The sequence below is a fragment of the Streptomyces sp. NPDC006314 genome (genome assembly GCF_040613075.1).
Taxonomy (GTDB): Bacteria; Actinomycetota; Actinomycetes; order Streptomycetales; family Streptomycetaceae; genus Streptomyces.
On sequence record NZ_JBEXRL010000002.1, the window covers coordinates 398,044 to 455,073 of the forward strand.

Annotated in this window: 46 protein-coding genes and 2 pseudogenes (1 of these 48 only partly in view); 21 read left to right on the forward strand and 27 right to left on the reverse strand. The window is 70.8% G+C overall.

From position 1 onward, the window contains the following. Positions 1 to 87: 87 nt before the first annotated feature. The 4 genes from ABZ079_RS04935 to panB form a co-directional block, all read right to left on the reverse strand. Positions 88 to 798 (reverse strand): zinc ribbon domain-containing protein, encoded by a 711-nt coding sequence (locus ABZ079_RS04935; protein WP_356937980.1) that lies wholly within the window; start codon positions 796 to 798, stop codon positions 88 to 90. Between the two features lie 14 nt (positions 799 to 812). Next, on the reverse strand, positions 813 to 1,196 hold the full coding sequence (locus tag ABZ079_RS04940; RefSeq protein WP_356937981.1) for a hypothetical protein: 384 nt from the start codon (positions 1,194 to 1,196) through the stop codon (positions 813 to 815). A 27-nt stretch (positions 1,197 to 1,223) separates the two neighbouring features. Continuing rightward, the gene (locus ABZ079_RS04945) at positions 1,224 to 2,759 is read right to left on the reverse strand and encodes a zinc ribbon domain-containing protein (RefSeq protein ID WP_356937982.1); all 1,536 of its coding nucleotides are present in this window, start codon (positions 2,757 to 2,759) and stop codon (positions 1,224 to 1,226) included. A gap of 238 nt (positions 2,760 to 2,997) precedes the next feature. After that, positions 2,998 to 3,864 carry a 3-methyl-2-oxobutanoate hydroxymethyltransferase gene (panB, locus tag ABZ079_RS04950; protein ID WP_356937983.1) on the reverse strand — a complete coding sequence of 289 codons (867 nt, stop codon included), beginning with the start codon at positions 3,862 to 3,864 and terminating at the stop codon, positions 2,998 to 3,000. A 192-nt stretch (positions 3,865 to 4,056) separates the two neighbouring features. On the opposite strand from panB, the gene ABZ079_RS04955 reads away from it, so the two are divergent. From ABZ079_RS04955 to ABZ079_RS04970, 4 genes are all read left to right on the forward strand, one after another. Continuing rightward, complete coding sequence (locus ABZ079_RS04955) at positions 4,057 to 5,643, forward strand: MFS transporter (protein ID WP_356937984.1); 1,587 nt, start codon at positions 4,057 to 4,059, stop codon at positions 5,641 to 5,643. Positions 5,644 to 5,719: 76 nt separating this feature from the next. Next, entirely contained in the window at positions 5,720 to 6,349 is a 630-nt protein-coding gene (locus ABZ079_RS04960; RefSeq protein ID WP_356937985.1) for a TetR/AcrR family transcriptional regulator, read from the forward strand. 187 nt (positions 6,350 to 6,536) lie between these two features. Next, positions 6,537 to 7,580 carry an endonuclease/exonuclease/phosphatase family protein gene (locus tag ABZ079_RS04965; RefSeq protein ID WP_356937986.1) on the forward strand — a complete coding sequence of 348 codons (1,044 nt, stop codon included), beginning with the start codon at positions 6,537 to 6,539 and terminating at the stop codon, positions 7,578 to 7,580. A 94-nt stretch (positions 7,581 to 7,674) separates the two neighbouring features. Next, positions 7,675 to 8,886, forward strand: coding sequence for an MFS transporter (locus ABZ079_RS04970; protein ID WP_356937987.1), 1,212 nt, complete (start codon positions 7,675 to 7,677; stop codon positions 8,884 to 8,886). A gap of 379 nt (positions 8,887 to 9,265) precedes the next feature. Here the strand turns inward: ABZ079_RS04970 and ABZ079_RS04975 are convergent, their stop codons facing one another. The 3 genes from ABZ079_RS04975 to ABZ079_RS04985 are packed head-to-tail and all read right to left on the reverse strand — an operon-like array spanning position 9,266 to position 10,271. Further along, the gene (locus ABZ079_RS04975; protein WP_356937988.1) at positions 9,266 to 9,685 is read right to left on the reverse strand and encodes a hypothetical protein; all 420 of its coding nucleotides are present in this window, start codon (positions 9,683 to 9,685) and stop codon (positions 9,266 to 9,268) included. Beyond that, entirely contained in the window at positions 9,682 to 10,050 is a 369-nt protein-coding gene (locus ABZ079_RS04980; protein ID WP_356937989.1) for an ATP-binding protein, read from the reverse strand. Before ABZ079_RS04980 ends, ABZ079_RS04975 begins: the two co-directional genes overlap by 4 nt. Beyond that, complete coding sequence (locus tag ABZ079_RS04985) at positions 10,047 to 10,271, reverse strand: hypothetical protein (protein ID WP_356937990.1); 225 nt, start codon at positions 10,269 to 10,271, stop codon at positions 10,047 to 10,049. The genes ABZ079_RS04980 and ABZ079_RS04985 overlap by 4 nt, the downstream gene beginning before the upstream one ends. A 116-nt stretch (positions 10,272 to 10,387) precedes the next feature. Here ABZ079_RS04985 and ABZ079_RS04990 point away from each other — a divergent pair, with 116 nt between their 5' ends. Both ABZ079_RS04990 and ABZ079_RS04995 read left to right on the forward strand, forming a co-directional pair. Continuing rightward, positions 10,388 to 11,251, forward strand: a complete 864-nt coding sequence (locus tag ABZ079_RS04990; protein WP_356937991.1) for a helix-turn-helix transcriptional regulator — start codon at positions 10,388 to 10,390, stop codon at positions 11,249 to 11,251. Beyond that, positions 11,223 to 11,426 (forward strand): DUF397 domain-containing protein, encoded by a 204-nt coding sequence (locus tag ABZ079_RS04995; RefSeq protein WP_356937992.1) that lies wholly within the window; start codon positions 11,223 to 11,225, stop codon positions 11,424 to 11,426. The genes ABZ079_RS04990 and ABZ079_RS04995 overlap by 29 nt, the downstream gene beginning before the upstream one ends. Before the next feature lie 58 nt (positions 11,427 to 11,484). Here the strand turns inward: ABZ079_RS04995 and ABZ079_RS05000 are convergent, their stop codons facing one another. From ABZ079_RS05000 to ABZ079_RS05010, 3 genes are all read right to left on the reverse strand, one after another. Continuing rightward, entirely contained in the window at positions 11,485 to 13,428 is a 1,944-nt protein-coding gene (locus ABZ079_RS05000; protein ID WP_356937993.1) for a S53 family peptidase, read from the reverse strand. A gap of 209 nt (positions 13,429 to 13,637) precedes the next feature. Further along, entirely contained in the window at positions 13,638 to 14,270 is a 633-nt protein-coding gene (locus tag ABZ079_RS05005; protein WP_356937994.1) for a DUF305 domain-containing protein, read from the reverse strand. Beyond that, the gene (locus tag ABZ079_RS05010; protein WP_356937995.1) at positions 14,267 to 14,944 is read right to left on the reverse strand and encodes a DUF3105 domain-containing protein; all 678 of its coding nucleotides are present in this window, start codon (positions 14,942 to 14,944) and stop codon (positions 14,267 to 14,269) included. Before ABZ079_RS05010 ends, ABZ079_RS05005 begins: the two co-directional genes overlap by 4 nt. Before the next feature lie 179 nt (positions 14,945 to 15,123). On the opposite strand from ABZ079_RS05010, the gene ABZ079_RS05015 reads away from it, so the two are divergent. Together ABZ079_RS05015 and ABZ079_RS05020 are read left to right on the forward strand one after the other, a co-directional pair. Continuing rightward, a complete protein-coding gene (locus ABZ079_RS05015; protein WP_356938126.1) occupies positions 15,124 to 15,570 on the forward strand; it encodes an Rrf2 family transcriptional regulator in 447 nt (148 codons plus the stop codon). Positions 15,571 to 15,656: 86 nt separating this feature from the next. Further along, entirely contained in the window at positions 15,657 to 16,700 is a 1,044-nt protein-coding gene (locus ABZ079_RS05020) for an FAD-dependent monooxygenase (protein WP_356937996.1), read from the forward strand. A gap of 51 nt (positions 16,701 to 16,751) precedes the next feature. Here the strand turns inward: ABZ079_RS05020 and ABZ079_RS05025 are convergent, their stop codons facing one another. Beyond that, positions 16,752 to 17,936 (reverse strand): globin domain-containing protein, encoded by a 1,185-nt coding sequence (locus ABZ079_RS05025; protein WP_356937997.1) that lies wholly within the window; start codon positions 17,934 to 17,936, stop codon positions 16,752 to 16,754. Positions 17,937 to 18,239: 303 nt separating this feature from the next. Here ABZ079_RS05025 and glnA point away from each other — a divergent pair, with 303 nt between their 5' ends. After that, positions 18,240 to 19,601 carry a type I glutamate--ammonia ligase gene (gene glnA / locus ABZ079_RS05030; protein ID WP_356937998.1) on the forward strand — a complete coding sequence of 454 codons (1,362 nt, stop codon included), beginning with the start codon at positions 18,240 to 18,242 and terminating at the stop codon, positions 19,599 to 19,601. A 159-nt stretch (positions 19,602 to 19,760) separates the two neighbouring features. On the opposite strand, the gene ABZ079_RS05035 is transcribed toward glnA, so the two are convergent. Continuing rightward, complete coding sequence (locus tag ABZ079_RS05035; RefSeq protein WP_356937999.1) at positions 19,761 to 22,148, reverse strand: Orn/Lys/Arg decarboxylase N-terminal domain-containing protein; 2,388 nt, start codon at positions 22,146 to 22,148, stop codon at positions 19,761 to 19,763. A 148-nt stretch (positions 22,149 to 22,296) separates the two neighbouring features. Then, positions 22,297 to 22,991: pseudogene (locus ABZ079_RS05040) on the reverse strand (TolB-like translocation protein); the annotation flags it as partial. Positions 22,992 to 23,076: 85 nt separating this feature from the next. Between ABZ079_RS05040 and ABZ079_RS05045 the strand changes: the two are divergent. Continuing rightward, positions 23,077 to 23,979: a DUF72 domain-containing protein gene (locus ABZ079_RS05045; RefSeq protein ID WP_356938000.1), complete on the forward strand. Its 903-nt coding sequence runs from the start codon at positions 23,077 to 23,079 to the stop codon at positions 23,977 to 23,979. Positions 23,980 to 24,395: 416 nt separating this feature from the next. Beyond that, positions 24,396 to 27,398 (forward strand): bifunctional [glutamine synthetase] adenylyltransferase/[glutamine synthetase]-adenylyl-L-tyrosine phosphorylase, encoded by a 3,003-nt coding sequence (locus ABZ079_RS05050; RefSeq protein WP_356938001.1) that lies wholly within the window; start codon positions 24,396 to 24,398, stop codon positions 27,396 to 27,398. A 158-nt stretch (positions 27,399 to 27,556) separates the two neighbouring features. Here ABZ079_RS05050 and ABZ079_RS05055 read toward each other — a convergent pair whose 3' ends face one another. Continuing rightward, a complete protein-coding gene (locus ABZ079_RS05055) occupies positions 27,557 to 28,687 on the reverse strand; it encodes a glutathione-independent formaldehyde dehydrogenase (protein ID WP_356938002.1) in 1,131 nt (376 codons plus the stop codon). A gap of 188 nt (positions 28,688 to 28,875) precedes the next feature. Between ABZ079_RS05055 and ABZ079_RS05060 the strand changes: the two genes are divergently transcribed. Next, positions 28,876 to 29,067: a hypothetical protein gene (locus ABZ079_RS05060; protein ID WP_356938003.1), complete on the forward strand. Its 192-nt coding sequence runs from the start codon at positions 28,876 to 28,878 to the stop codon at positions 29,065 to 29,067. 77 nt (positions 29,068 to 29,144) lie between these two features. On the opposite strand, the gene ABZ079_RS05065 is transcribed toward ABZ079_RS05060, so the two are convergent. Both ABZ079_RS05065 and ABZ079_RS05070 read right to left on the reverse strand, forming a co-directional pair. Beyond that, positions 29,145 to 30,008, reverse strand: coding sequence for a phosphatase PAP2 family protein (locus ABZ079_RS05065; protein WP_356938004.1), 864 nt, complete (start codon positions 30,006 to 30,008; stop codon positions 29,145 to 29,147). A 68-nt stretch (positions 30,009 to 30,076) separates the two neighbouring features. Next, entirely contained in the window at positions 30,077 to 31,111 is a 1,035-nt protein-coding gene (locus ABZ079_RS05070; protein ID WP_356938005.1) for a LacI family DNA-binding transcriptional regulator, read from the reverse strand. A gap of 380 nt (positions 31,112 to 31,491) precedes the next feature. On the opposite strand from ABZ079_RS05070, the gene ABZ079_RS05075 reads away from it, so the two are divergent. The 7 genes from ABZ079_RS05075 to ABZ079_RS05105 all read left to right on the forward strand — a co-directional run bounded on the left by ABZ079_RS05075 (position 31,492) and on the right by ABZ079_RS05105 (position 44,118). Further along, entirely contained in the window at positions 31,492 to 32,766 is a 1,275-nt protein-coding gene (locus ABZ079_RS05075; protein ID WP_356938006.1) for an extracellular solute-binding protein, read from the forward strand. A gap of 102 nt (positions 32,767 to 32,868) precedes the next feature. Continuing rightward, positions 32,869 to 33,873 (forward strand): sugar ABC transporter permease, encoded by a 1,005-nt coding sequence (locus ABZ079_RS05080; protein ID WP_356938007.1) that lies wholly within the window; start codon positions 32,869 to 32,871, stop codon positions 33,871 to 33,873. 19 nt (positions 33,874 to 33,892) lie between these two features. Continuing rightward, on the forward strand, positions 33,893 to 34,798 hold the full coding sequence (locus ABZ079_RS05085; RefSeq protein WP_356938008.1) for an ABC transporter permease subunit: 906 nt from the start codon (positions 33,893 to 33,895) through the stop codon (positions 34,796 to 34,798). A gap of 167 nt (positions 34,799 to 34,965) precedes the next feature. Next, on the forward strand, positions 34,966 to 36,651 hold the full coding sequence (locus ABZ079_RS05090; RefSeq protein ID WP_356938009.1) for a glycoside hydrolase family 13 protein: 1,686 nt from the start codon (positions 34,966 to 34,968) through the stop codon (positions 36,649 to 36,651). Between the two features lie 134 nt (positions 36,652 to 36,785). Beyond that, positions 36,786 to 38,162 carry an alpha-amylase family protein gene (locus ABZ079_RS05095; RefSeq protein ID WP_356938010.1) on the forward strand — a complete coding sequence of 459 codons (1,377 nt, stop codon included), beginning with the start codon at positions 36,786 to 36,788 and terminating at the stop codon, positions 38,160 to 38,162. Positions 38,163 to 38,323: 161 nt separating this feature from the next. After that, positions 38,324 to 43,723: a pullulanase-type alpha-1,6-glucosidase gene (gene pulA / locus ABZ079_RS05100; RefSeq protein ID WP_356938011.1), complete on the forward strand. Its 5,400-nt coding sequence runs from the start codon at positions 38,324 to 38,326 to the stop codon at positions 43,721 to 43,723. A 32-nt stretch (positions 43,724 to 43,755) separates the two neighbouring features. Further along, complete coding sequence (locus ABZ079_RS05105; RefSeq protein WP_356938012.1) at positions 43,756 to 44,118, forward strand: isomerase; 363 nt, start codon at positions 43,756 to 43,758, stop codon at positions 44,116 to 44,118. 7 nt (positions 44,119 to 44,125) lie between these two features. Here the strand turns inward: ABZ079_RS05105 and ABZ079_RS05110 are convergent, their stop codons facing one another. From ABZ079_RS05110 to ABZ079_RS05130, 5 genes are all read right to left on the reverse strand, one after another. After that, complete coding sequence (locus ABZ079_RS05110) at positions 44,126 to 44,818, reverse strand: TetR/AcrR family transcriptional regulator (RefSeq protein ID WP_356938127.1); 693 nt, start codon at positions 44,816 to 44,818, stop codon at positions 44,126 to 44,128. A 60-nt stretch (positions 44,819 to 44,878) separates the two neighbouring features. After that, positions 44,879 to 45,964: a PDR/VanB family oxidoreductase gene (locus ABZ079_RS05115; RefSeq protein ID WP_356938013.1), complete on the reverse strand. Its 1,086-nt coding sequence runs from the start codon at positions 45,962 to 45,964 to the stop codon at positions 44,879 to 44,881. Continuing rightward, complete coding sequence (locus tag ABZ079_RS05120) at positions 45,964 to 46,860, reverse strand: metal-dependent hydrolase (RefSeq protein ID WP_356938014.1); 897 nt, start codon at positions 46,858 to 46,860, stop codon at positions 45,964 to 45,966. Before ABZ079_RS05120 ends, ABZ079_RS05115 begins: the two co-directional genes overlap by 1 nt. Positions 46,861 to 46,959: 99 nt before the next feature. Further along, the gene (locus ABZ079_RS05125) at positions 46,960 to 48,870 is read right to left on the reverse strand and encodes a hypothetical protein (protein ID WP_356938015.1); all 1,911 of its coding nucleotides are present in this window, start codon (positions 48,868 to 48,870) and stop codon (positions 46,960 to 46,962) included. A gap of 49 nt (positions 48,871 to 48,919) precedes the next feature. Continuing rightward, positions 48,920 to 49,429: a tetratricopeptide repeat protein gene (locus ABZ079_RS05130; RefSeq protein ID WP_356938016.1), complete on the reverse strand. Its 510-nt coding sequence runs from the start codon at positions 49,427 to 49,429 to the stop codon at positions 48,920 to 48,922. A gap of 136 nt (positions 49,430 to 49,565) precedes the next feature. On the opposite strand from ABZ079_RS05130, the gene ABZ079_RS05135 reads away from it, so the two are divergent. Next, positions 49,566 to 49,958 (forward strand): hypothetical protein, encoded by a 393-nt coding sequence (locus ABZ079_RS05135; protein WP_356938017.1) that lies wholly within the window; start codon positions 49,566 to 49,568, stop codon positions 49,956 to 49,958. Positions 49,959 to 50,037: 79 nt separating this feature from the next. Here the strand turns inward: ABZ079_RS05135 and ABZ079_RS05140 are convergent, their stop codons facing one another. The 6 genes and pseudogenes from ABZ079_RS05140 to ABZ079_RS05165 all read right to left on the reverse strand — a co-directional run bounded on the left by ABZ079_RS05140 (position 50,038) and on the right by ABZ079_RS05165 (position 56,074). Continuing rightward, entirely contained in the window at positions 50,038 to 51,582 is a 1,545-nt protein-coding gene (locus ABZ079_RS05140; protein ID WP_356938018.1) for a DUF1996 domain-containing protein, read from the reverse strand. A gap of 173 nt (positions 51,583 to 51,755) precedes the next feature. Further along, positions 51,756 to 51,887: pseudogene (locus tag ABZ079_RS05145) on the reverse strand (DNA-binding response regulator); the annotation flags it as partial. Positions 51,888 to 52,119: 232 nt separating this feature from the next. Continuing rightward, positions 52,120 to 53,166 carry an NAD-dependent epimerase/dehydratase family protein gene (locus ABZ079_RS05150; protein ID WP_356938019.1) on the reverse strand — a complete coding sequence of 349 codons (1,047 nt, stop codon included), beginning with the start codon at positions 53,164 to 53,166 and terminating at the stop codon, positions 52,120 to 52,122. Positions 53,167 to 53,228: 62 nt separating this feature from the next. After that, positions 53,229 to 53,861: a winged helix-turn-helix domain-containing protein gene (locus tag ABZ079_RS05155; RefSeq protein WP_356938020.1), complete on the reverse strand. Its 633-nt coding sequence runs from the start codon at positions 53,859 to 53,861 to the stop codon at positions 53,229 to 53,231. Between the two features lie 518 nt (positions 53,862 to 54,379). Next, entirely contained in the window at positions 54,380 to 55,411 is a 1,032-nt protein-coding gene (glnII, locus tag ABZ079_RS05160; RefSeq protein ID WP_356938021.1) for a glutamine synthetase, read from the reverse strand. Positions 55,412 to 55,609: 198 nt separating this feature from the next. After that, positions 55,610 to 56,074, reverse strand: a complete 465-nt coding sequence (locus tag ABZ079_RS05165) for a MarR family transcriptional regulator (protein ID WP_356938022.1) — start codon at positions 56,072 to 56,074, stop codon at positions 55,610 to 55,612. A gap of 69 nt (positions 56,075 to 56,143) precedes the next feature. On the opposite strand from ABZ079_RS05165, the gene ABZ079_RS05170 reads away from it, so the two are divergent. Beyond that, positions 56,144 to 57,030, forward strand: the 5' portion of a protein-coding gene (locus tag ABZ079_RS05170) for an alpha/beta hydrolase (protein ID WP_356938023.1). 4 nt of this gene lie beyond the right edge of the window; 887 of the gene's 891 nt are visible here — the first part of the coding sequence; the start codon lies at positions 56,144 to 56,146; the stop codon falls past the right edge of the window.

The following is a 57,030-nucleotide window of genomic DNA, read 5'->3' on the forward strand; positions in this document are numbered from 1 at the left end:
GTGCCAGTCCCCACCGACAAACCACCGACAGACCGCCTACAGCGGCCGCCCGACGCCTGTAGGAGATCTGTCGGCGCGGGTCGGCCGCTACGACACCGCCTGGATGTCGGCGCCGACGATCTCCCCGTCCGCCACGGTGTACGTGCCCTTGAACACGCGCACGGTGCCGTCGTCCTGGGTCGCCCGGATGTCGACGCTCACGTCGCCGTAACCGTTGCCGGAGGCGGTGACGTCGACGTGCGCCGTGGAGGCGAAGCCCGCCACCCAGTCCGAGTAGGAGCCCTGGAAGAGGTTGGAGCCACCCATGTCCCAGGCCGCCGAGTAGTTCCCGGCGTTGAGGTAGTCGTAGTACGTCGTGACGACCGTGCTCGCGTCCTGGGCGGTCTCCGAGGGCTCGGCGGTCCCGGTGTCCGAGCCGTCGTAACCGCCGCTGTCGTCGGACGAATAGCTGTCGTCGGGGTAGGGCTCCGCCGTGTCGTATCCGTCATCGGCGGGAGACGGGGTGCCGCCCGAGCCGCCGTACGTGTACTCGGGGGACACCAGACCGGCCGGGAACTCGCCCGCCGAGGGGGTGTCGGGGCGGTTGGCGACGGCCACCCCGAGCGTCACGCCGCCGGCCACCAGGACGGCCACCAGGGCCCAGGGCAGCCAGCCCGGCAGTCGCGTGGCGCCCACGCGCACATACGTGCCCCGGTCGACGGTCTCGGCAGGCTCGGCGGCGCGCGGTGCTCCGCAGTGCGGACAGACCGGCTGCGTGGCATCCTCGATGCGCACGCCGCAGTGAACGCAGAAGTGCATGGCCCTGCCTCCGTCTACAGCCCCCGGACGGCTTCTTCGATCGTCACCGCCAGTGAGGCCAGCGCGGCGAAGCCGGGCACGGCCTCCACGAGCGCCTTCGCGACCCGGCGCAGCTTCCCCGCACGGGGCTCCGGCGCGGCCAGCTCCTCGCGCGCGTCCTCCGCGAACTCCGCCAGGTCGTCCCGGTCCGGGTGGTCCGACCGGCGCAGCTCCTCGATGAACCGGGCCAGCAGATCGTTGATCTGCTGAGGGGTCAGCGGACGGCCGTCGGCGGTCTGGGCTTCTTCCTGTTCCGTGACGCGGAAGTCGACGCGTGCGTTGCTGCCGCTCGCGACCACCGCGTTCCTGACCTGAGCGTTCCCCGTTGCGATGACGCCGTCGTTGCTGCGTCCGTCCATGTCGGTCCCCGTCCGTTCGTTCCGCTGTCAGTCCGTGTTGGGCCGCGGGATCTTCTTGATGATGGTCGAGATGCGGGACTTGTCGCCCGAGGCGACCGCGCTCGACTCGACCTTCGCCCCCGCGGCGGCGATGATGCCGTTGTTGATGATGGTTTCCTGGCGTCGGATCAGGTCGCCCGGGTCGATGTCGTGTTTCACGGCGAACTCCACCAGGGCGTCCAGGATCCGCCGTTCGACGGTTTTGAGGACCATGCCGGAGTCGGCCTTCTGGAAGTACCGCCGGTGGTCCGTGGCGGAGGCGAGCTGCCGCACGCTCTTGCGTGCCCCGTAGTCGAACATCTTGAGCCGGGTGATCTGCCGGTGCTGCTTCTTCAGCCGGCGCCTCATCCAGAAGTCCGGGAAGAAGCCCGCGACCGCGCGCACCGGCGAGGCGAGCAGCACGAAGGGCGTGCTGGCGAGGGTCTGCAGCACCATCGTGAGGAACTCGCGCGGCGAGGGACGCGGCATGAGGCTGTCGATGGTCCGGTAGCGGTCCAGCAGCGGGCACAGCACGGTGGGCAGGGCCTCCACGAACAGGTTGGAGTCCGAGCGCACGAGGCGCAGGAACATCGAGGTCACCAACTCCCCGCCCCAGCCCGAGGAGTGCGCGACGAGATAGACGCGAGCGGTCTCCTCCGGGGCCCGCTTCAGCGCGTCCAGTTGATCGGCGCCGATCTGGGCGACGGGGCGGCCGAGCGGATCCGGCAGGAAGCGGGCGTCGCCCAGCAGCGCCGACCCCTCCACGAAGACCCGCTCCTCCAGCTCCAGGCAGGGCAGCGACAGCTCGCCGATCCGCCGGGCGATGTGGGCGTACAGGTCCGTGACGTCGAAGTCCCGCGGTCTCACGCCTTCGCGCCCCGAGGTGGTCACGTCGAAGGTCAGCGACCACGAGTCGAGTTCCTGGCCGTATCCGGTGAACGGGGAGAAGCCGCTGTAGACGGTGAGGTTCCCGTGTGCGTACTCCTGGATCTGGCGCAGCCGCCGGGTGGCGGACTCGTTGGGCGGCGGGGGCGCCTGCGCCGGATCGAACCGGTCCGGCCTCAGCCGCTGAAGGCGTTCGCCGTAGTGGGTGGAGAGCGCGAACACCAGCGTCGTCAGCCAGCCGAACAGGAACATGAGGAACACGGCCAGGCCGCTGCCGAGCCCCAGCAGCCCGATGACCAGCACCAGGAACTCGGCCGCCAGGAGCAGGTCCCTGGCGTGCCGCCGTGCGTTGGCCTCGTAGGCGTACCGCAGCACCACGGGGACGTCGCACCCGGGCGCCGGTGCCACACCGAGATGCGGCTCGGCGGCGACGTCCCTGATGAGGGAGTCGGCGTACTGGCGGTCCAGGAAGACGGCCGCGCACATGTACCGGGTCAGGTCCCGGCCGCCGGCCCAGCGGGGAACGGCGAGGCCGCGTGCCGAGCGCGCCAACTCCGCTCGTTGGGCGGCGGCCAGCGCGGCCCCGCACACACCGCAGAAGGCCGCCCCCGTCACGGTGGCGGCGGAACAGTCGGAACAGGTGGTCTGCGTCTGGGCCATCGTCGTTCCCCCGGATGTGAGACGTCCCACACCGCCAAGTGCACCACTGACACGGGGTCAGGGAAGCCTTCCGAGCGTTTTCGACGCCACTCCGTTACATGGGCGGCGCTGCAACTGCCTCTCATCACACCGAAGTTGAGGCCAAAGCTTCACCGAGCCGAGTCGAGCCGAGCCGGCCGCAAAGGGACAGCCCGCCGACGGGGGAAGATCGGCGGGCTGTCCGTGGTGCCGCTGTGGATCAGTGGACGGAGTGCTCCTCCGTCGGGAACGCGCCGCCGACGACGTCCTCGGCGAACGCCTTGGCCGCGCCCGTCATGACCTCGCGCAGGTTCGCGTACTGCTTCACGAACTTCGGCACCCGGCCGGACGTCAGCCCCAGCATGTCGGTCCACACCAGCACCTGCGCGTCCGTCTCCGGCCCGGCACCGATACCGACGGTCGGGATGTGCAGCACCCGCGTCACCTCGGCCGCCAGCTCCGCCGGAACCAGCTCCAGCACGACCGCGAACGCGCCCGCGTCCTGCACGGCCTTCGCGTCGCGCAGCAGCTGCTGCGCCGCCTCCTCGCCCCGCCCCTGCACGCGGTAGCCCATCGCGTTGACGGACTGCGGGGTCAGGCCGATGTGGGCCATCACCGGGATGCCGGACTCCACCAGCAGCCGGATCTGCTCGTGCGAGCGCTCGCCGCCCTCCAGCTTGACCGCGCCGACCCCGGCCTCCTTCACCAGCCGGGTCGCCGAGCGCAGTGCCTGCACCGGTCCCTCCTGGTAGGAGCCGAAGGGCAGGTCGCCGACGATCAGGGAGCGGGTCGTACCGCGGACGACGGCCGCCGAGAGCATGGTCATCTCGTCGAGGGTGACGGGCACGGTGGTCTCGTACCCGAGGTGGCAGTTGCCCGCCGAGTCACCGACGAGGATCACCGGGATGCCGGCCTCGTCGAAGACGGACGCGGTCATCGCGTCGTAGGCGGTGAGCATGGGCCACTTCTCGCCCCGCTCCTTGGCGAGGGCGATGTCGCGGACGGTGATGCGGCGGGTGCCCTTCCCTCCGTACAGCGCCTTGCTGCCGTCGGAAGGCTTGTTCTGGACAGCCGAAAGCTGCGTCATGGCAACGGCTCCTTCAGTCATCTCGAGGCACCCTGACGGCGTCCCCGGATCGTCTCCATGGTGGCACCTCGTGCCAGTCAGGGCCAGGGGAACCCCCTGTGATCCCCACCGGTGGCCGGAAACCGTGTAAGGCCTTGGCAAAGAAATCCGATACGAGACGGTCCCGTATCGAAATGATCGTAAGATCGAAACATGACAAGTCCCGCCCCTGCCCCCCGGATACCGGAAGCGGTGCACCGGCGCCGCTGGGCGATTCTCGGCGTGTTGATGCTGAGCCTGCTCATCGTGGTGCTCGACAACTCGATCCTGAACGTCGCCATCAAGACCATCTCCACCCCGGCGCCGACCGGCCTCGGCGCCACCCAGAGCGAGATCGAGTGGGCGATCAACGCCTACACCCTCGTCTTCGCCGGCCTGCTGTTCACCGCCGGCCTGGTCGGCGACCGCATCGGCCGCAAGAAGGTGCTGCTCGGCGGCATCGCCGTGTTCGGCATCGGCTCGGCGCTCGCCGCCGAGTCCGGCTCCCCGGGCCAGCTGATCGCCTACCGCGCCCTGATGGCCGTCGGTGCCGCCTTCGTCATGCCCGCCACCCTCGCCGTGCTGATGAACGTCTTCGAGCGCGAGGAGCAGCCCAAGGCCATCGGTATCTGGGCCGGCGGCGTCGGCCTCGCCATCGCCATCGGCCCGATCACCGGCGGCGCGCTCCTCGACCACTTCTGGTGGGGGTCGGTCTTCTTCGTCAACGTGCCGATCGTGATCGTCGCGCTCGCGCTGATGACCTGGCTGGTGCCGGACTCCCGCGACCCGAAGCCGGGCCGGCTGGACCCGGTCGGTGTGGTCCTGTCCGTCGTCGGCCTGGTGCTGCTGGTCTACGGCATCATCAAGGGCGGCGAACTGGCCGACTTCACCGACGCCAAGGTGCTGGCGACCATCATCGCCGGTCTCGTCGTCCTGGCCGCCTTCGTCGTCTTCGAGAAGCGCAGCGACCACCCGTCGCTGGACGTCACCTACTTCAGGAACAAGGTCTTCTCGGCCGCCATGGGCGCCATCGCGCTCGTCTTCTTCGCGCTGATGGGCGTCACCTTCTTCGGTGTCTTTTACACCCAGAGCGTGCGCGGCTACTCACCGCTGGAGTCCGGTGTGCTGATGCTGCCGCTCGCCGCCGCCCAGCTGATCTTCGCGCCGCGCGCCCGGCTGCTGGTCGACCGGTTCGGCAACAAGGCCACGACCACCGCGGGACTGCTGCTGATCGCGGCGACGCTGGCCGCGTTCGCCGCCTTCGAGGCCGACACGCCGATCTGGCTGCTGGAGGTCGTCTTCTTCCTCATGGGCACCGGCATGGCGCACATCATGACGCCGACCTCGGTCGTCATCATGCAGGCCCTGCCCCGCGAGAAGGCCGGCTCCGCCTCGGCGCTCAGCAACACCTTCCGCCAGGTCGGCGGCGCCCTGGGCATCGCCGTCCTCGGCTCGGTGCTCTCCACCTCGTACCGCAACGGCATCGAGGGAAAGCTCGGCTCGCTGCCGCCCGGCCTGCGCGACACCGCCGCCGAGTCCATCGAGGCCACCCACGGCATCGCCGACCGGCTCGGCCCGCAGGGCAAGGCCCTGATCGCCCCCGCCAACGACGCGTTCCTGCACGCCATGCACATCACCGCCCTGTGCGGCACGGGCATCGCGCTGATCGGCGCCGTGGTGGTGGCCCTCTTCCTGCCGGGCAAGCCGCCGGCCGGCCAGGAGGACCGGGAGGAACCGGAGTTGGTCGGCGTCACGGAGTGAGAGTCGAGCGGAACTCCACGGGGGAAGGAGGCCGCTGGGGGACAATCCCCGCAGCACAGTGAGAGGACGGAGTGACGTGAGTCTTGCCGGCAGCCGGCCGCGACCGGACGGACCCGTGAGGGGCCGGCCGCGCAGTGAAGCCGTGGAACGCGCCATCCTGGACGGCGTGGTGAAGCTCCTGGAGGAGGGCGTGCCCCTCGCCGAGCTGTCCATCGAGCGGGTCGCGCGCACGGCCGGGGTCGGCAAGGCCACCATCTACCGCCGCTGGAGCGGCAAGGAGGAACTGTTCGTCGACGTCGTACGCGCCGCCGAACCCCCCGACCCCGAACTCCCCGGCACCTCCCTGCGCGACGACCTCGTCGTCCTGCTGGAGTCCCTGCGGCAGCGCGGTCTCGTGAGCCGTTCGTCGGCGATCCTGCACAACGTGTACGCCCAGATGAAGTCCAGCCCCAGGATCTGGGCGGCCTACCACGCCGGCGTCATAGCGCCCCGGCGCGTCCTCACTCTGGAAGTGCTGCGCCGCGGGCGGGAGAACGGCGAGATCAGGCCGGACGTCGACCTGGAGTTGGCCAACGACATGTTCGTCGGCCCCATGCTCGTCCGCACCGTCATGCGCCCCGACGCCGATCTGCCCGAGAACCTGGCGGAGCAGATCGTCGACACGGTCCTGGAAGGCCTACGGCCCGTCAGCTCGACGGCCTCGTAGCACCAATGTGCGCGTTTCGTCACAGACCTCGCCGGGACCGGGGGCAACAGGAACCCCCGGTCCCGCTTCGTTCGTCCTCGTCTTCCGTACGGCCGTCATGGGGCGGCGGGATCGGAGCCGATCATCCCCTAGGGTCGGAAGAGCACGGGGGTGAACGGTGTGCACGGCAGGCAGTGAGGCAGGCGGTATGACGCAGCAGGCGTACATGACGGAGACGGACAACGGCGGCTCGGGGTCCGAGCGACCGGGAACCCGGCTTCGGCGCCTGGCGCACCGTCTGCTCGACGGCTGGCGAGGCGACCGGCGCGTCTGGCGCCGCGGCATCGTCCTCGCCGCACTGGCCCTGCTGCTCGCCCTGGTGATGCTGGTGCACTCCCGCATCCCCAACCGGGTGGGCAACCTCGGCAGCCTCACCGAGACCTTCCTGCCCTGGCTGGGCGTGGCCGTCCCGGTGCTGCTGGTCCTCGCCCTGGTCCGGAAGTCGGCGACCGCGCTGATCGCGATCCTCCTCCCGGCGATCGTCTGGCTGAACCTCTTCGGCGGGCTGCTCGGCGACAAGTCGGGCGGCGGCGGCGACCTGATGGTGGCCACCCACAACGTCAACGCCGACAATCCCGACCCGGCCGCGACCGCCACCGACGTGGCCGCGTCCGGCGCCGATGTGCTGGCCCTGGAGGAGCTGACCGACGTCTCGGAGTACGAGCGGGCGTTGGCGCCGATGTACAAGCACCACGCGGTCGTCGGCACGGTCGGCCTGTGGAGCAGGTACCCGATGACCGACGTCCGGGCCGTCGACATCAAGCTCGGCTGGAAGCGGGCGATGCGCGCCACCGTGACGACCCCGCGGGGCCCGGTCGCGGTCTACGTGGCGCACCTGCCCTCGGTGCGGGTGAAGATGGAGGCCGGGTTCACGGCCCGGCAGCGCGACAAGAGCGCCGACGCGCTCGGCGAGGCCATCGCCGACGAGACCCTCGGGCGGGTCGTCCTGCTCGGCGACCTCAACGGCACGATGAACGACCGCTCGCTCAACGCAGTCACCTCGCAGCTGCGCTCCACGCAGGGCGCTGCGGGCAGCGGCTTCGGCTTCAGCTGGCCGGCGTCGTTCCCGATGGCGCGGATCGACCAGATCATGGTCAAGGGCGTGCAGCCGGAGAGTTCCTGGACGCTCCCGCGCACCAACAGTGATCATCTGCCGGTGGCGGCCCGTGTGAAGCTCGACACAGGCTCCTGAGCCGCTGGAATACTGGGCCTGACGAGTTTGTTCCGTACGGGAACATACTGCGGGACTCGCACCCGTACGGCACTCCGCTCTGAAAGGCCCCTTCATGCCCCTGGCCCTGCTCGCACTGGCCGTCGGCGCCTTCGGCATCGGTACCACCGAGTTCGTGATGATGGGCCTGCTGCCCGACGTCGCGGACGACCTGCACCTCTCGATCCCCACCGCCGGGCACCTGGTCTCGGCGTACGCGCTGGGCGTCGTCATCGGTGCCCCGCTGCTGGCCGCGGTCACGGCCCGCATGTCCCGCCGCACGGTCCTCATCGCCCTGATGGCCCTGTTCGTCGTGGGCAACGCGCTCTCCGCGTTCGCCCCCGGCAACGGCTCCCTCCTGGCCGCCCGCTTCCTCAGCGGCCTGCCGCACGGCGCCTTCTTCGGCGTGGGCGCGGTCGTCGCCACGACCATGGTCCCGCCGGAGCGCAAGGCCCGCTCGGTGTCCCTGATGTTCCTCGGCCTGACCGTCGCCAACGTCGCGGGCGTTCCCGCCGCCACCCTGATGGGCCAGCACCTCGGCTGGCGGGCCACGTTCCTCGGCGTGAGCGCCATCGGCCTGGCGGCGATAGCCTCGCTGGCCCTGCTGATCCCGCACGACCACACCCACACGCCCGCGACCGGGCTGCGCGGCGAACTCGCGGCCCTGAGGTCCCTGCCGGTCTGGCTGGCCCTCGGTACGACGGTGGCGGGCTTCGGCGCGCTCTTCGCCGCCTACAGCTACGTCACCCCGATGCTGACGGACTCCGCCGGCTTCGCCGAGACCAATGTGACGCTGCTCCTCGCGCTCTTCGGAGTGGGCGCCACCGCCGGCAACCTGCTGGGCGGCCGCCTCGCGGACCACTCCCTGCGCGGCACGCTCTTCGGCGGCCTGGCCTCGCTCGTCGTGGTCCTGCTGCTCTTCCCCCCGCTGATGCGCGCGGAGTGGAGCGCGGCCGTCGCCGTGACCCTGCTCGGCATGGCGGCCTTCGTCACGGGTTCGCCGCTCCAGCTGATGGTGATGGAGAAGGCCGCGGCGGCCCCGTCCCTCGCCTCCTCGGCCAACCAGGCGGCCTTCAACCTGGCGAACGCCGGCGGCGCCTGGATCGGCGGCCTGGCCCTCGCTGCGGGCTTCGGCGTGACGTCCCCCGCGCTCGCGGGCGCGGCCCTCGCCGTCCTCGGCCTGGGCGTGGCGGGCGTGGCCCAGGCGGTCGACCGGAGCCGAGTCTCCTCGGCGGGAAAGGTCGTCGCCACCCACGTACCCGAGCAGCCGGGGGCGTTGCACCACTGACCGGGGGCCTCCGCCCGAGCCCGCGAAGAGACGTGCAGCCGAGCCTCATGGAAGCTCTGGACAGCCTTGCACACGCCGCCGGGGCGGGCGGACCTCGTCTGTCCCCCCGCCCCCTGTGCCCCAGTCGGTCCGGTCGTTCGGCCTTCTGCAGCCAGGCACCGGCGCTCATACCGTGCTCGCCCGGGTCGAAGACGCCGTGGGTGGCGGCGGGCCACACGGTGCGGACCGTCGCATCCGTCAGCGAAGAACGCAGCAGTCACTGGACGTCCTGGCCCAGCTGGGCGGCCTTCGAACGATCCGACCAGATGTTCCCTAGGAAAGTAGGCGGCGACGCCCACCCGTCACTGCGCCGGCCCGGCGAACCTGTGCGCTCGCGGCACTAGTCACCGATGAACCACAGGCAGCTCCCCGGCGTCGCCGCGCAGGCCTCCAGCAGCTCGGCGAGGTCGAGGAGGGCCGCCTCCTGGAAGGGGTTGGCGCAGTCCCGTACGAGGGCGGCCACTTCCGTAAGGGCGGCCTGCGCGTCCTGCTCGGTGAACCGGGTGTCCCGGTACGGATCCACCTGAGCGAGGCGTCCCTCGGTGAGCCCGTCCAGCGCCCGCGCGAGCGCCTCCCCGTGCTCGTGGGAACCACGGATCACCACATCCCGGCGGCCCTTCCCTTGCGTCGTCCGCTTGACCCGCAACTCCAGCTCGATACCCATGCCCCCCAGCTTGTCCCAGGCCGCGTGTCCGCTGCGCGGGTTCGCCGTCGCGGTGGACGGCCGCCGCGCCACGGCCACCCGCCGTCGTCCGGTCACCCGGACCCGCCCCGGCTCAGCTCACACCAGACCGTCTTGCGGTCCGGTCCCTGGTCCACGCCCCAGCGCTCGGCGAGCGCGTCGAGAAGCGCCAGACCCCGGCCTGACTCCTCCGCCTCCGCGGCGGACAGCAGGACGGGCAACGCGCGCGGGTCGGGGTCGGTCACCTCGATGCGGGTACGGCCCCGCTCCGCCGCGCCGAAGACCCGTACGGTCACCGGTGTGCCCTCGCCCAGGTGGTCGATGACGTTCGTCAGTAACTCCGTTGCGCACAGCCGGACGTCGAAATCGTGCTCACGCAGGTGATAGCGCAGTTCCGGTGCCGCCTTGGGCGTGGCGAGCAGATGGAATTCGAGTGGCGTCATCGCTCGTCCGCCGTCTTCCTGAGCGCGGCGGCGAGGGCACGGGCCGTGGCCGTGTTGCAGCTCCCGAGCGCGACGAGTCCGGCGGGCGGTGCGTACGTGCCCGCGAAGCTCGGCAGGTCGACGCGGAGGGAGGGCAGCGTGATGCCGTGCAGGGCGAGGGCGGCGCGGAGGTCCTCGACGCAGAGGGTCACGTCGTAGGCCGTGGGGGAGTGGTCGGGCATGGGGAGTGAGCAGCCTTCCGTGCAGAGTGTGACGAACGCCCCACACAGTGTCGTCCCGCTCGCTACCGTGGAAGACGTTTCGCGTTCGCGATCAGGGCAGCGGAGGACGGTGAGCGGTGGCGCGGGGCAAGGACATCGACGGCTCGATGAGCGTTCCGACCTTCTACGGCAAGGAGTTGCGGTGGAAGAGGGAGGCGGCCGGCCTGTCGCTGGAGGCGTTCCTGGAGGGCAGCTTCTACGGCAAGACGTACCTCAGCGACATCGAGCACGGGGAACGGAGAATGCCGATCGATCTGGCCCGGCATGCGGACCGGATGCTGGGGACCGACGGGTTCTTCGAGCGGCATTGCGAGGATGTGCGGAAGGCGCGGAGGGCCGGGCACGCCGCGTACTTCGAGAAGGTCCTAGAGGCCGAGAAGCATGCCCTGACCATCGAGGAGTGGAGCCCGATGCTCTTCCCGGGGCTGCTTCAAACTCCCGCTTACGCGCGGGCCGTCATCCTGACGGGTCTCCCGTTGTCCCTGGACTCCGAAGTGGAGGAGAAGGTCAACGCCCGAATGGCGCGCGCCGACCTCTTCGAGGCGGACCACCACACTCCGGAGTACTGGGTGATCCTGCACGAGTCGCTGATCACGGAGCCGATCCTCCAGCCGCTGGAAATGACTGAGCAGTTGGACCGGATCGTGGAGCTGGCCGTGCGGCGCCGGATCACTACGCAGATCGTTCCGCGGAAGCAGAAGGCGTATCCCTTGATGGCCGCCTCCGTCATGACCATGACGTTCCCGGACGCCCCACCCCTCGTATACACCGAGGCGTCCTACACCGGTGACACCATCGATGATCCAGTCTTCGTGGAGCAGTACCGCAAGGCATACGATCGGCTCAGGGCCGTCGCGCTGTCACCAGACACGTCCCTCGCCATGATCAAGTTCGCGGCAGAGGATTACCGAAATGGCAAGCAACCGGATCGACTTGAATGAAGCTCTCTGGTTCAAGAGCAGCTACAGCAACGAAAGCGGCGGCAACTGCGTCGAAGTGGCCCCCAACATCCCCAACCTCGTCCCCGTCCGCGACTCCAAGTCCCCTGACGGCCCCACCCTCATCCTCCCCGCCACCGCCTGGACCCCCTTCATCACCGCGCTCAAGGCACCGTGAAGCAAAAGGGACGTGAGGCCCTCAAGACCTCACGCCCCCCACTGCTCAGCGGAGCGACTCACCGCCGCCGGAATGACTGCACGTAGCCGTTCGCCGGCGAGCCCACGCCCGTGACGTCGTCGTAGCCCTTCACCGCGGACAGTGAGCTGTCCTTGCCCAGGCTGCGGACCGAGGTCAGCAGGCCGTCGGCGGCGTCGAAGCCGTTGGCGAAGTCCACGCGGACGACCGCCAGGCCGGAGTCCGTCGGGTGGTCCGTGACGTCGTGGAAGACGCCCTTCTTGCCGTACTTGGCGTAGATCGCCGGGTTGGCGAAGCCGAGCGCCTTGCCGCCGCGTGCCTCCTGGGCCAGGGCCTGGACCGCCGCGATGACCGGCGCGGCCAGCGAGGTGCCGCCGATGCGGTACTCGCTGTACTTCTCCGAGCCGTCGGGGAAGGTCTGGGTCTGGCCGACGAGGAAGCCGGTGTTCGGGTCGGCGATGGCCGCGATGTCCGGGACGACGCGGTTGCCGGCGGCGTTGTTGGCCGTGGCCAGCGCCTTCGGCACGACGTTCTTCTGGTAGTACGGCTCGGCGACCGTCTTGCTGGTGCCGCCGCCCGCGCCCGAGGTGAACGCGCCGGGGAAGCCCTGCCAGCTCTTGCCGTCGGCCGACAGCGAGGCCTTCTCGGTGCCCCAGCCGGTCTCCCACTGGTACGTGTCGCCCTTGCCGACGGCCAGCGAGGTACCGCCGACCGCGGTCACCCACGCCGAGTTGGCCGGGGTGTCGACCTGCTTCGTACCGGTGTTGGCGACCTCGTCGCCGTCGTCACCGGAGGAGAAGTAGAAGCCGATGCCCTGCACCGCGCCCAGCTGGAAGACCTGGTCGTAGGCGGCCGCGAGGTCCGGCGTCTGGTTGGCCTCGATGTCGCCCCAGGAATTGGAGACGATGTCGGCCAGGTGGTTGTCGACGATCTTGCTGAGCGAGTCCAGCAGGTCGTCGTCGTAGCAGGACGCGGCGCCCACATAGGTGACGTCCGCGGCCGGCGCGACCGCGTGCACGGCCTCGACGTCGAGGGTCTCCTCGCCGTACCAGCCGGCCGCGCCGCACTCCTCGGTCCTGGTGTAGTTCTTCGGCAGCACCTGGTGCAGCTGGCCGGTCTTCCAGGCCGCGTCACCGTGCTTCTTCGCGTAGGTGCCCGCGTCGAAGGCGATGGTCGGCGAGGCGTACGCGTCCGTGATGGCGATGCGGACGTGCTTGCCGGTGTAGGTGCCGGCGCCGTAGGCGGCGCGCAGCTGCTTGCCGGTGTAACCCCTGATCGCGTACGGGATCTTGTGGCCGTACGCGTCCGGCAGCGTGGTCGCGACGTTCGAGCCGTAGTACGAGGAGAACGGCCCGGAATTCCTGAACACGGCGTCCGGGGGCGGCAGCTGGTCCTTGTGGCGGGCCTTGTGCGGCGCGTTGTCCAGGCCGGTGACGGTCAGGACGGCGCCCCGCAGGGCGGCCGGCACGGACGCGGTCCGCGCGGGGGCGCGGTAGGTCTTCGAGCCCTTGGCGAAGTTGTGCAGCTGGGTGCCGAAGGCCTTCTCGGCGGCGGCCACGTCACCGGAGACGGCGACGTAGTGCGAGGTGACCTGGGTGACCGTCAGACCCGCCGACTTCAGCCAGGACTTGACGGCGGCCACCTGGGCCTTGGTGGCCCCGAAGCGGGCCTGCGCCTTCTTGGCGCTCAGGTGCTTGCCGTACAGCGGCGAGCTGGGGTCGGACACCGCCTTGGCGTAGGCGGCGAGCCCGGCCCGGTCCCGGCCCGCCAGGTAGACCCGGGCCTTGACCTGGGCGCTGTTCGAGGTCGCGCCCTTGTCCGCCTTGGCCGTGGCCCACGCGGGCCTGGTGCCCTTGAGCGCGTCACGGGCCGGGGAGTCCGCGGCGTGCGCCGCGGGTATGCCGAGCGCCAGCGCACCGGCGATCATGGGCAGTGTCGCTGCCATGCTCACACCGGCACGCATCTTGGCGCGGTTGGATCTCATGTAACCCCCTGCGATGCGGTTCGCATGCATGTAGTGGTCGGTACGTCGAGGCTCCGCGCGCCGGCCCGCGGCGGTGTCGGCCGGCGAATGGATCACACGATGGGGGCCACTCTTGCGATGAACCGTTCATGTCAGGGGAAGGTGAAAGTCAAGAGAAGCTCAAGTAACCCTCAGGTGGGGCGGTTTGAGGCTTTCCTCCGTGCGGCGCTCTACGAACGGGGTTGTGCGCCCCGCTCCTTGAGCATGCCGGACATCAACTCGATCTCCGACCGCTGCGCGTCGACCATGCCCTGCGCGAGCCTCCTCTCCACGTCGACGGTGCACTTGGCGGCACACCCCCCGGCCATGTGGACGCCGCCCTTGTGATGGTCCGTCATCAGCTGCAGATAGAGGATCTCCGCCTGCTTCCCGCTCAGCGACCCGAGCTTCTTCAGCTCGGTGTTGGTCGCCATGCCCGGCATCAGCGCGCCGTCCTTGCCAGAGGCCATGTCGCCCATGCCCATCCACGTCATCGGCGGCTCCGCCGACACCTTCGGCAGCTCCCACAGGTCCAGCCAGCCCAGCAGCATCCCGCGCTGGTTGGCCTGGGTCTGCGCGATGTCGTAGGCGAGCCTGCGCACTTCCTCGTTCTTCGTGCGGTCCCGGACGATGTACGACATCTCGACGGCCTGCTGGTGGTGCACGGCCATGTCCCGTGCGAACCCGGCGTCGGCGGACTCCGCACCCGGCCGCTCCGTTTCCGGTCCACCGGTGTCCTCGGCGACCGCGTACGTGATCGCGCCGGCCGCGACGAGCGCCGCCGCCGCGGCCCCCGCGGCCCAGCCGATGTGCCGGCGGCTCACTTCATGACCCCGCCGGTGCACGAGGCGCCCGGCTCGGGCGTCTGCTTGCCCTGCACGTAGGTGGCGAAGAACTTGTCCACCCGCGGGTCGCTCGCGCTCTTCACGGTCACCTGGTGGCCCCACGCCGACAGGATCAGCGGCGCGGCCTGGTTCTCGTACGGGCTCATCAGCGAATACGGCGTCTTCTTCACCTTCTCCGCGAGCGCGTGGACGTCGGCCTTCTTCGCCTTGCCGGTGTACGTCACCCAGACCGCGCCGTGCTCCAGCGCGTGCACGGCGTTCTCGTCCGGCACCGCCTCGGTGTAGACGTCACCGTTGCAGTTCAGCCAGACCGGGTTGTGGTTGCCGCCCACCGGCGGGTGCATCGGGTACGACACCTTGCTCTGCACGTGGGTGCGCCCCAGCTTGCCGGACCAGGTCTTCACCCCGTCCTTGCCCGTGGTGAAGTGCCCGGAGTCCCCGGAGCCCTTGGCGTCACCGCTCGGGGTCGAGTCCTTCTTGTCCGACTGCGAGTCCACCAGGACCACACCGCCGACGACGAGACCGGCGACGACCACCACACTGGCGGCGATGGTGAGCACCCGGTTGCGGCGCTCGCGGGCTTGCTCGGAGCGTCGCATTTCCTCTATGCGCGCCTTGCGCGCCGCGGTGCTGCTGTTCTTGGCGGAACCCATGAGGCGTGTCCTTCTGGGGGAAAGGGAGCGGACGGTAGGGGTGGGGCTCGCTGATCGTAAGGGGGAAGAGGGGCCCGTCCGTAGGGAGGGCACAGAAAAAGGGCCCCTCGGCGTGCACGGGCGGAGCGGCGACGGCCGGATAATTTGAACCCACGATGCGCATTACCTACGCTCGCGGTATGCGGCTGCTGCGCTCCACCGACCTCGCCCTGCGTGTCCTGATGCGGCTCGCCGTCACTGCCGCCGCCACCCCCACGACCCGCCAGGTCGCGGCGGACATGGACGTGCCCTACACACACGCCGCGAAGGTCGTCGCCGAACTCCAGCACCTGGGCCTGGTCGACGCCCGCCGCGGCAGGGGCGGCGGGCTGACCCTCACCGACCGGGGCCGTACGGCGTCCGTCGGTGCGGTGGTCCGCACCTTCGAGGGCGACGGTGACGTCGTCGACTGCGAGGGTGCGACCCCCTGCCCCCTGAACTCCGGTTGCCGGCTGCGCGGCGCCCTGCGCCGGGCCCAGGAGGCGTTCTTCGCGGCACTGGACCCGGTCACCGTGGCGGACATCGTCACCGACCCGACCGGCCCGCTGCTGCTGGGCATCTCCCGGGGTCCGGCCGGGGACGGCTGACCCCGGTGGCCGGAATCGGCCGTTGATCACCGGGTGCGGCCTGGTGCAGGCTGGCCCCCGGCTCGATACGACCACGGGGGTTCGTCATGAAGGTCCTGATCTCCGGCGCGAGCGTCGCCGGTCCCGCCCTTGCCTGGTTCCTGCATCGCGACGGGCACGAGGTCACCGTCGTCGAGCGCGCCCCGGCGCTGCGGGACAGCGGCTACGCCGTCGACTTCCGGGGCGCGGCCTTCGAGGTGCTGCGAGAGCTGGGCATCCTGGAGGAGGTGCGCGGACACGCCACCGGCATGCGCGGCACCGACCTGCTGGACGCCGACGGCAACCGCGTCGGTGAGCTGCCGGCCGAGGTCTTCGCCGGCGAACTGGAGGTGCCCAAGCGTGAGGTGACCCGCATCCTCCACGAGCACACGCGGGACTCGGTGCGCTATGTGTTCGACGACTCGATCAACACGATCGAGCAGGACGCCGACGGCGTCCGCGTCGGCTTCGAACGCGCCGCACCGGACACCTTCGACCTGGTCGTCGGCGCCGACGGCATCTACTCCGTGGTGCGCCGCCTGGTCTTCGGCCCGCACGCCGAGGTGATCCGGCACCTCGGTCTGTCCGGGGTCGGCTTCAGCGCGCCCAACCGTCTCGGTCTGGATCACCGGGGCGTGCTCCAGCAGTCGTCCGGCCGGGCGGTGTACGCCTTCAGCGCGGCCGACCCGGACCGGATGTCCGTCAGCCTCTCCTTCGGCAGCGACTCCCCGCGGCTGGACCTGCTGGACCGCGCGGAGCAGGAGCGGATCACCCGCGAACGGATGGCCGGCGCCGGCTGGATCGTGCCCCGCCTGCTGGAGGACATGGCCGCCGCCACCGACTTCTACTTCTCCTCGGCGTGCCAGGTCCACCTCGACCACTGGTCCGAGGGCCGGGTGGTGCTCGTGGGCGACGCCGGCTACTGCGCAGCCCCCACCTCGGGCATGGGCACCTCGCAGGCGCTGATCGCTGCCCATACCCTCGCCCGGCACCTCGGCGAGTCCGGCGGTGACCACAGCAAGGCCTTCGCCGCCTACGAGGAGGAGCTGCGCCCGTACGTGGCCGAGAACCAGGAGACCGGCCGCGAGGGCGCCCTCCGCTTCGGCGCCTGAGGCTCCCCTCCCGGCGCCGCGGGGTCGCTCACGGCCCCGCGAGGTCCGGTTCTAGCCCTGCGCCAGCCACAGGTCCGGCCCGAACACCTCGTAGTGCACGTCCGCCGGGGCCACGCCCTTCTCGATCAGCTGGGCGCGGACCGCGCGCATGAAGGGCAGCGGCCCGCACAGGTACGCGCGCGTGCCGGGCCGTACGGCGATGCCGGTCAGGTCGACCAGGCCGGTGCGGTGGCCCGGCTCGGCGTCCCGCTCGTAGAAGAAGTGCACCGCCGCGTCCGGCAGCTTGCCGGCGTACGTCTCGTGGTCGGTGCGCAGGGCGTGGTCGGCGGGGGAGCGGTCGCCGTGGACGACGGTGACCGGGCCGCGGTGGCCGGTGGCGGAGAGGTCGGCCAGCATCGCGACCATCGGGGTCACGCCGATGCCCGCCGAGGCGAGCAGCACGGCGGTGTCCGGGCCGGCGTCCACGACGAGGTCGCCGTACGGCTCGGACAGCTCCAGGACATCACCGGCCCGCACGCGCGCGTGGAGGTGGTTCGAGACCTCGCCGTCGGGCGTCGTACCGCCGTGCACGCGCTTGACGCTGAACTGGCGCACCGACTCGCCCGGCGCCCCGGACAGGCTGTACTGCCGTGTCTGCCGGGCCCCGTCGGGCAGGGTGACGCGGACGGAGACGTACTGCCCGGCGCGGAAGCCGGTCACCGGGCCCCCGTCCGCCGGTCGCAGCCGGAAGGTGGCGACGTCCGTGGTCTCCTCGACCCGCTCGACGACCTCCCACTCCCGCGGGCCGGGGGCGCCGCTCTCCTCGTACAGCCGCTTCTCGACGGCGACGAGCGCGTTCGCCATCAGCCAGTAGACCTCGTCCCAGGCGGCCGCCACTTCGGGCGTGACGGCCTCACCGAGGACCTCGGCGATGGCCGCGAACAGGTGCTCGTGGACCACCGCGTACTGCTCGGGGGCGACGCCGAGGGAGGCGTGCTTGTGCGCGATGCGACCGAGCATGGCGTCGGGCCGCTGGTCCGGGTGGTTCAGCAGGTGTGTGGCGAAGGCGGCGATGGAGCCCGCGAGGGCCTGCTTCTGGGCGCCGGAGGCCTGGTTGCCGCGGTTGAACAGGTCCCGGAGCAGCTCGGGGTGGGCGGCGAAGAGCCGAGCGTAGAAGCGCTCGGTGATCTCGCCGATGGCGGCGCCGACGGCGGGGAGGGTGGCGCGGACGGTGGCTGCTGACTGCTCGGAGAGCATCGGGACTCCTCGGACTCGACTGTTCGCACGCTATGAAAACTTGTATCTGAGATGCAAATTAAAAGGGCGTGGTGTCCCTCACTCGCCGAACCGGACCGCCCATTACGGATGTCGCTGCGAGCAGGCAAGATGGGCGAAGAGCGGTACACCTGCCGTACGAGAGGCGTTCAGGCCGAGGACGCTCAGGCGATCAAGGTCCGCAACGCGCATGAAATGGTGTTGTGGTGGGATGCTCAGGTGCCCGACCGCCTTCAGTGGTACGGGGGACAGGCGGCCTGACCAGCAAGGATGGGGAAGCGGAAGATGGACAAGCAGCAGGAGTTCGTGCTCCGGACGTTGGAGGAGCGCGACATCCGGTTCGTACGCCTGTGGTTCACGGACGTGCTGGGCTTCCTCAAGTCCGTGGCCGTGGCCCCCGCCGAGCTGGAGCAGGCCTTCGACGAGGGCATCGGCTTCGACGGCTCGGCCATCGAGGGCTTCGCCCGGGTCTACGAGTCCGACATGATCGCCAAGCCGGACCCGTCCACCTTCCAGGTCCTGCCCTGGCGCGCGGAGACCCCCGGCACCGCCCGCATGTTCTGCGACATCCTCATGCCGGACGGCTCCCCGTCCTTCGCCGACCCGCGCTACGTCCTCAAGCGCGCCCTGGCCCGCACCTCCGACCTGGGCTTCACCTTCTACACCCACCCGGAGATCGAGTTCTTCCTCCTGAAGGACCGCCCGCTCGACGGCTCCCGCCCCACACCCGCCGACAACTCCGGGTACTTCGACCACACCCCGACCAACGTCGGCATGGACTTCCGCCGCCAGGCGATCACCATGCTGGAGTCGATGGGCATCTCCGTGGAGTTCTCCCACCACGAGGGCGCCCCCGGCCAGCAGGAGATCGACCTGCGCTACGCCGACGCGCTCTCCACGGCCGACAACATCATGACGTTCCGCCTGGTCATGAAGCAGGTGGCACTGGAGCAGGGCGTCCAGGCGACCTTCATGCCGAAGCCTTTCTCCGAGCACCCCGGCAGCGGCATGCACACGCACCTCTCGCTCTTCGAGGGTGACCGCAACGCCTTCTACGAGTCCGGGGCCGAGTACCAGCTCTCCAAGGTCGGCCGCTCCTTCATCGCCGGCCTGCTCAAGCACGCGGCCGAGATCTCCGCCGTCACCAACCAGTGGGTGAACTCCTACAAGCGCATCTGGGGCGGTTCGGAGCGCACGGCCGGCGCCGGCGGCGAGGCCCCCTCCTACATCTGCTGGGGCCACAACAACCGCTCGGCCCTGGTCCGCGTCCCCATGTACAAGCCGGGCAAGACGGGCTCCGCACGCGTGGAGGTTCGCTCCCTGGACTCGGGCGCCAACCCGTACCTGTCCTACGCCGTCCTCCTGGCCGCCGGCCTGAAGGGCATCGAGGAGGGCTACGAACTGCCGCCGGGCGCCGAGGACGACGTCTGGGCGCTGTCCAACGCCGAGCGCCGCGCGATGGGCATCGAGCCCCTCCCGCAGAACCTCGGCGAGGCCCTGACCCTCATGGAAGGCAGCGACCTGGTCGCCGAGACCCTCGGCGAGCACGTCTTCGACTTCTTCCTGCGCAACAAGAAGAGCGAGTGGGAGGAGTACCGCAGCGAGGTCACCGCGTTCGAGCTGCGGAAGAACCTGCCGGTGCTGTAAGGGCGGGTCGGCGGGTCCCCCGATGATTCGGTGGCCGGGGCCGGCGGTCACGGACCGTCGGCCCCCTTGCGTGCTGCCGGCCCCGCCCAGCGACGATGTACTGCTGGGCGAGCCGCCACCATCCCAGGTCAGCGCCGCGGTGACGCCGATCGCGGGCTCTCACGGCGTCTTCAGACACTCGATCTCGTAGTCCCCGGTGTCCTCGTCGATCGTCACGCCGTGGGTTTCGCTGCGGAAGCCCGGGAAGCGGCGGTCGAAGGACTCCAGGGCGGTGAGATAGCGGAGGAGGGGGCCGTCGGGGCCGCCGGTGGACTCGCCCGGCATGAGGACGGGGATGCCGGGCGGGGTCACCGTGACCATCGCCGCCGCCACCCGGTTCGCCGCGTCGGCGACGCGGACCCGTTCCGTGCCACCCCGCACCAGCCGCTGGTAGCAGTGCTGCGGCGGGAAGACCGGCTGCGGGAGCTGCTGGAAGGCGGTGTCGAGCAGTTCCACCAGGCGCGCCGAGCGCAGCTGGTCGTGCATCTGCCGGCACAGTTCGCGCAGGGTCAGACCCGAGTAGCGGCGGGGGTGCGCGGCGACGGATTCCGGCAGGACGCGGTCCAGCGGGGCGTCGGTGTCGTAGAGGGCCTTGAAGTCCATCAGGGCGTCCAGCAGCGTGCCCCACTTGCCCTTCGTGATGCCCATGGAGAACAGGATCAGCGTGGTGTAGCTGTCGGTCTTCTCGACGACGATGTTCCGGGTGGCCAGGTACGCCGTCAGGACACGCGCCGGGATGCCCTCCTCGGCCATCTCGCCGGTGGCCGTGATGCCGGGACAGGTCACAGTGACCTTGATCGGGTCCAGCATGCAGTGGCCCTCGGTCAGCCCGGGGAAGCCGTGCCAGGCGGCGCCGGGCTCCAGCAGCCAGCAGGACTGCGAGGTGCGCAGCAGCTCCGGCGGGGCCTCGTCGAAGGGCAGGCGCTCGGCGGTCGCCGGATCGGTGACCGTGTCCGGCTGCCAGACACCGAAGAACCACGGGGGGCGGTCCCCGGCGCCCTCCACCCGCCGGCGCAGGCGGACCATCTCCTGCCGGAAGCGGATCGCCTCCGTCACCGCCTCGTCCACCAGCCACTCGCCTTGCGGGCCGTCCATCATCGCCGTGGCCACGTCCAGCGAGGCGATCATCGGATACAGCGGCGAGGTGGTGCCGTGCATCATCAGCGCCTCGTTGAAACGCTCGTGCTCCACCGGCGCCCGGGGCGCGGGTCGCACGTGCACCATCGCGGACTGGGACAGCGCGGCCAGCAGCTTGTGCGTCGACTGGGTCGCGAACACCGTCGGCCGGTCCGGGCCGGGGAAGGCCTCCTCGTCCACCGACATGCCGTACCGGCCGGCGTACAGCGGATGGAAACGGGCGTACGCGAACCACGCCTCGTCGAAGTGTACCCGGGGTGTGCTTGCCGCGAGCGCCCTCGCGGTCGGCACGGCCGCGTAACTCAAGCCGTCATAGGTGGAGTTGGTGAATACCGCGTACTGCGCCTCCCGGGCTGCGGCCTCCTCGGCCAGCGGGTGCGCGGCGATCCGGGCCGCGACGGCGTCCGCCGCCAGCTCGGCCGGGGGCAGTGGCCCGGCGAGGCCGTACCCGTTGCGCGTGGGGACGAGATAGACGGGCCGGGCCCCGGAGACCACCAGCCCCTGGAGCACCGACTTGTGGCAGTTGCGGTCCACCAGCGCCAGTTCGTCCCGCGTGACGCTGAAGTGACCTACCAGGCGGTTGCACGTGGAGTCGCCGTGCAGCACGAAGTAGGTGAGGTCGGAACCGAAGACCCGGGCCGCGTTGCGCTCCGCCTCGCCGATCGGACCGGTGTGCTCGAACAGCGAGCCCAGCTCCTCCACCGAGATCGACAGATCGCTGCGCAGCAGCCGCTCACCGAAGTAGTCGTGGAAGGCGCGCCCCACCGGCGACTTGAGGAAGGCGACACCCCCGGAGTGGGCCGGGGTGTGCCAGGAGTACTCGTGGGCGTCGTCGAAGTGGCGCAACGCCCGGAAGAACGGCGGCAGTACGTCCTCGCGGTACGCGCGGGCGGCACTGGTGATCCGGCCCGCGATGAACCCCGGCGTGTCCTCCAGCGGCCACACGTATCCGACGACCGTCTCCGATACCCACAGCGGCAGCTCCCGTACGCCCTCGTCGGCCATGACCAGGAAGACCGGCAGATCCCGGAAACGCCGCCCGATCCGGCGCAGTACGGCGGCCCCGCCGGGCAACCCGTCGGCCGCGGCCCCGGGGCGGGGCAGCGTGCCCCCGGGCGCGGCGAGCGCGGCCCCCGGCCCTTCACCACTGGTGCGCACACCATCGCCCCCGGGCAGCTCCCAGGCGACCAGCGCCGCGGCCAGACCCGCCTCGGTACGCAGCACCGCGTCCGCGTCCTGGGCGGTGACCGCCCAGCGCACCTCGAAGCCGCCCGCCTCCACGGCGTCCCGGATCTTCCGCATCTGCTCGGCCCCGGCGCCCTCGGCGCGCGGATGCTCCGGTACCGCGACCAGGATCCTGCTGTCGGCCATCCCGCACCCCGCCCTTCCCGGCGACCGCCCGGTCACCGTCCGGCAAGTGTCCGGGCGGCCCGCCCGAGCGGACGGCGGCCTTCGGCCGAAACCACCGGGATGACGGAAATCACCGCCCGGGCTTTGACCCGCGGCGCGGCTATCCGAGCTACGCCGGTGACACCGCTGCCGTGCTGATCCGCCGCGCCCGTCCCGCGCCGTCCGCCGGACCTCGTACAGGTCGGCGCCGTAGTCGCCCGGCAGCGCGTACACGAGCGTATGGGTGTCCCGCCACACCACCTGGTCGTCCACGCTCTTCGGCTCGGCGAGCGGTGTCTCGCGCATCGTCCGCAGGTCGAGCACGTACAGATGCCAAGGAGCGTCCGCCGGCAGCCCCTTGACCCGCTTCTTGTAGGCGACCCGTGTGCCGTCGGGGGACAGGGACGGGCACTCCGCATTCGCGTGCAGCGTGGTGACGGTACGGGCACCCAGATCGCCCCGCACCAGATACGTCGCCCCCCTGGTCGCCAGAGTCGCGTAGAACGTGCGGTCGTCCGCCGCGAACGTCACCCCCCAGTAGTTCACGTCCGCCGCCCGGTACGGGTGTCCGTCCTTGACGATCCGGAAGGCCTCGAGGGACGGGATCAGCTCACCACCGCGCGTGTCCACGACCGCGGTGCGCGTGGAGAAGTCCGTACCGGCGTACGAGTCACCGCCCACGAACGCCGTCCAGGCCGCGAGGTGACCCGTGGGGGAGACCCGGGCGCGGGACGGAATGCCCGGGACGTCGTAGCGGTCCACGGTCCGCAGGCGCGCGTCGAGGACCAGGGCGGCGTAGGTGTCCGAGACCGGGCCGTGCACCGCCGACGTGCACCGCCGACATTCCCGTGGCCCGCGCGAGCCAACCTCGCGAGTGAAGACCGGATGAACGGCGGGTACTCACGCCCGCATGACGCGGATCCTCGTGGGCACATGCGGCTGGACCGACCCGGCACTCCTCCGAAGCGGCTGGTACCCACCCGGCCACCGCACCCCCGAGGGACGCCTACGCCACTACGCGACCCGCTTCCCCGCGGTCGAAGTGGACTCCCCCTACTACGCCCTCCCGAACCCCCGCACCACCCGGCTCTGGGCGGACCGCACCCCCGCCGGCTTCCGCTTCGACGTCAAGGCGTTCTCCCTGCTCACCGGACACCCCACCCGCCCGGCCGCCCTCCCCGCGGACCTGCGCGGCCACCCCCGGGACGAGGGCCTGCTCACGGAGGTCTGGACCCGCTACGCCGAAGCGCTCGCTCCTCTCCACCGCTCCGGCCGCCTGGGCGCCCTCCTCTTCCAGTACCCGCCCTCCCTGGTCCCCGGCCCGGAGGCGGAGGCCTTCATCCGTACCGCCCGGGAGCGCGCCCGCGACTGGCCGTTCGCCGTGGAGTTCCGCAACCCCGCCTGGTGGCGGACCGACCGCACGACCGCCTTCCTGACGGACCTGAACGCCACCGCCGTAGTTGTGGACACACCCCAGGGCCTGCCCACCTCCATCCCCCCGGTCACCCCCGTGACCACCCCCCACCTGTCCCTGATCCGCTTCCACGGCCGCAGCCCGCACTGGGGCACGGGCACCAAGGAGGAGCGTTTCCGCCACACCTACACCACCGAGGAACTCACGGAGTGGCTGCCGCGCATCCGCACCCTGGCGGCGCGCACCGAAGAGATCCACATCCTCTTCAACAACTGCTGCGCCGACGCGGCGCCGAAGGCGGCGGAAACCATGAACCACCTCCTGACCCGGCTGCCCCACCAGCGACACCACGACTCCCCGCGCGACCCGGTCACCCGGACCACCACCGAGTCCGGCTGACCGGCTCGCCCTTGCCGCGAAGCCGGAGACCACGTGGGGCGCCGCCGCGTGGACGAAGGGGGCGAAGGCGCTCCCGGGACCGGGCCGGAGCCGTGCTGGAAGCAGCCGTCCCGCGCCTCGTAGTGCCGGAAGGGGCCGTACTTCGCCTCCCTGGGAATCAGCGCGGGCCGACCCGGATCGACCCGAATCACCGTGGAGTGATCGGGAATCACCGTGAAGCGATCCGGAATCACCGTCGAGCGACCCGGAAGAACCATGAGCGGCCCGGAGTGACCGCGGCGCCCCGAACCGCCGCGGAGCGGCCCGCAGCGGCCCGAAGCAAGGGGCGCCACCCGGAGCCAGCCCCGGCCCCCCGGCCCCACTCCGGTTAGGCTCTGGCCAGGACGAGCTTGATCCGACACAAGGGGAGGCCAAGCATGACGCCGGGGCGCAGAAGCAGCACCTTCACCCGCCTGCTCCGGCACGGCTTCACCGACCCCTCCGCCGCCGAGCGCCTCCTGGACGGCCCAGAACTGACCCCCGTCCGCAACGACCCGGTCCTCCTGGAGGCCCTGGGCGCCACCGCCGACCCCGACCTCGCCCTGCACGGCCTGGTCCGCCTCCTTGAGGCCCAGAGCGGTCCCGCCGCCCACCGCGAACTGCTGGACACCCTGATAGCGGCCAAGCCCCTCCGCGACCGCCTCCTGGGCGTCCTCGGCGCCTCCTCCGCCCTCGCCGACCACCTCGCCCGCCACCCCAGCGACTGGCAGGCCCTGGTCACCTACGAGCCCCGCGACCTCCACCCCGGCGTCGCGGAGTTCGAGCGCGGCCTCGCCGAGGCCACCGACCCCGTCTCCCTGCGCGTCGCCTACCGCCGCTGCCTGCTCTCCATCGCGGCCCGGGACGTCTGCGGCACCACGGACGTCTCCGAGACGGCGGCCGAACTCGCCGACCTCGCCACCGCCACACTCCGCGCCGCCCTGGCGATGGCGCAGGCCTCCGCCCCCGAGGACACGGAGGCCTGCCGCCTCGCGGTGATCGCGATGGGCAAGTGCGGCGGCCACGAGCTGAACTACGTCTCCGACGTGGACGTGATCTTCGTGGCCGAGGCAGCCGACGGCACCACCGAGGCCACGGCGCTCAAGAGCGCCACGAAACTCGCCTCGCACCTCATGCGGATCTGCTCCGAGACCACCATCGAGGGCTCCATCTGGCCGGTGGACGCCAACCTCCGCCCCGAGGGCCGCAACGGCCCCCTCGTCCGCACCCTCAGCAGCCACCTCGCCTACTACCAGCGCTGGGCGAAGACCTGGGAGTTCCAGGCCCTCCTCAAGGCCCGTCCGGTGGCCGGCGACCCGGACCTCGGCCAGGCCTACGTCGACGCGCTCGAACCCCTCGTCTGGAAGGCGGCCGAACGCGAGAACTTCGTGGCGGACGTGCAGAAGATGCGCCGCCGCGTGGTCGAGAACATCCCCGCGGCCGAGATCGACCGCGAACTCAAGCTCGGCCCGGGCGGCCTCCGGGACGTCGAGTTCGCGGTCCAGCTGCTCCAGCTGGTGCACGGCCGCACCGACCCGAGCCTGCGCAGCGGCACCACCCTGGACGCCCTCCAGGCCCTGGCCGCCGGCGGCTACGTCGGCCGCGAGGACGCCGCCCGCCTCGACGAGGCCTACCGCTTCCTGCGCTCCATGGAGCACCGCATCCAGCTCTACCGCCTGCGCCGCACCCACCTCGTCCCCGAGGCGGAACCGGACCTGCGCCGCCTCGGCCGCTCGCTCGGCCTGCGCACCGACCCGGTCGCCGGACTGAACCGCGAATGGAAGCGGCACACCGGCGTCGTACGACGGCTGCACGAGAAGCTCTTCTACCGCCCGCTGCTGGACGCGGTGGCCCAACTGGCGCCCGGCGAGGCCCGCCTGAGCCTGGAGGCGGCCCGGGAACGCCTGGTCGCCCTCGGCTACGCCGACCCGGCCGCGGCCCTGCGCCACCTCGAAGCGCTGGCCTCCGGCGTGACCCGCAAGGCGGCGATCCAGCGCACCCTCCTGCCGGTCCTGCTGGGCTGGTTCGCCGACTCGGCGGACCCCGACGCGGGCCTGCTGAACTTCCGCAAGGTCTCCGACGCCCTGGGCAAGACCCCCTGGTATCTCCGGCTCCTCAGGGACGAGGGCGCGGCGGCCGAGAACCTGGCCCGCGTGCTGTCGGCGGGCCGCCTCGCCCCCGACCTGCTGATGCGCGCCCCCGAGGCGGTGGCCCTGCTCGGCGACGGGGACGGCGGCGGCCTGGAGCCCCGCGACCGCGCCCCGCTCGAGCAGGAGATCCTCGCCGCCGTCGGCCGCGCGGAGAACGCCGGGCAAGGCGTCACCGCGGCCCGCGGCGTGCGCCGCCGCGAGCTGTTCCGCACCGCCGCCGCCGACATCGTCGGCTCTTACGGCACCGAGACCAGCCCCGCCGAGGCCGATCAGGGCGCCCTGGTGGACCGGGTCGGCGCGGCCGTCTCCGACCTCACCGCGGCCACCCTCGCCGGCACCCTGCGCGCGGTCGTGCGCGACGGCTGGGGCGACACCCTGCCCACCCGGTTCGCGATCGTCGGGATGGGCCGCTTCGGCGGCCACGAGCTGGGCTACGGCTCCGACGCGGACGTGCTGTTCGTGCACGAGCCGCAGGACGGCGTGGACGAGCACGAGGCGGCCGCCGCCGCCAACAAGGTCGTCGCCGAGATGCGCCGCCTGCTGCAGCTGCCCAGCGCCGACCCGCCGCTGCTCATCGACGCCGACCTGCGCCCGGAGGGAAAGTCGGGCCCGCTGGTACGCACCCTGAAGTCGTACGAGGCCTACTACCGCCGCTGGTCCCTGGTCTGGGAGTCGCAGGCGCTGCTGCGGGCCGAGCCGGTCGCCGGCGACGAGGAGCTCGGCCGCCGCTTCACCGAGCTGATCGACCCGCTGCGCTACCCGCAGCGGGGGCTCGGCGAGGAGGCCGTCCGCGAGATCCGCAGGCTGAAGGCCCGCATGGAGTCCGAGCGCCTGCCGCGCGGTGCCGACCCCAAACTGCACACCAAGCTCGGCCCCGGCGGCCTGTCGGACGTCGAGTGGACCGTGCAGCTGCTCCAGCTGCGCCACGGCTGGCACGAGCCCGGGCTGCGCACCACCCGCACCCGCGAGGCCCTGTCCGCCGCCCGCGAGGCCGGGCTGCTGTCCGCGGAGGACGCGGAGATCCTGGACGAGGCGTGGGTGCTGGCCACCCGGGTGCGCAACGCGGTCATGCTGGTCCGCGGCCGGGCCGGGGACACCTTCCCCACCGAGCCCCGCGAGCTGGCCGCGGTGGGCCGCTACCTCGGCTACGGCGCCGGGCACGCCGGGGACATGCTGGACGCCTACCGCCGTACCACCCGCAGGGCGCGGGGCGTGGTGGACGAACTGTTCTACGGGGCCGGGGAGCGCTAGGAACAGCTGGGCGGCGGCCGGGGAGCGGCCCCGTCCGGACCACTCCGGTTCCGCCCGGGGCGGCCCCTCGCGCCGGGCGGGACCGGACAGGACTCAAGGCCCCGGGCGGCCGGGGCCTTGAACGGTTCGGCGGACGTGTCCGCCACGGACGCGGCGCGCTACGGATGCAGGACGACCTTGGTGTAGCCCTCCACGCGCTTGTCGAACTTGTCGTACGCCTCCGGTGCCTCGTCGAGCGAGACCTCGTGCGAGACGACGAAGCTCGGCTTCGCCCGACCCTCGATGATCATGTCACGCAGGTGCCGGTTGTAGCGCTTCACGTTGCACTGGCCCGTACCCATTCGCAGGCCCTTCTCGAAGAGCTTGCCGATGGACACGAGGAGCATGCCCTTCTTGGACTGCTCGTCCGGGCCTCCGGGGTCGGCCGGCACGTACAGGCCCGGCACCCCGAGCGCGCCCGTGGGGCGAACCGTCTGGACGAGCGAGTTCAGGACCGTCGCGGGTTCCTCGTGGTCGACGTCCTGGGACATCGCCTGATAGCCGACGGCGTCGATGCCCTTGTCGGTGCCGCCGTCCGTCTGGTCCTTGATCTGCTGCACCGGGTCGCCCTCAGCGAAGTTGACCGGCACGGCGCCGATCTCCCGGGCCTTGTCGAGCCGCTCGGGAATCCGGTCGACGACGAAGACCTGCTTCGCACCGCGCAGCAGCGCCGAGTACGCGGCCATGAGCCCGACCGGCCCGCCGCCGTACACCGCGACGCTCTCGCCCGGGCGCACCTGGGCGAGTTCGCAACCGTGGTAGCCGGTGGGGAAGATGTCGGCGAGCAGAATGAAATCGGTCTCGTGCTCGTTTCCCGGCGGCAGCTTCAGGCAGTTGAAGTCGGCGTACGGAACGCGAAGGTATTCCGCCTGACCGCCCTTCCACGGGCCCATGGCCACGTAACCGTAAGCCCCGCCGGAGAAACCGGGATTGACGGTCTCACAGAAGCCCGTATATCCCTCGACGCAGTTCCGGCAGAAGCCGCAGGCGACATTGAACGGCATGACCACACGGTCACCCTCCGTGAGAGAGGTGACACCCTGGCCGCATTCCTCGATGATTCCCATGTTCTCGTGACCGAAGACGATGCCGGGCTCTGCCGCCGTACGCCCCTCGTACATGTGCAGGTCCGAGCCGCAGATCGCCGTGGACGTGACCCGTACGATCACGTCGTTCGGCTTCTGGATGGTCGGCTTCTCGACATCCTCGATCGCGACGCTGAAAGGTCCCTTGTAGACGACGGCTTTCATGGTCTTCCATCTCCTGACCGGTGATGTGCACGCGGGATCTCCCGCGGGATCGCCCCCCTCTTCGTGTGACCCACTCCTCATGCTTCTCTCCCCCGCGGGATGGGGCAAGCCGGTAATGTCGGAAAACGCATCCATCGCGTGTTCGCAACGCGCCTGACACCGACTTCCGTGAAAGGAGGACGAGACACATGGCGGCACAGCGGCTAGGAACGCTGCTCGTCCCCGTGACCGGCCTGTCCGGCACCTCGTACCCGCCCGGTACGACGGTCGCCGTCCGTGGTCGCGGCGCGACGGTCGACGCCTTCGTGAACGGCGACTGGCTCCCCCTGGCCTGGTGGGAGTTCTCCGACGGCCTCCGCGAGGACATCGCCGAAGCCTGAGGGACCCGCTGAGGCCGGCCTTCGGGACCGGCCGGTCCGACGACCCCTCCGGCGGCCGCCGCGACGACCGCGGGGCGCTACGCGTCGCCGGGCAGCAGGGCCCCGTCCGCGCCCCTCGCCGGGGTCACCCGCGGCAGGGTCTGGGGCAGGGCGCCGTACCAGAGCCGGGCCACCGTGAAGCCGAAGGCCAGGCAGAGGACGCCACCCACCGCGTCCAGCCAGAAGTGGTTGGCCGTCGCGACGATCACCAGCAGGGTGGCCGCCGGATACAGCAGGCCCAGCACCCGCGCCCACGGCACCGACGCCAGCGCGAAGATCGTCAGCCCGCACCACAGCGACCAGCCGATGTGCATCGACGGCATCGCGGCGTACTGGTTCGACATGTGCTTGAGGTCGCCGGAGGCCATCGAGCCCCACGTGTGGTGCACCATCACGGTGTCCACGAAGTGCCCGTCGCGCATCAGCCGGGGCGGCGCGAGCGGGAACAGATAGTAACCGGCCAGGGCCACAGCCGTGGTCGCGAAGAGCACCAGACGGGCCGCCGCGTACCGGCCGGGATGCCACCGGTACAGCCACACCAGCACGCCCAGCGTGATGATGAAGTGCAGGGTGGCGTAGTAGTAGTTCATGCCGACGATCAGCCAAGTCGCCGAGTTGACGGCGTGGTTCACCGACCGTTCGACGGCTACACCCAGACCGTGCTCGACGCGCCAGATCCAGTCCGCGTTGCGCAGCGCGGCGGTCCGCTGCTCCGGGACGGCATTGCGGATCAGCGAGTACGTCCAGTAACTCACGGCGATCAGAAGGATCTCGAACCACAGCCGGGGCCGCCGTGGGCGGCGCATCCGGCCCAGCGCACCCTGTCTGTCCTCACCCGTGACGGCCCGCGGAACGGCCACCTCCTCGCGACCTTCCGGCTCTGTCACGGTCGAGTCACTCATAGGCATCAAGTCTGCCAGACCAGGCTTCTTCGCCCGATCATCCCAAGGCCGGGTCCGCCACGCACCTTCTACGACGTACGGACGACATGCGGCGCGGAAGCGGTCGAACCGCGCACCACCAGCTCCGGCATGAACACGAACTCACTGTGCGGCGCCGGCGTCCCGCCGATCTCCTCCAGCAGCGTGCGCACCGCCGCCTGCCCCATCGCCGGGACCGGCTTGCGGACCGTGGTCAGCGGCGGGTCGGTGAAGGCGATCAACGGGGAGTCGTCGAACCCGACGACCGACACGTCCCGAGGCACCTCCAGGCCCCGCTGCCGGGCCGCCCGTATCGCGCCCAGAGCCATCATGTCGCTGGCGCAGACCACTGCCGTGCAGTGCCGCTCGATCAGCGCCGTCGCGGCCGCCTGGCCGCCCTCCAGCGTGTACAGCGAGTGCTGGATCAGCTCGGTCCCGACGGTCTCCGCGGCCAGTCCCAGCTGGTCCTGCATCGCGCGCACGAAGCCCTCGATCTTGCGCTGCACCGGCACGAACCGCTTCGGCCCGAGCGCGAGCCCGATCCGGGTGTGCCCCAGCGACACCAGGTGCGTCACCGCCAGCGACATCGCCGCCCGGTCGTCGGGAGAGATGAACGGCGCCTGCACCTTCGGCGAGAATCCGTCCACCAGCACGTACGGCACGCCCTGCGCCCGCAGCCGCTCGTAGCGCTGCATGTCGGCGGTGGTGTCCGCGTGCAGCCCGGAGACGTAGATGATCCCCGCGACCCCGCGGTCCACCAGCATCTCGGTCAGCTCGTCCTCGGTCGACCCGCCCGGGGTCTGCGTGGCGAGCACTGGCGTGTAGCCCTGGCGGGTCAGCGCCTGGCCGATGACCTGGGCCAGGGCCGGGAATATGGGGTTCTCCAGCTCCGGCGTGATCAGGCCCACCAGGCCCTCGCTGCGCTGCCGCAGCCGTACCGGCCGCTCATAGCCGAGCACGTCCAGCGCGGCGAGCACGGACTGGCGGGTGGTGGCGGCGACGCCCGGCTTCCCGTTGAGGACCCGGCTGACGGTCGCTTCGCTCACCCCCGCCTGCGCAGCGATGTCCGCAAGCCGTGTGGTCACGGCACTGGACTGTACCGGTCGCCTGCCTCCTTGCACACCGGCCGGACGCCGGGCGCGGGCGGCCGGACGGCCTGCCGTGGGTTGCTGCCTCATCGCGCTCCCTCGGATTCATGGTGGCAAGAGCTTGCAGAGTCTTGCACAAGTGCCGTCCCCGCCGCTCAGCGGCGGCACTGGGCGGTTGCGCCGCGGTCGACGCGCGGTCACGGGCGGGTAACCATCGTGTCCCCTTGCACTTTTTTTCTGCAAGGTCTTTCGCGACGCTTACATGGCTGTTACGTTCCCTGTCGCCCGGCCGCCGCAACGGCGCAGTCGGCAAGACGGCAGGGACGGCGGACGGGACCGCTCCTGCACCACACGGGCTCAACCCTCAAGGAGAACTCATGCGGCGTGGCATAGCGGCCTCCGCGCTGGTGGCGTCCCTCGCCCTCACGGCGACGGCGTGCGGCGGGAGCGACGGCGACAGCGGGAAGTCGGACGGCCCGGTCACCATCACCTGGTGGGACACCTCCAACGCCACCAATGAGGCACCGACGTACAAGGCCCTGGTCAAGCAGTTCGAGGCTGCCAACAAGGACATCAAGGTCAAGTACGTCGACGTCCCCTTCGACCAGGCGCAGAACAAATTCGACACGGCCGCCGGCGCCAAGGGCGCCCCGGACGTGCTGCGCTCCGAGGTCGGCTGGACCCCGGCCTTCGCCAAGAAGAGCTACTTCCTGCCCCTGGACGGCACCGAGGCCCTCGCCGACCAGGCCAAGTTCCAGCCGAACCTGATCAAGCAGGCCCAGTACGAGGGCAAGACCTACGGCGTGCCGCTGGTCACCGACACCCTGGCCCTGGTCTACAACAAGGCCCTGTTCAAGAAGGCCGGCATCACCGAGGCCCCCAAGACCTGGGACGAGCTGAAGGCCGACGCCGCGAAGATCAAGGCCAAGACCAAGGTCGACGGCTACTGGGGCTCCACCCAGGCCTACTACGCCCAGACCTTCCTCTACGGTGAGGGCACCGACACCGTCGACGCCTCCGCCAAGAAGATCACCGTCGGCTCGGCCGCCGCCAAGAAGGCCTACGGCACCTGGCTGAGCACGTTCTCCGGCAAGGGCCTGCACAAGGCCGACACCACCGCCGACGCCTACGCCCACATCCAGGACGCGTTCGTCAACGGCAAGGTCGCCGCGATCATCCAGGGCCCCTGGGAGATCACGAACTTCTACAAGGGCAGCGCCTTCAAGGACAAGTCCAACCTCGGCATCGCCACCGTCCCGGCCGGTTCCACCGGCAAGGCGGGCGCCCCGACGGGCGGCCACAACCTCTCGGTCTACGCCGGCTCCGACCAGGCCCACCAGGCCGCGGCGCTGAAGTTCGTGAAGTTCATGACCTCGGCGAAGTCCCAGGAGACCATCGCCCTGAAGAACTCCACCCTGCCCACCCGTGACGACGCCTACACCGCCCAGGTCAAGGCCGACCCCGGCATCGCCGGTTACCAGGGCGTCCTGTCCGCCGCCCAGCCCCGGCCGGCCCTGCCCGAGTACAGCTCCCTGTGGGGTCCGCTCGACACCGAGCTGCCGAAGGTCGCCGGCGGCAAGGAGTCGCTGGACAAGGGCCTGAGCAACGCCGAGCTCGCCATCGCCAAGCTGGTGTCCGGCTTCAGCAAGTGACACCGGGTGGCCGTCGGATCCTGCCTGTACAAGGGGGGAAGGATCCGGCGGCCACCGCCCTGCGCCCAGCCCAACTCCTTGATCCAATGAAGGTGTCGAACCATGACAGTCGCCATCGACCGCGCGACCGGCAAGCGCCGCGGTGACCGCGCGCCTCGGCCCGGGCTGGGGCAGCGCCTGAAGAACGGCTTCCATAAGCACTGGCACGCCTACGCGATGATCGCCCCGGTGGTCGTCGTGCTCGGCGGCATCGTGGCCTATCCGCTGCTGCGCGGCCTCTACCTCACCCTCACGGACGCCAACAGCCTCAACTCGGCTCGTACGATCGGCGTCAACCACATCGACGCCACCTACAGGTTCATCGGCCTGGACAACTACCAGGACATCCTGTTCGGCCCGACGGCGTACGACCGGTTCTGGTCGCACTTCCTGTGGACCGTCTTCTGGACGGCCGCCTGTGTGATCCTGCACTACACCATCGGCCTGGGCCTCGCGCTCATGCTCAACCAGAAGCTCCGCGGCCGCACCGTCTACCGGCTGCTCCTCGTCCTGCCGTGGGCCGTGCCCACCTTCGTCACCGTCTTCTCCTGGCGGATCATGCTCGCCGACTCCGGCGTGCTCAACCAGATCCTCGACGCCCTCCACCTGCCCCAGCCGCAGTGGCTGGAGGACACCTTCTGGCAGCGGTTCGCCGCGATCATGGTCAACACCTGGTGCGGTGTGCCCTTCATGATGCTCTCGCTGCTCGGCGGCCTGCAGTCCATCGACTCCTCGCTCTACGAGGCCGCCGAGATGGACGGCGCGAGCGCCTGGCAGCGCTTCCGGCACGTCACACTGCCGGGCCTGCGCTCGGTCAGCTCCACCGTCGTCCTGCTCGGCATCATCTGGACCTTCAACCAGTTCGTCATCATCTTCCTGCTGTTCGGCAAGAACTCCGCCCCGGACGCCCAGATCCTCGTCACCTGGGCATACCAGCTGGGCTTCGGACAGCAGCCGCGCGACTTCGCCCAGTCCGCCGCCTACGGCGTGCTGCTGCTGTCGATCCTCACCGTGTTCACCTCCTTCTACTTCCGCTGGCTGAAGCGCAATGACCAGCTCGCCGTCTGACGCCGCAGGAGCCGCCGCCATGAGCACCACGACCCTCGACAAGACACAGACGGAGCCGGCCCCCGCCCCTCGGCCCCGGCGCCGCACCCGCCGGCGCGGCGAACGCGGCCCGCTCGGCGCCGCCCTCCTGCACGGCGGCCTCATCGTGGCGAGCCTCATCGCGCTGGCCCCGGTGGCCTGGCTGTTCTACCTCTCCCTCGGCCCGGACAAGGAGGACTACCTGCACCCGGGCGAGATCGCGGGCAAGCTCACGTTCTCCAACTACAGCTTCGTGCTGCAGCACACCGCCTTCTTCGACTGGTTCGAGTCGACGATGATCGTGGCCCTCGGCACCACCCTGATCGGTGTCCTCGTCGCCGCCACCACCGGCTACGCGGTCTCGCGCATGCGCTTCCCGGGCTACAAGGCGCTGATGTGGGTGCTGCTGCTCACCCAGGCCTTCCCGATCGCCATCCTGATCGTGCCGATGTACGAGATCTTCAGCGAACTCGGTCTCGTCGACACCTACTGGTCGCTGATCGTCATCAACTGCACCACGGCCGTGCCCTACAGCGCCTGGCTGCTCAAGGGATACTTCGACACCATCCCCTTCGAGATCGACGAGGCGGGGCGCGTGGACGGGCTCAGCCCCTTCGGCACCTTCTTCCGGCTGATCCTGCCGCTGGCCCGCCCGGGCCTGGCCGTGGCCGCCTTCTACAACTTCATCACCGCCGTCGGCGAGGTGGCCTTCGCGACCACCTTCCTGCTGGACGACTCGAAGTACACCTTCGCCGTCGGTCTGCAGAGCTTCGTCAGCGAGCACGACTCCCAGTGGAACTACATGGCCGCCACCGCGGTGCTGATCGCGATACCCGTGTCCGTGTTCTTCTACCTCGTGCAGAAGAACCTCGTCACCGGTCTCACCGCCGGCGGCACGAAGGGCTGACGCCCTCCTGACGGGAAAGAGGCCCCCGCGCGCCTGATCGCGCGGGTAGGCGGCCGCGGTGCCCATCCGACCCCGCCGGCACCGCGGCCGCCTCGCACACCCCCGGCCCCCGTATCCGCCACCGCACCCACGCCATGACCCGAACTCCGTTATTCACCAAGGACGCCATGAGCCAGCAGCACCCTGCCGCCCCGGCCACCGACTCCGCCGTCGCCACCGTCGCCTCGCGCCGCGACTGGTGGCGGGACGCGGTCATCTACCAGGTCTATCCGCGCAGCTTCGCCGACAGCAACGGCGACGGCATGGGCGACCTGGAAGGCGTACGTTCCCGCCTGCCCTACCTGCGCGACCTCGGCGTCGACGCCGTGTGGCTCAGCCCCTTCTACGCCTCCCCGCAGGCCGACGCCGGCTACGACGTCGCCGACTACCGCGCCGTCGACCCCATGTTCGGCAACCTGCTCGACGCCGACGCGCTGATCCGCGACGCCCACGAGCTGGGCCTGCGCATCATCGTCGATCTGGTCCCCAACCACTCCTCCGACCAGCACGAGTGGTTCAAGCGCGCTCTCGCGGAGGGCCCCGGCTCCCCGCTCCGCGAGCGCTACCACTTCCGCCCCGGCAAGGGGAAGAACGGTGAACTCCCGCCCAACGACTGGGAGTCCATCTTCGGCGGTCCGGCCTGGACCCGGGTCACGGAACCCGACGGCAGGCCCGGCGAGTGGTACCTCCACCTCTTCGCCCCCGAGCAGCCCGACTTCAACTGGGAGCACCCGGCCGTCGGCGACGAGTTCCGCTCCATCCTGCGCTTCTGGCTGGACATGGGTGTGGACGGTTTCCGCATCGACGTGGCCCACGGCCTGGTGAAGGCCGACGGTCTGCCCGACCTCGGCAGCCACGACCAGCTCAAGCTGCTGGGCAACGATGTCATGCCGTTCTTCGACCAGGACGGCGTGCACGCGATCTACCGCCAGTGGCGCAAGGTCCTCGACGAGTACGCGGGCGAGCGCATCTTCGTGGCCGAGGCATGGACCCCGACCGTGGAGCGCACGGCCAACTACGTCCGTCCCGACGAACTCCACCAGGCCTTCAACTTCCAGTACCTGGGCACGGAATGGGACGCGGCCGAACTCCGCGCGGTCATCGACCGCACCCTGGAGGCCATGCGCCCGGTCGGAGCCCCCGCCACCTGGGTGCTCTCCAACCACGACGTCACCCGCCACGCCACCCGCTTCGCCAACCCCCCGGGCCTCGGCACGCAGATCCGCACCGCGGGCGACCGCGCACTGGGCCTGCGCAGGGCCAGGGCCGCCACGCTGCTGATGCTGGCGCTCCCCGGCTCGGTGTACGTCTACCAGGGCGAGGAACTCGGCCTCCCGGACGTCGTGGACCTCCCCGACGAGGTGCGCCAGGACCCGGCGTACTTCCGCGGCGCGGGCCAGGACGGCTTCCGCGACGGCTGCCGGGTGCCGATCCCGTGGACCCGCGAGGGCTCGTCGTACGGCTTCGGAAGCGGCGGCAGCTGGCTGCCCCAGCCCTCGGCCTGGGCGGAGCTGAGCGTGGAGGCACAGACGGGAGTTCCCGGCTCGACCCTGGAGCTGTACCGCGCCGCACTCAGCGTGCGCCGGTCGCAGCCCGACCTCGGCGCGGGTGAGGCGGTGGAGTGGCTGCGGGCGCCGGAGGGCGTCCTGGCCTTCCGGCGCGGGGAGTTCGTGTGCGTCGCGAACACCACGGGGGAGTCGGTGACGACCCCGGCGTACGGCCGCGTCCTGCTCACCAGCGGTGAGGTGACCGAGGCCGACGGCGAGGCGAAGGTGCCGGCGGACACCACTGTCTGGTGGTCGGCGACGGACTGACCGCCCGTCTGGAAGTCCTTGCATCAACTTCACACCGGCCCGCTGCCTTTCAGGCGGCGGGCCTTTAACATCTGCGTCACCGCAAGCTTGCTGAAACATTGCAGCAAGCGCCTTCAACGTCGAAGGACCCCCACATGGCACGCAGAAACCTCCCCGTGGCGGTCGCCCTCACGGCCGCCGCCCTGATGGGCATGAACCCGACCACCGCCGAGGCCACCCCGCCCGGGACCAGGGACGTCACCGCCGTCCTCTTCGAGTGGAACTACGCCTCGGTGGCCAAGGAGTGCACCAGCACCCTCGGCCCGGCCGGCTACGGCTACGTCCAGGTCTCCCCGCCCGCCGAGCACATACAGGGCCCGCAGTGGTGGACGTCGTACCAGCCGGTGTCGTACAGGATCGCGGGCCGCCTCGGCGACCGCACGGCGTTCCAGAACATGGTGAACACCTGCCACGCGGCCGGCGTGAAGGTCGTCGTCGACACGGTCGTCAACCACATGTCGGCGGGCAGCGGCACGGGCACCGGCGGCTCGTCGTACACGAAGTACGACTACCCCGGCCTGTACTCCGTCCACGACTTCGACGACTGCACCTCCCAGGTGACGAACTACGCCGACCGCTGGAACGTCCAGCACTGCGAACTCGTCGGCCTGGCCGACCTGGACACGGGCGAGGAATACGTCCGCAAGACCATCGCCGGCTACATGAACGACCTGCTGACGCTGGGTGTGGACGGCTTCCGCATCGACGCGGCCAAGCACGTCCCGGCCGGCGACCTGGCCGACATCAAGAGCCGCCTGACCAACCCTGCCGTGTACTGGAAGCAGGAGGTCATCCACGGCGCGAACGAGGCGGTCCAGCCGTCCGAGTACACCGGCAGCGGAGACGTCCAGGAGTTCCGGTACGCCTACGACCTCAAGCGCGTCTTCAGCAACGAGAAGCTGGCGTACCTGAGGAACTTCGGTGAGGGCTGGGGCTACCTGGACAACTCGGTGGCCGGGGTCTTCGTGGACAACCACGACACCGAACGCAACGGCAGCACCCTGAACTACAAGGCCGGCGCCGCCTACACCCTGGCCAACGTCTTCATGCTGGCGCACCCCTACGGCGCCCCCGACGTCAACTCCGGCTACGAGTGGTCGGACGCCGACGCCGGCCCGCCCAACGGCGGCAAGGTCAATGCCTGCTGGCAGGACGGCTGGAAGTGCCAGCACGCCTGGCCGGAGATCAAGTCCATGGTCGCCTTCCGCAACGCGACCCGCGGCCAGGCGGTCTCCAACTGGTGGGACAACGGCAACAACGCCATCGCGTTCGGCCGGGGCGGCAAGGGCTTTGTGGCGATCAACCACGAGAGCGGCAGTCTGACCAGGACGTACCAGACGTCCCTGCCCGCGGGCACGTACTGCGACGTGCAGAACAACACGACGGTGACCGTGAATTCCAGCGGGCAGCTCACCGCCACCCTGGGCGCCGACACGGCTCTGGCGGTCTACACCGGCAAGTCGAGCTGCTGAGCGGCCCACTCGCCGGACCTGAAACCTCTTACCAGTGGTTTCAAGCCTCTTGCTGAAAACCTTTCGTCGGCGGTACGGTCGCGCGGACGCCCGGCAGCGCAGCCGTGCCGCGGCGATGGGGTCGGACCCGAAAGAGCCGTAGATCGCAAGGAGTTCCGCCTGTGATACCGAGATGGACGGCGCCCCGCGCGCGCCGTACCCCGCATCGCAGAAGGGCCGCGGCCGTCACGGTCGCCGCCCTCACGGCCGCCCTCGTGCAGCCCCTCGCGGCTCAGGCCGCCGCCCCGCCCGCACCCCCGTCCGACGCGCGGCTCGCCGCCGTACCCGCCCGGCACGACGACACCCGCGAGCAGTTCTACTTCGTCATGCCGGATCGTTTCGCCAACGGGGACACCTCCAACGACCGGGGCGGCCTGACCGGCTCCCGGCTCGCCACCGGCTACGACCCCAGCGACAAGGGCTTCTACCAGGGCGGCGACCTCAAGGGCCTGACCAGGCGGCTCGACTACATCAAGGGCCTCGGCACCACAGCCATCTGGATGGCCCCGATCTTCAGGAACCGCCCGGTGCAGGGCACCGGCGCCGACGCCTCGGCCGGGTACCACGGTTACTGGATCACCGACTTCACCCAGGTCGACCCGCACCTCGGCACCAACAAGGACCTCCAGACCCTCATCTCCAAGGCGCACGCCAAGGGCATGAAGGTCTTCTTCGACGTCATCACCAACCACACCGCCGACGTCGTGGACTATGCGGAGAAGTCGTACGGCTACCTCTCCAAGGGCGCCTTCCCCTACCTGACCAAGGACGGGCGGCCCTTCGACGACTCCGACTACGCGGACGGCGGCGGCAGGTTCCCGGCCGTCGACGCCGGCTCCTTCCCGCGCACGCCGAGGACCACGAACCGGAGCAAGGTACCGGCCTGGCTCAACGACCCGGCGATGTACCACAACCGGGGCGACTCGACCTACGCCGGAGAGTCGACCACGTACGGAGACTTCTCCGGTCTCGACGACCTGTGGACCGAGCGTCCCGAGGTCGTCCACGGCATGGAGAAGATCTACCAGCGGTGGGTGAAGGACTTCCGGATCGACGGATTCCGGATCGACACCGTCAAGCACGTGAACATGGAGTTCTGGACCCAGTGGGCGACCGCGCTGGACAAGTACGCGGCCGAGCGCGGGCGGAAGAACTTCTTCATGTTCGGCGAGGTCTACTCCGCCGACACCTCCGTCACCTCCCCGTACGTCACCCAGGGCCGCCTGGACGCCACCCTCGACTTCCCCTTCCAGGACGCGGCCCGCGCCTACGCCTCCCAGGGCGGCAGCGCGCGGAAGCTCGCGAGCGTCTTCGGTGACGACTACAAGTACACGACCGACAAGGCCAACGCCTACGAGCAGGTCACCTTCCTCGGCAACCACGACATGGGCCGCATCGGGTACTTCCTGAAGCAGGACGACCCGAAGGCGACCGACGCCGAGATCCTCGCCAAGGACAGGCTCGCCAACGAGCTGATGTTCCTCAGCCGCGGCAACCCGGTCGTCTACTACGGCGACGAGCAGGGCTTCACCGGCGCCGGCGGCGACAAGGACGCCCGCCAGACGATGTTCGCCTCCCAGGTCGCCGACTACCTCGACGACGACGAGATCGGCACCGACCGCACCCACGCGAGCGACGCGTACGACACCCGCGCGCCGCTCTACCGGGAGATCGCCGCCCTCTCCCGGCTGCGCAAGGCCAACCCGGCCCTGACGGACGGCGTCCAGACCGAGCGGTACGCGGACGACGGGGCGGGCGTGTACGCCTTCACCCGGACGGACGCCAAGACCGGCCAGGAGTACGTCGTCGCCTTCAACAACGCGGATGAGGCGCGGACGGCGACCTTCGCGACCGGGTCCCCCGACCTGCCGTACCGGGGCGTCTACGGGGCCAGGGGCACCCTGACCTCGGACGCCGAGCGCAAGCTCACGGTCACCGTCCCGGCCGGCTCCGCCGTCGTCTACCGGGCCACCGGCCCGCTCGCCAAGCCCGCCGGCAAGCCGACGATCACCCTGAGGGCGCCGGCCGCCGGGGCGACGGGGACCGTGGACATCACCGCCGACGTCGACGGCGGTCAGCTCAACCGCGTCGTCTTCGCCGCGCAGGTCGCGGGCGGAAAGTGGCGGGTCCTCGGCTCCGCCGACCACGCCCCGTACAAGGTCACCCAGACCATCGGCAAGGACGTATCCGCCGGGACCGCCCTGCGCTACAAGGCCGTCGTGATCGACTCGGCCGGGCGCACCGCGAGTGCCACGGCGGGCAGCACCACCGGCACCCCGCCCGCGGCCGAGGTCCCCACGGCCTCCTCCCGGGACTACGCGATCGTGCACTACAAGCGCACCGACGGCGACTACGGCGACTGGGGTCTGTACGCCTGGGGAGACCTCGCCGACGGTGAGGCCACGAACTGGCCTGCCAGCCACCCCTTCACCGGCCGGGACGCCTACGGCGCCTTCGCCTACGTCAAGCTCAGGCCCGGCGCCTCGAACGTCGGCTTCCTGGTCATCGACAAGGACGGCGACAAGGACGTCTCCGCCGACCGGAGCATCGACGTCACCGGGACGGGCGAGGTCTGGGTCGAACAGGGGAAGCCCGACGTACTGACACAGCGGCCGGACCTCCCCGCCCAGGACAGGACCAAGGCCGTCGTCCACTACCACCGCGCCGACGGGAACTACGACGGCTGGGGCCTGCACGTCTGGACGGGTGCCGCGCACCCCACCGACTGGTCGAACCCGCTGAAGCCGGTGAAGACTGATACCTATGGCGCGGTCTTCGAGGTACCGCTCACCGCGGGTGCCACCAGCCTCAGCTACATCATCCACAAGGGCGACGACAAGGATCTGCCCACCGACCAGTCCCTGGACCTCAAGGCCGACGGCAATGAGGTGTGGCTGTTGAACGGCCAGGAGGAGCACCTGCTGCCGCAGCCCGCGGGCAGTGCCGCCGCCCTCGACCTGACCACCTCCAAGGCCATCTGGCTCGACCGCGACACCCTCGCCTGGAACGGTGCCGACGGCGCCGCGTCCACCCAGCTGCTGTACTCCGGGGACGGTTCGATCGCTGTCAAGGACGCCTCGCTGACCAGCGACGACGAGCGCTGGCTGCGGCTGACGAAGACCACCCTCAGCGACGCCCAGAAGGCGAGGTTCCCGCACCTGAAGGACTACACCGCCTGGTCCGTCGACCCGCGCGACCGGAACCGGGTGCGCGAGGCGGTCAGGGGCCAGCTCGTCGCCTCCCAGCGGGCGGCGAACGGGGCGGTGCTCGCCGCGACCGGCGTACAGACCGCCGGCGTCCTGGACGACCTCCACCCCGGTGCCCGGAAGGCCGCGCTCGGCCCGGTGTTCCACGACGGGAAGCCCACCCTCTCCGTCTGGGCGCCGACGGCCCGGTCCGTCCGTCTCGAGCTGGACGGCCGGAGCGTCACGATGCACCGGAACGACGCCACCGGCGTCTGGTCCGTCACCGGCCCGGCGTCCTGGAAGGGGAAGCCCTACCGGTACGTCGTGCGGGTCTGGGCGCCCGGCGTCCGGAAGATGGTCACCAACAAGGTCACCGACCCCTACTCGGTCGCCCTGACCGCCGGCTCGGAGCGCAGCCTCGTCGTCGATCTGAACGACAGGTCCCTCGCGCCGAGCGGCTGGTCCGGGCTGCGCAAGCCCAAGGCCGTACCGCTGAAGGACGCGCAGATCCAGGAACTGCACATCCGGGACTTCTCGATCGAGGACCGCACCTCGAAGCACCCGGGCACCTATCTGGCCTTCACCGACAAGAACAGTGACGGCTCCCGGCACCTCAAAGCGCTGGCGAGGTCGGGCACCTCGTACGTCCACCTCCTGCCCGCCTTCGACATCGCCACCATCCCCGAGAGGAAGGCCGACCAGGCGACCACCGACTGCGATCTCGCCTCCTACCCGGCCGACTCCGGCAAGCAGCAGGAGTGCGTGGCGAAGATCGCCGCGAAGGACGCCTACAACTGGGGCTATGACCCCTACCACTACACGGTCCCCGAGGGCTCGTACGCCACCGACCCCGACGGCACGGCCCGTACGGTCCAGTTCCGCAAGATGGTCCAGGCCCTCAACGAGGACGGTCTGCGGGTCGTCATGGACGTCGTCTACAACCACACGGCGGCCGCCGGCCAGGCGGACACCAGTGTCCTGGACAAGCTCGTGCCCGGCTACTACCAGCGGCTTCTCGCCGACGGCTCGGTGGCCAGCAGCACCTGCTGCGCCAACACCGCGCCCGAGAACGCGATGATGGGCAAGCTGGTCGTGGACTCGATCGTCACCTGGGCGAGGCAGTACAAGGTCGACGGGTTCCGCTTCGACCTCATGGGCCACCACCCGAAGGCCAACATCCTGGCCGTCCGGAAGGCCCTGGACGCGCTGACCCTCGCCAAGGACGGCGTCGACGGCAAGAAGATCATCCTCTACGGCGAGGGCTGGAACTTCGGTGAGGTCGCCGACGACGCCCGTTTCGTGCAGGCCACGCAGAAGAACATGGCCGGAACCGGGATCGCCACCTTCTCCGACCGGGCCCGTGACGCCGTGCGCGGCGGCGGCCCCTTCGACGCGGACCCCGGCATCCAGGGCTTCGCGTCCGGGCTGTACACCGACCCCAACGCGTCCACGGCGAACGGCACGTCGGCGGAGCAGAAGGCCCGGCTGCTGCACTACCAGGACCTGATCAAGGTCGGGCTGACGGGCAACCTCGCCCCGTACCGCTTCACTGACACGGACGGCAAGGAGGTCACCGGCGCGGAGGTGGACTACAACGGCTCGCCCGCCGGATACGCGGACGCGCCCGGCGACGCCCTCGCCTACGTGGACGCGCACGACAACGAGTCGCTGTTCGACGCGCTGGCCTACAAGCTCCCGAAGGGTACGTCCGCGTCCGACCGGGCCCGTATGCAGGTGCTCGCGATGGCCACGGCCGCGCTCTCCCAGGGGCCGTCCCTGTCCCAGGCGGGTACCGACCTGCTGCGCTCGAAGTCGCTGGACCGCAACTCCTTCGACAGCGGGGACTGGTTCAACGCCATCCACTGGAACTGTGCCGACGGCAACGGCTTCGGGCGCGGGCTGCCCCCGGCGGCCGACAACCGGTCCAAGTGGGACTACGCCAAGCCACTGCTCAGCACCGTGAAGGTCGGCTGCCCGCAGATCACCGGCGCCTCGGCCGCGTACCGGGACCTGCTGAGGATCCGCACCACCGAGCAGGCGTTCTCGCTCGGCACGGCCGCGAGGGTGCAGGACCGGCTGGCCTTCCCGCTGTCCGGCAAGGACGAGACGCCGGGCGTGATCACCATGCGGCTCGGTGACCTGGTCGTCGTGTTCAACGCCACGCCCGAGACGCAGGAGCAGCGGATCGGCACCCTCGCCGGGACGGGCTACCGGCTGCACCCGGTGCAGGCCGCGGGCGCGGACGCGGTGGTGAAGACCTCCTCCTACGCGGCCGGCTCGGGCACGTTCACCGTGCCGGCGCGGACCGTGGCGGTGTTCACCCGGGCGGGGAACTAGGGTGAGGCCGTTGCCGTAGAACAGGAGTGCGCATGCCGCAGATCACCATCGACTACTCCGACGTCCTGGAGAGCGCCTTCGACCGCGAGGGCTTCGCCCGGGCGCTGCACGAGGCGACCGTGGAGATCGCGGCGGCGAAGCCGGAGGCCTGCAAGACGCAGTTCCGGCCGAGCGCGCACACGGTGTTCGGGTATGAGGATCCCGGGGCGCGCGGGCACGCCATCGTGCACGTGACGATCGGGCTCCTCGCCGGACGCGGCGACGAGACGAAGGCGAAGCTGACGGAGACCGCGCTGGAACTGCTGCGCGAGCACGTGGCGGACGCGGCGTTCACCCTGCACGCCTCCACCGAGATCCGCGACCTCGACCCGTCGTACCGGAAGTTCGACCGCTAGGCCTCGTTCAGGACGCGAGGGACATGAGCCGGCCGGCCAGCTCCGCGAAGGGGCCGTCGGCCGGCTCGTCCTTGATCATCGTACGCAGCAGGGCCGCTATCTCCTCGTCGTGGGCGGCGCTGACGGCGGCCAGCGCGGCGAAGTCGCGCACGAGCTGGATCTCCAGCTCGGCCCGCGGGATGCGCCGGCCGTCCAGCCAGATCAGCGCCGTGGACTCGGCCAGCGAGATCCACGAGCGGACGACCAGCTCCAGACGCGCGGACGCGTCGGCCACACCCAGGTGCGACAGCATCTGGTCGTACGCGGCCTGCCGTACGGAGTCGATGAGCGCGTTGGTGGCCGATATGTGGTCCTTCGAGTGGACGCCGTCCGCGGAGACCGCCGGGCCGCCGCGCATCAGCGCCGAGAAACCGGGGCCGTGCTCGTCCACGAAGTCGAAGAAGCGGCGCATCACGCGCAGCAGCCGGGCGCCGAGCGGACCGTCGTGCGGCTCGGCGAAGCGCCCCGCGAGATCCTCCGCGGCGCGCTTCAACGCGGCTTCGTACAGGCTGAGTTTGCCGGGGAAATAGTGGTAGACCAGCGGGCGCGAGATGCCCGCCGCCGACGCTATCTCATCGATGGAGACCTCGTCGGGCGAGCGCCTGCTGAACAGTTCGAGGGCGACGCCGATCAGCTGCTGCCGCCGCTCCTCGACGCCCATCCTGCGGCGAACCCCGATACTCATGCGAACACCTTACCGATCAGATCCGGCCGTCGGTGTTCACATGTCGAGCACCAAACGATCGCTCCCGGCCCGCGATACGCAGATCAGCAGGGAGCCGGATCGTTCCGCGTCCGTCAGCAGCTCGTCCCGGTGATCGACCTCGCCCTCCAGCACGCGCTGTTGGCAGGTCCCGCAGAACCCCTGCTCACAGGAGTAGGCGGTGTTCGGCAGCTCGCGGCGCACGGCGGCCAGCAGGGTGGAGTCGGCGGGCACCGTCAACGTGCGTCCACTGCGCCGCAGTTCCACTTCGAACGGCACGTTCTCATCGGACGACGTGCGGGGTGCGAACCGCTCGAGGTGCAGCGTGGCGCCCTCGGGCAGGCGTGCCTCGACCGCTGTCATCAGGCCCTCGGGTCCGCAGCAGTAGACGGCCGTCCCCTTCGGTACGTCGGCGAACAGCGCGTCCAGGTCCGGACGTCCGTCCTCGTCCTCGGCGACCAGCGTCAGCCTCCCCGAGGCTCCCGACTCCGCTCGAGCGGGGGCCCCCGTCCCGGCGAGTTTGCCCACCTCCTCCAGGAACGGCATCGAGGCCCGCGTCCGCCCGCCGTACAGCAGCCGCCAGTCGGTGCCGTCCGGCAGGGCCCGCAGCATGGGGAGGATCGGCGTGATGCCGATGCCGCCGGCGACGAAGACGTACGAGGGCGCCTCGACGAGGGGGAAACGGTTCCTCGGCCCGCACACCTCCAGCTCCATGCCCTCGGTGAGCCGCTCGTGCACTTCGCGGGAGCCGCCCCGGCCGTCCTCGGCCAGCCGTGCGGCCACCGTGTAGGAGGAGGTGTCCTCGAGGTCCCCGCACAGGGAGTACTGCCGCACGAGTCCGGAGGGCAGGACGAGATCGAGATGGGCTCCGGGCTCCCAGCTCGGCAGACCGCCGCCCTCCAGACGGAGTCGTACGACCCCGTCGGCGATCGTCTCGTGGGAGGTGAGCCGCAGCCGCGGGGACCGCGAACGCGGCCGGCCGGAGACCGGCTGTTCCAGGGCGGGCATCGGCCACAGCGGGGAGGCCTGGACACGGCGGCGCAGGGCCTGCCGGGTCAGCAGGGCGGCGCCCGCGACGAGGGCGGCGGTCCGCAGCTTCGGCATCACGCCACCGCCTTTTCCGCGGCGAGCGCGGCGGGGGAGGAGGCCAGGTAGGCCACGGCCTGGGCGGTGGAGCACTCGTGGGAGGGGTGGTAGGCGCGGCTGAGGTAGCGGGGGACGGACTTCAGCATGTCCCCGGTGGCGGGCAGCGTGCCCTGCCGGCCGCGCTGGTGGAAGTCCTTGAAGGACGCCTTGCCGTCGACCAGCGTCGGGTCGTTCTCCATGAAGAAGCGGACCCCCCGCTGCCACAGGAACACCAGCGCGGAGAAGGCGGCGGCCCAGGTGCGCACCCGGCGCCGGTAGCTGCCGTCGACATGCAGGAACAGGTCGAAGGCGACCGAGCGGTGCTCGACCTCCTCGGCGCCGTGCCAGCGCAGCAGGTCCAGCATGGTCGGGTCGGCGCCCCGCCGGTCCAGCTCGGCCGCGTTGAGCACCCAGTCGCCGAGGAAGGCGGTGTAGTGCTCGATGGCCGCGATGAGGGCCACCCGTTCCAGCAGCCACCAGCGGCGGGCCTTGCCGGGCGGCAGGGTGCGGTCGCCGAGCAGCTTCTCGAAGAACCAGTCGACTTGGGCGGTGTACGGCGTCGGGTCGAGACCCAGCTCGCGCAGGTGCGGCAGGACCTCGTCATGGGCCTGGGAGTGCATGGCCTCCTGCCCGATGAACCCGATGACGTCCTCGCGCAGCCGGTCGTCCCGGATCAGGGGCAGCGCCTGCTTGTACACGTGCACGAACCACCGCTCGCCGGCGGGCAGCAGCAGGTGCAGCACGTTGATGGTGTGCGTGGTGAACGGGTCGCCCGGCACCCAGTGCAGCGGCGTGTCCTCCCATGAGAAGGACACGTTGCGGGCCTTGAGCGGGATGCGCTCGGACTCCACCGGCCGGGCCTGCGTGTGAGACATGGCGTCAATGTACTGGCGGGTAAGGAGCCTGAGAACCCCTGTGGCGGAGCTTGTTTACAGCGGTGTCAACAAAGCGGTCTCCATCGCAAGGCGGTCAACTCAGCGCAAGCCGCTGATGTTCCGTCCGTCCGCCAAGGTGCCCATCAGATCGGCCCGAGCCCCCTTCTCGGCCCGAGCCGCCAGCAACGGCCCCTGCCCGGAAGCGGTGAGCCCACCCGTCGCCCGGATCGACGTCGTCTCCCTGCTGCCGGCCGCCAGCAGGTACCAGTTCCCGGCGCCGGACTTCCACAGCACCCCGGCCAGCACATGGGGATCCCGCGGCCCGCACGCCGGCACGTCCGTGCCCTTGGCGACGACCGTCCCCGCCCGTCCGCCCGGTGTGCGGAACAGGGCCAGCGCGGTCGTACCCCCGCCGCGCCAGGTCTCGGCCCGGGTGCACACCCAGTCGGCCACCCCGCTGCCGTCGGGCAGTGGCTGCTGGGCGTAGGCCCAGGCGTTGACGCTGCGGATGCCCGCCGTGCGCCCGGCCGCCAGCGAGCAGGCGAACGGCGCCCACGCCCGCAGCCCCTGTGCGCCGGACGCCTCGTCCATCGAGCCGGGATGGCCGACGGTGAGGTGGACCGGGACCAGCTCGCCGAGGTCGGTGGAGAGCCGGCTGCCGGAGGCGTCGGCCAGCTGGAGCACGGTCCACGAGGTGCAGGCCCCGGGCCGCAGCGCGGGGCTGGCCAGCGGTGCGGTGATGCCGTCGGTGAGGGTCAGCGGCGTCGCCACCGAGTCCGGCTTCATCACGTCCCGTGCGGCCACCTTCCTGACCCAGGGGGCGACCAGGTAGCGGACGTTGCGGTCGGAGCGGTTCAGCACCAGCGCGCTCGCCTCGGCACCGGTCGCACCGTCGACGCGGGCGAAGTCGAGGGCCGCGCCCCGGGTGCCGTTCTTCGGCTCGGCGTAACGGGCGATGCGCAGGCTGTCGTAGAGGATCACCACCCGGGCGTTGTCGACCTCGCCCGCGTACAGCAGCTGGGGCGGTCCGGCCGGGCCGCCGGTCTGGGTGCCGGGGGTCGCCGAGACGCGGACCGTTCCACCGGGGCGGGCCCAGACCGCCAGGACGCGGCGCAGGAGGGCCCGGTCACCGGTGAGCGGGCCGCGCGCGGGCCACACGGAGAAGTCGGTGCGCGCGGCGGACTCCCAGGCGGAGGCGGGGACGCGGGTCAGTTCGCCGGGGTCGAGGGCGGCCTCGGCGGCCGGGTTCTCGGCGTAGGGGGGCGCGGCGGCACCGTCGGGGCCCCAGCCGCCGCCCGGCAGGGCGACCAGCGCCCCGCACACCGCGAGCGCGGCGGCCGCGGCGAGGGCGGCCTTGGTGTGCCGGCGGCGCCGCACCAGGTCCGTGGGCCGGGCCTGCAGCGAGCAGGGGTCGAACTCGGGGGAGAAGAGCAGCGCGGGCTGCGCGGGCACGCCGTTCGCGGCGGCCAGCGCGCCGCCCGCGTCGTCGACACCGGCGGCCTCCAGGATCGTGCGGACATCGGCGTCGGGCAGCTTCTCCAGGCCGCGCAGCACATACGCGGCACGGGCCGGGCCGGACAGGGTCGACAGCCGCTGGTCCAGGGACAGTTCGTCGGCGCCGCCCGAGTGCGGGAACAGGCGCAGTCCCCAGACCTGGGGCAGCAGCGGCGGCAGCCGGGAGGGCCGGGGCAGGCCCGTGCGGGGACGGGCCGCCTTCAGGGCGGTACGCAGGACGCGCTCGCGCAGATAGGCGTAACCGGGGTCGTCCTCCCGGGCCGAGGCCTGGGCCGGGAGTACGGACGGCTGCTTGCGGCCCCTCGGCAGGGCGCGCTGGGCGAGGGCGTGTGCGGTCAGAACCCGGCGGCGTCGGCCGAGGTCCGGCGGCAGTACCAGGTAGGCGATCCGGACCAGCCGTGGGTAGTGCTCGACGAGCGAGGCCTCGGCCTGCTCGACGTCGACCGGTCCGGTGGCGGCGGGTGCGTGACGCTGGGCTACATCCTGTGACTGCACGTCCGGGAGAACGAGCGAATCGGTGGGAGGTCACCGCCGGATGAGTGGTTCATGACTCCGGTTCGACCAGAGCGCGCGCGTAGTTGGCCATCGACCGCTGGTAGCGCGGCAGATGGGGAGCCAGGGCGCCGAGGACGAGGGACAGACCCTCACGGTCGCGGCCGAGGCTGGACAGGCACAGCGCGAGGCATGCCCGTACCGCGTCGTCCAACTCGTCGGAAGGGGCTTCGAGTTCAGGGGTGAGCAGCTTCACGCCCTCCTCGGCCTGCCCGATGTTCCGGAGCGAACTCGACAGCTGGATCTTGGCCCGCCGGCCCTTGTACCGGCTCACGTCGCCGAGTCCGCGCGCGAGCGCCTCCCGGTACAGCGGCGCCGCCTTGTCCGAGTGCCCGGTCGAGTCCCAGGCGCAGGCCTGCTCGAAGGGGCCCAGCGGGCTGTCGTCCGGCAGTTCGGCGACGAGGGCGTCGATCAGCGCGCGGAACTCGTGCGCGCGTTCTTCCGGATAGTCGTCGAAGGAGGCCCAGACGGCGGCCACGCGATCTTCCCAGTCTCGGTTCACCGGGTCACCCTCGCATACACGTGCGTGTCCGGTCAGCGGATTTGAGCGCACCGACCGCGGGAGCCGTATCCGTGGGACGGGGGTCCCGCGCCGGGGCTCCACGCGGCATGCTTGGCCCACCGGACCGGAGGAACACATGAGGTTGACAGGACTGCTGCTCGGCGCCGCGGCCGTACTGGCGCTGGCGGGCTGCAGCTCGGGTGGGGACACCAAGGCGGTGCCGCCCACCGCGACCGGCAGCCTGGAGAGCCTGGCGGCCGAGGTGAAGTGCAAGCCGAACATGCAGACCGACGCCGACGAGATCCGCCAGGCCATCTGCAGGAACGGTGACGGCAGGTTCATCCTCGCCACCTTCGCCACCGACCGCGGCCAGCGCGAGTGGATCAACGACGCGAAGGACTACGGCGGTCACTACCTCGTCGGCCGCAAGTGGGTGGCCGTCGGCGACGACGGGGTGGTCGAGGCGCTGCGCGGCACGCTCGGCGGCGAGGTGGAGACCGGCGTCGACCACCACGCGCACAGCGGCTGACGCGCTCGGCGGGCACGGCGAAGGCCGGTGACGGGAGGGGGATCCGTCACCGGCCTTCTGTCATGCGCCCCTGCGGGGGTCAGGAGCAGTTCTGACCGCGGTTGATGCAGTTGGCGATCTTGTTGGCCAGACCGTTCCTCGTGACGCTGATGAAGTCGTCGTGGTCCGTGGCCGCCTTGTGCAGCTGCTCGGGGAAACCGTCCACCGCGTAGGCGTTCTTCACCTGGCCGTTCTGGATGGTCGGCGGGGTGATGTTGTACACCAGGCGCATCGTCAGCTGCGGGATCGCCTTGAAGCCGTTCCCGCAGGCGCCGCTCGCGGGATCGGCGAACGCGACGTGCGTGCGGTGGTTGGCGCTGTCGATGTTCTGCCCGTCCCAGCAGCTCTGGAAGGCGAACGTCCGCACCACCTTGCTGCCCTGCGGGCAGATCGGGTACTGCGTCGTCAGCTGGACCTTGTTCTCGAAGCCGGTGCAGCTCCAGTGCGCGTTGGCGTTCGCCAGACCGTTGGTGGTGGTCTTGGCGTCACCGGTGATGATGCGCAGGAACTGCGGCATCGCTACGACCTTGCTCGCCGGGCTGCCCACGTACCTGATCTGGGCCTGCACCGGGGTCAGGATCTTGCCGACGTTGCCTTCCTTGCCGCCGCCGTCCTTGTTCTGGTCGAAGTCCTGGGTACCGTCCTGGACGCGGACCACCGGCCAGTAGTACGACGACACGTCGTTCCTGTTCTGGCAGCTGGTGCCGCTCTGCAGGAACGTGTTGTTGCTGGCGAACGCGTTGATCTTCTGGTTGCCGACGTAGTCGTGCAGGTGGTGGGCGCCGTTGGTCACGCCGGGTGCCACGATCACGTTGTCGGTGTTGAAGTTCTTGTTCGCGTTCACACCGCAGCGGGTGGTGAACGAACCCGTCGAGGCGTTGCCGGTCCTGGCCGGCTTGCCCTGGACGTTCGGTGCGACCTTCGTGATGTCGACGAAGTCCGCCGCCACCGGGCCGTTGCCGGCCTGGCCGCCGATGTTCTGCTGCTGGCCGTTCTGCTGCTGCCCGCCGTTCTGCTGCTGGCCGTTCTGCTGCTGTCCGCCGTTCTGCTGCTGGCCGTTCTGCTGCTGGCCGTCGCCCTGCTGCTGGCCGCCGGCGGTGGTCTGGTTGGCGGTCTGCGTGGTGCAGGCGGCGAGCTGCTTCAGCGCGTTGTCGAAGGCGCCGCCGACGCGCTGGATGTCGATGCGGATCCGGTCGATAGTCGCGGCCCGCTTCTCCTTCAGCGGCCCGACGATCGCGTTCTGCACGAAGCTCGCGTCGTTCGTCTGCGCCTGCCGGGTGGAGGCGAGCCGGGCGTAGGCCTCGGTGATCTGCTTGTCGAGGTTCGCCAGCTCCGTCACCACGCCCCGGCGGGCCGTGTACGGCACGTTCGTCAGCTTCTGGCCGACGTCCGGGCAGGAGATCGTCGCGACTTGAGCCGTCGCGGCCTTCGTCTGGCTGCCTCCCCACGTCTGGTGGTTCGACTCGTGCGCCGAGGCGTAGAAGTTCGCCCAGATCAGCCCGCCCCCACCGAGCGCTAGGGCCGCCGATGCGGCTATGGCCTTGTTGGCCAGCGGCGTACGGCGTTTTCGTGTGTTGCGTCCCATGGAACTCCTCTGACTTCCTTGCGGGGCAGCATCGAGGCGCCCGACAGGAGTGAAGCGGCGTCCTTCCATACGGACGCCGCCTCGGAGGTGTTCAGCGGCCTCACGAATTCATCACGGGTTCATCGCGTCACGACGACCGCAACAACCGCCTGAGCAGCGGAAGTTAGCGGAAATCAGCAGTCTCGGTCGAGATGGGCGAGCACCGCCAGAACGCGCCGGTTGTCGTCTTCCGACACCTCCAGGCCCAGTTTGGTGAAGATGTTGGAGGTGTGCTTGGCGATGGCCCGTTCCGTCACCACGAGTTGCGCCCGCACGCCGGTCAGGATCGCCGGAGTCGTGACGAGTCCGATGCCGAGCGGGATCAGCGCGACGGAGACGAGGGTCAGTACGAGAAACGCCACACCGCAGGGCAGCACCACGAGGGCCAGCACCAGCCCCTGCACCGCGGCCAGCAGCGCCTCCCTGGCCATGGTGCGGAAGGTGTCTCTCTTCGTGTCGGTGTTCATGCCGTCAGCCTCACGGACGGTCACGCACGCGTCAGTCGTCCGAGGCCCCCTCTCGGGGGGTGGTGTCAGGTACACCCCCCGCCTCGGCCAGCACCCGCGCCTCCACCTCCGGATCAAGGCCCTTCACCGTGCGGTCGGGCCGCTGTGGCGCGACTCCGCCGATCTCCGTCAGCCACCGCCAGGTGCCGGCGACGGTCTCGCCGACCGGCCGGCACACCAGCCCGGTGCCCACGGCCCGGGACACGTTCGCGCGGTGCACGGCGTCGTACATCTCGCCGACCGGCGGCACCCACACCGGCAACTGGGTCCATGGTTCGATCCCGGCGTCCAGGATCATCTCCGGGTCGGTCCAGCGCAGCTCGGTGTCCGCGCCGGTGGCCCGGACACACGCTCGGAGCAGGTCGTCCATGGTGGCGTGGCCCGGCGGGCTCACCAGGTTGTACGGCCCGCTCAGCTCCTTCTCCACCGCGCCCACGACCCAGTCGGCGAGATCCCGCACGTCGATGTACTGGAGCGGCAGGTCCCGGGGCCCGGGGGCCAGGACCGGGCCGCCCCGGGCGATCCGGGTCAGCCACCAGGGCAGCCGGCCGACGTTCTCGTACGGACCGAGGATCAGCCCGGCCCGGACCAGCAGCGAGTCCTGCGCGCCGAAGGTCTCCACGGCGGCCAGCTCGCCGCCCCGCTTGTCCCGCGGGTAATCGGTCGCCCCGGCGTCGGCCGCGGCACCCTCGACCAGCGAAGTGTCCTCCGTGGCTCCGGGAGGGGAGGGCCAGGCGTACACGGACCGGCTGGAGATGTACACGTACCGTCCGGCGCGGCCCCGCAGCAGCCGTGCCGCGTCCAGTACCGCGCGCGGCGCCGCCGACCAGGTGTCGACGACGGCGTCCCAGGTGCCGTCGTCGGCGGCGAGGGCGGTGAGGCCGTCGGGAGCGGTGCGGTCGCCGTGCAACGACCGTACTCCGGCGGGAGGTCGGTGCCGGCCCCGATGGAAGACGGTGACCTCCCAGCCGCGGCCCAGCGCGGCCTCCACGACGGCCCGCCCCACGAACTCCGTACCACCCAGCACAAGAAGTCTCATGCCGGTGATCGTGCCCGGTCGGGGCGCGCATCGGTACGGGAATCTGCCGAGGGCAGAGTGGCTCAGCGCCCGGTCGGCGGGGTGTACTTGTAGCCGACCCGGCGCACGGTCTGGATCGTCTGGCGATGCTGGGCGCCCAGCTTGCGGCGCAGCCTGGCGATGTGCACGTCGACGGTGCGGCCGTCGCCGACGTGGCCGTAGCCCCACACCGTGGTGACCAGCTGGTCGCGGGTGTGTACCCGGTGCGGGTGCGCCACCAGGTGCGCGAGCAGCTCGAACTCCAGGTAGGTGAGGTCGAGTTCACGGCCGTCGACGCCGGCGGTGCGCCGCACGGGGTCGATCCGCACCAGCGGGTCGGCGCCCGCCTGCGGCTCGGTCTCCGTGGCCTCCGTCGGGTCCGGCACCGCGACCGGCAGGAACGGCGGTCGCTGGTCGGCCGGGACCAGCACCAGGTAGCCGACCATCGGCGGCCGACCGGGCAGGGTGGGCAGGGTGTGCTGCGGCGCGGGCAGCCAGGTGGCGCCCGGGGGCAGGAAGTCCACGACGTCCCTCCCCAGGCTCTCCACCGCGTTCGAGCGGGGGAGACCCCAGTCCTCGTCCCGGTCGACGGCGCGCAGCCGGTGCCGGGTGCCGTTCGGGACGGGGGTGGTCGGGGCGGTGGAGAGGGCGGTGGAGAGGGAACGAGTGGTCGCCATGAGAGGTCAGCTCTTTCGCGCGAGGAGTTCGTCGGGAGGAGCGACGGCCGCGATTCGTGTGGTCGGGCGCGCCGAGGAGACGTACGTCGTTTCGCGCTGGCCGAAGGCCGGGGTGTACGGCTTTAGAGGGCCCGCGCGTTCATCGCGCGGCAACACACCCGGTCGAAGTCGTGCTGCTGACGGGAAGGCCAGAAGGGCTCGAGGTCATGGCGACCCGTCGCGGTGTGCTTCTGGAAGCTGGCCATGGGCCCATTGAAGCAGACGAGGGCGCCGGACCGGACTCTCCTCTCACTTCCTGGACGCTTCCTTGGCATGAAGTTGACGCTGCGTATGACCGAGGGAGGCCATACGGCCCTGGTCAGCCGATCCTCCACCACTCGTGTGTCCGAAAGCCCGTCTCGGCATACGGACAGGCCGCGCGGGCCGTCACCTTCGCGCGGGCCGGCGCCCGCCGCGGCGGCTCGCATGCGGAAGGGGGCGCCCGCCGTTACGGCGGGCGCCCCCTTCGCGGAGCCGGGTCAGACCTGGCCGGCCTTCTCCAGCGCGGAGCAGCAGGTGTCCACCAGCAGGCGGGTCACCACGTACGGGTCGACGTTGGCGTTCGGACGGCGGTCCTCGATGTAGCCCTTGCCGTCCTTCTCGACCTGCCACGGGATGCGGACGGAGGCGCCGCGGTCGGAGACGCCGTAGGAGAACTTGTCCCAGGGGGCGGTCTCGTGCAGACCCGTCAGACGCTCGTCGATGCCGGCGCCGTAGTTCTTCACGTGGTCCAGCGGCTTGGAGCCCTCGCCGAGCGACTCGCACGCGGTGATGATCGCGTCGTAGCCCTCACGCATGGCCTTGGTGGAGAAGTTGGTGTGCGCGCCCGCGCCGTTCCAGTCGCCCTTGACCGGCTTCGGGTCGAGGGTCGCGGAGATGCCGAAGTCCTCGGCGGTGCGGTACAGCAGCCAGCGGGCCACCCACAGCTGGTCGGAGGCTTCCAGCGGGGCGAGCGGGCCGACCTGGAACTCCCACTGGCCCGGCATGACCTCGGCGTTGATGCCGGAGACGCCGAGGCCCGCCTTCAGGCAGTTGTCCAGGTGGGCCTCGACGATCTCGCGGCCGAAGATCTCGTCGGCGCCGACACCGCAGTAGTAGCCGCCCTGCGGGGCCGGGAAGCCGCCCTCGGGGAAGCCCAGCGGGCGGGAGCCGTCGAAGAAGGTGTACTCCTGCTCGATGCCGAAGATCGGCTCCTGCGCCGCGAACTTCTCGGCGACCCCGGCCAGTTCGGCCCGCGTGTTGGACGGGTGCGGGGTCATGTCCGTGTCCAGGACCTCGCACAGCACCAGGACGTCGTCGCCGCCGCGGATCGGGTCCGGACAGGTGAAGACCGGCTTGAGGACGCAGTCCGAGGAGTGCCCCTCGGCCTGGTTGGTGGAGGAGCCGTCGAAGCCCCAGATCGGCAGCGACTCGAGACCGGCCGGGGCACCCGTGATGATCTTCGTCTTGGAACGCAGCTTGGCCGTCGGCGCGGTGCCGTCGATCCAGATGTACTCAGCCTTGAAGGTCACGGGGCCACATCCTTTGGGGGTGGGTCGGGCGCACTCGGAGGTGCTGCGGCGCTGCGGCACTGGGGCGCCGCTCGATCTGCCGGGCAGCCTGTCAACAGGCGGTTTCCCGTCCATTGCTCGGATGTGAACCCCGTGTTACCTGGTGTTTCTGCTGCGCGGCTCACCTTGTGAGGGCACGCCGGGCGGGGTATGGCGGGCTCACTCCGCCCCGGCCGCGGCCTCCCGTACCCCGTGCAGGAAGTCCCGGATCGCGGTCCGCTGGTGGTCGTCGTAACCGCGCAGCAGCTCCACCGAGCGTTCGATCAGCGGGCCGAAGAACGCCCAGCCGAGTTCCACGGCGCGGTCCTCCACCTCCACGACGACCTTCCGCCGGTCCCGGGCGCCGCGCACCCGGCGCACCTGCCCGGCCCGCTCCAGCCGGTCGAGGAGCGCGGTCGTACCCGCCGAATTGAGGCCGAGGGCGGCCCCGAGCCGCCCGGCGCTCATCTCCTCACCCGCCCGGCGGGCGTCCATCAGCGCGATCAGGGCGCGTACGTCCGTCGGGTGCATGCCGTGGCGCCCGGCGAACCGGGCGCTGTGCAGGCTGAGTTCGACGGTGGCGGCGCGCAGCAGATGGACGATCTCCAGTTCGGGCGCCGAGACGGGGTCGGACGGGGTGGACATGAGGGCCCTCCGGGCTACTATCTCGCTCAGCGAATATCTTGCTGAACGAGATGATAGGGGGGCGGGGCCATGACCGGATACGACCGCGACACGTTCCGGGCCGCGTACGACAGGGTCATGGCGAAGTGGCCGGACGACCGGGAGGCCCGCACCGTGCCCACGCCCTTCGGCGAGACCCACGTCAACGCCTGCGGTCCGCGTGACGCGCCCCCGCTGCTCCTGCTTCCCGGCGGCGGCGGAGCCACCTCCGCCTCCTGGTACGCCCAGGCCGCCGGCCTCTCCCGCCTCCGCCGCGTCTACGCCGTCGACCTGACCGGCGCCCCCGGCCTGAGCGCGCGGGCCGGCGACCGTCACCCTCGCACGGTCGCCGACCTGGCCGACTGGCTGGACGCCGTCCTGGACGGTCTCGGCGTCGGCGCGGCCGACATCGGCGGGCACTCCTACGGCGCCTGGATCGCCCTGCACCACGCCCTGCGCCATCCCGCCCGGGTGCGCCGCCTGTTCCTCCTGGACCCGACCCAGTGCTTCGCCGGGTTCAAGGCGGCGTACCTGCTCCGCGCCCTGCCGATGCTGCTGCGCCCCACGCCCCGCCGCGTCCGCGCGTTCCTCGCCTGGGAGACCGGGGTGGGGGTTCCTCCCGCTCGGGCGACGGGAGCGGGGGAGGCCCTGGAGCCCGACTGGCTGCACCTCCAGGAGGCCGCCGCCGGCTTCCCGGCCGCGCGGCCGGTGACCGGTCCGCGCCCGGCACCGGACGCGCTGCGCGCCCTGCGGGTGCCGGTCCTGCTGCTCGTGGCCGCGAACAGCAGGACCCATGACCCCGCCATGGTGGCGAACCGGGCCGGCGCGCTGCTGCCGCGCGTGGAGACCGCCGTACTGCCGGACGTCTCACATCACGCGCTGCCGCAGGGGGCACCGCCCGCCCTGACCCGCCACCTCATCGATTTCCTGTCCGGTTC

Coding starts and splice junctions, on each gene's coding strand:
- ABZ079_RS04935 (WP_356937980.1), bottom strand. CDS start 798: ATGCACTTCTGCGTTCACTGCGGCGTGCGCATCGAGGATGCCACGCAG.
- ABZ079_RS04940 (WP_356937981.1), bottom strand. CDS start 1,196: ATGGACGGACGCAGCAACGACGGCGTCATCGCAACGGGGAACGCTCAG.
- ABZ079_RS04945 (WP_356937982.1), bottom strand. CDS start 2,759: ATGGCCCAGACGCAGACCACCTGTTCCGACTGTTCCGCCGCCACCGTG.
- panB (WP_356937983.1), bottom strand. CDS start 3,864: ATGACGCAGCTTTCGGCTGTCCAGAACAAGCCTTCCGACGGCAGCAAG.
- ABZ079_RS04955 (WP_356937984.1), top strand. CDS start 4,057: ATGACAAGTCCCGCCCCTGCCCCCCGGATACCGGAAGCGGTGCACCGG.
- ABZ079_RS04965 (WP_356937986.1), top strand. CDS start 6,537: ATGACGCAGCAGGCGTACATGACGGAGACGGACAACGGCGGCTCGGGG.
- ABZ079_RS04970 (WP_356937987.1), top strand. CDS start 7,675: ATGCCCCTGGCCCTGCTCGCACTGGCCGTCGGCGCCTTCGGCATCGGT.
- ABZ079_RS04980 (WP_356937989.1), bottom strand. CDS start 10,050: ATGACGCCACTCGAATTCCATCTGCTCGCCACGCCCAAGGCGGCACCG.
- ABZ079_RS04985 (WP_356937990.1), bottom strand. CDS start 10,271: ATGCCCGACCACTCCCCCACGGCCTACGACGTGACCCTCTGCGTCGAG.
- ABZ079_RS04995 (WP_356937992.1), top strand. CDS start 11,223: ATGGCAAGCAACCGGATCGACTTGAATGAAGCTCTCTGGTTCAAGAGC.
- ABZ079_RS05000 (WP_356937993.1), bottom strand. CDS start 13,428: ATGAGATCCAACCGCGCCAAGATGCGTGCCGGTGTGAGCATGGCAGCG.
- ABZ079_RS05010 (WP_356937995.1), bottom strand. CDS start 14,944: ATGGGTTCCGCCAAGAACAGCAGCACCGCGGCGCGCAAGGCGCGCATA.
- ABZ079_RS05015 (WP_356938126.1), top strand. CDS start 15,124: ATGCGGCTGCTGCGCTCCACCGACCTCGCCCTGCGTGTCCTGATGCGG.
- ABZ079_RS05020 (WP_356937996.1), top strand. CDS start 15,657: ATGAAGGTCCTGATCTCCGGCGCGAGCGTCGCCGGTCCCGCCCTTGCC.
- ABZ079_RS05025 (WP_356937997.1), bottom strand. CDS start 17,936: ATGCTCTCCGAGCAGTCAGCAGCCACCGTCCGCGCCACCCTCCCCGCC.
- glnA (WP_356937998.1), top strand. CDS start 18,240: ATGGACAAGCAGCAGGAGTTCGTGCTCCGGACGTTGGAGGAGCGCGAC.
- ABZ079_RS05035 (WP_356937999.1), bottom strand. CDS start 22,148: ATGGCCGACAGCAGGATCCTGGTCGCGGTACCGGAGCATCCGCGCGCC.
- ABZ079_RS05045 (WP_356938000.1), top strand. CDS start 23,077: ATGACGCGGATCCTCGTGGGCACATGCGGCTGGACCGACCCGGCACTC.
- ABZ079_RS05050 (WP_356938001.1), top strand. CDS start 24,396: ATGACGCCGGGGCGCAGAAGCAGCACCTTCACCCGCCTGCTCCGGCAC.
- ABZ079_RS05055 (WP_356938002.1), bottom strand. CDS start 28,687: ATGAAAGCCGTCGTCTACAAGGGACCTTTCAGCGTCGCGATCGAGGAT.
- ABZ079_RS05060 (WP_356938003.1), top strand. CDS start 28,876: ATGGCGGCACAGCGGCTAGGAACGCTGCTCGTCCCCGTGACCGGCCTG.
- ABZ079_RS05065 (WP_356938004.1), bottom strand. CDS start 30,008: ATGAGTGACTCGACCGTGACAGAGCCGGAAGGTCGCGAGGAGGTGGCC.
- ABZ079_RS05075 (WP_356938006.1), top strand. CDS start 31,492: ATGCGGCGTGGCATAGCGGCCTCCGCGCTGGTGGCGTCCCTCGCCCTC.
- ABZ079_RS05080 (WP_356938007.1), top strand. CDS start 32,869: ATGACAGTCGCCATCGACCGCGCGACCGGCAAGCGCCGCGGTGACCGC.
- ABZ079_RS05085 (WP_356938008.1), top strand. CDS start 33,893: ATGAGCACCACGACCCTCGACAAGACACAGACGGAGCCGGCCCCCGCC.
- ABZ079_RS05090 (WP_356938009.1), top strand. CDS start 34,966: ATGAGCCAGCAGCACCCTGCCGCCCCGGCCACCGACTCCGCCGTCGCC.
- ABZ079_RS05095 (WP_356938010.1), top strand. CDS start 36,786: ATGGCACGCAGAAACCTCCCCGTGGCGGTCGCCCTCACGGCCGCCGCC.
- ABZ079_RS05105 (WP_356938012.1), top strand. CDS start 43,756: ATGCCGCAGATCACCATCGACTACTCCGACGTCCTGGAGAGCGCCTTC.
- ABZ079_RS05110 (WP_356938127.1), bottom strand. CDS start 44,818: ATGGGCGTCGAGGAGCGGCGGCAGCAGCTGATCGGCGTCGCCCTCGAA.
- ABZ079_RS05115 (WP_356938013.1), bottom strand. CDS start 45,964: ATGCCGAAGCTGCGGACCGCCGCCCTCGTCGCGGGCGCCGCCCTGCTG.
- ABZ079_RS05120 (WP_356938014.1), bottom strand. CDS start 46,860: ATGTCTCACACGCAGGCCCGGCCGGTGGAGTCCGAGCGCATCCCGCTC.
- ABZ079_RS05135 (WP_356938017.1), top strand. CDS start 49,566: ATGAGGTTGACAGGACTGCTGCTCGGCGCCGCGGCCGTACTGGCGCTG.
- ABZ079_RS05140 (WP_356938018.1), bottom strand. CDS start 51,582: ATGGGACGCAACACACGAAAACGCCGTACGCCGCTGGCCAACAAGGCC.
- ABZ079_RS05150 (WP_356938019.1), bottom strand. CDS start 53,166: ATGAGACTTCTTGTGCTGGGTGGTACGGAGTTCGTGGGGCGGGCCGTC.
- ABZ079_RS05155 (WP_356938020.1), bottom strand. CDS start 53,861: ATGGCGACCACTCGTTCCCTCTCCACCGCCCTCTCCACCGCCCCGACC.
- ABZ079_RS05165 (WP_356938022.1), bottom strand. CDS start 56,074: ATGTCCACCCCGTCCGACCCCGTCTCGGCGCCCGAACTGGAGATCGTC.